Annotated in this window: 49 protein-coding genes and 3 pseudogenes (2 of these 52 cut by a window edge); 19 read left to right on the top strand and 33 right to left on the bottom strand. The window is 70.4% G+C overall.

Annotated features, from left to right (window positions below):
- The 8 genes from ETD85_RS02555 to ETD85_RS02520 all read right to left on the bottom strand — a co-directional run.
- A protein-coding gene (locus ETD85_RS02555) for a DJ-1/PfpI family protein (protein ID WP_138687937.1) crosses the window boundary here: on the bottom strand, positions 1 to 253 show its 5' end (the start). 371 nt of this gene lie to the left of the window's left edge; 253 of the gene's 624 nt are visible here — the first part of the coding sequence; the start codon lies at positions 251 to 253; its stop codon lies off the left edge, out of view.
- A gap of 2 nt (positions 254 to 255) precedes the next feature.
- Entirely contained in the window at positions 256 to 1221 is a 966-nt protein-coding gene (locus tag ETD85_RS02550; RefSeq protein WP_138687936.1) for a GlxA family transcriptional regulator, read from the bottom strand.
- A gap of 368 nt (positions 1222 to 1589) precedes the next feature.
- Positions 1590 to 1784: a hypothetical protein gene (locus ETD85_RS02545; RefSeq protein ID WP_138687935.1), complete on the bottom strand. Its 195-nt coding sequence runs from the start codon at positions 1782 to 1784 to the stop codon at positions 1590 to 1592.
- Between the two features lie 317 nt (positions 1785 to 2101).
- Positions 2102 to 3274, bottom strand: a complete 1173-nt coding sequence (locus tag ETD85_RS02540) for an ABC transporter permease (protein ID WP_138687934.1) — start codon at positions 3272 to 3274, stop codon at positions 2102 to 2104.
- Positions 3274 to 3957, bottom strand: coding sequence for an ABC transporter ATP-binding protein (locus ETD85_RS02535; protein ID WP_138687933.1), 684 nt, complete (start codon positions 3955 to 3957; stop codon positions 3274 to 3276). The genes ETD85_RS02540 and ETD85_RS02535 overlap by 1 nt, the downstream gene beginning before the upstream one ends.
- Positions 3954 to 5021, bottom strand: coding sequence for a peptidoglycan-binding protein (locus ETD85_RS02530; protein ID WP_138687932.1), 1068 nt, complete (start codon positions 5019 to 5021; stop codon positions 3954 to 3956). Before ETD85_RS02530 ends, ETD85_RS02535 begins: the two co-directional genes overlap by 4 nt.
- A gap of 5 nt (positions 5022 to 5026) precedes the next feature.
- Positions 5027 to 5623, bottom strand: coding sequence for a hypothetical protein (locus tag ETD85_RS02525; RefSeq protein WP_138687931.1), 597 nt, complete (start codon positions 5621 to 5623; stop codon positions 5027 to 5029).
- Between the two features lie 93 nt (positions 5624 to 5716).
- A complete protein-coding gene (locus ETD85_RS02520) occupies positions 5717 to 7285 on the bottom strand; it encodes an alpha/beta fold hydrolase (protein ID WP_138687930.1) in 1569 nt (522 codons plus the stop codon).
- Between the two features lie 146 nt (positions 7286 to 7431).
- Here ETD85_RS02520 and ETD85_RS02515 point away from each other — a divergent pair, with 146 nt between their 5' ends.
- The 4 genes from ETD85_RS02515 to ETD85_RS62830 all read left to right on the top strand — a co-directional run bounded on the left by ETD85_RS02515 (position 7432) and on the right by ETD85_RS62830 (position 10426).
- Positions 7432 to 8727 carry a sensor histidine kinase gene (locus tag ETD85_RS02515; RefSeq protein WP_420847225.1) on the top strand — a complete coding sequence of 432 codons (1296 nt, stop codon included), beginning with the start codon at positions 7432 to 7434 and terminating at the stop codon, positions 8725 to 8727.
- Positions 8724 to 9383, top strand: a complete 660-nt coding sequence (locus ETD85_RS02510; RefSeq protein WP_138687928.1) for a response regulator — start codon at positions 8724 to 8726, stop codon at positions 9381 to 9383. Before ETD85_RS02515 ends, ETD85_RS02510 begins: the two co-directional genes overlap by 4 nt.
- A gap of 391 nt (positions 9384 to 9774) precedes the next feature.
- A complete protein-coding gene (locus tag ETD85_RS62835; RefSeq protein WP_170246468.1) occupies positions 9775 to 9990 on the top strand; it encodes a helix-turn-helix domain-containing protein in 216 nt (71 codons plus the stop codon).
- Complete coding sequence (locus ETD85_RS62830) at positions 9983 to 10426, top strand: integrase core domain-containing protein (protein ID WP_170246467.1); 444 nt, start codon at positions 9983 to 9985, stop codon at positions 10424 to 10426. Before ETD85_RS62835 ends, ETD85_RS62830 begins: the two co-directional genes overlap by 8 nt.
- 183 nt (positions 10427 to 10609) lie before the next feature.
- On the opposite strand, the gene ETD85_RS02495 is transcribed toward ETD85_RS62830, so the two are convergent.
- Complete coding sequence (locus ETD85_RS02495) at positions 10610 to 11494, bottom strand: fructosamine kinase family protein (protein WP_206058040.1); 885 nt, start codon at positions 11492 to 11494, stop codon at positions 10610 to 10612.
- Positions 11495 to 11727: 233 nt separating this feature from the next.
- Here ETD85_RS02495 and ETD85_RS02490 point away from each other — a divergent pair.
- Both ETD85_RS02490 and ETD85_RS02485 read left to right on the top strand, forming a co-directional pair.
- Positions 11728 to 12213, top strand: a pseudogene (locus ETD85_RS02490) (transposase); the annotation flags it as partial.
- A 143-nt stretch (positions 12214 to 12356) separates the two neighbouring features.
- Positions 12357 to 13094: a formylglycine-generating enzyme family protein gene (locus ETD85_RS02485; RefSeq protein WP_138687925.1), complete on the top strand. Its 738-nt coding sequence runs from the start codon at positions 12357 to 12359 to the stop codon at positions 13092 to 13094.
- A 179-nt stretch (positions 13095 to 13273) separates the two neighbouring features.
- Here the strand turns inward: ETD85_RS02485 and ETD85_RS66660 are convergent.
- The 4 genes and pseudogenes from ETD85_RS66660 to ETD85_RS02460 all read right to left on the bottom strand — a co-directional run.
- Positions 13274 to 13372 (bottom strand): annotated as a pseudogene (locus ETD85_RS66660) (IS5/IS1182 family transposase); the annotation flags it as partial.
- A gap of 16 nt (positions 13373 to 13388) precedes the next feature.
- Positions 13389 to 13739 carry a TetR-like C-terminal domain-containing protein gene (locus tag ETD85_RS02470; protein WP_240778813.1) on the bottom strand — a complete coding sequence of 117 codons (351 nt, stop codon included), beginning with the start codon at positions 13737 to 13739 and terminating at the stop codon, positions 13389 to 13391.
- A gap of 372 nt (positions 13740 to 14111) precedes the next feature.
- Complete coding sequence (locus ETD85_RS02465; RefSeq protein WP_138687923.1) at positions 14112 to 16100, bottom strand: DUF7507 domain-containing protein; 1989 nt, start codon at positions 16098 to 16100, stop codon at positions 14112 to 14114.
- 436 nt (positions 16101 to 16536) lie between these two features.
- A complete protein-coding gene (locus ETD85_RS02460; RefSeq protein WP_276617152.1) occupies positions 16537 to 16908 on the bottom strand; it encodes a Tn3 family transposase in 372 nt (123 codons plus the stop codon).
- A 146-nt stretch (positions 16909 to 17054) separates the two neighbouring features.
- Here ETD85_RS02460 and ETD85_RS02455 point away from each other — a divergent pair.
- Positions 17055 to 17969, top strand: a pseudogene (locus ETD85_RS02455) (IS5 family transposase); the annotation flags it as partial.
- A 113-nt stretch (positions 17970 to 18082) separates the two neighbouring features.
- Here ETD85_RS02455 and ETD85_RS02450 read toward each other — a convergent pair.
- The 3 genes from ETD85_RS02450 to ETD85_RS64430 all read right to left on the bottom strand — a co-directional run bounded on the left by ETD85_RS02450 (position 18083) and on the right by ETD85_RS64430 (position 19873).
- Positions 18083 to 18406: a hypothetical protein gene (locus tag ETD85_RS02450; protein WP_138687921.1), complete on the bottom strand. Its 324-nt coding sequence runs from the start codon at positions 18404 to 18406 to the stop codon at positions 18083 to 18085.
- 418 nt (positions 18407 to 18824) lie between these two features.
- Positions 18825 to 19154 (bottom strand): helix-turn-helix domain-containing protein, encoded by a 330-nt coding sequence (locus ETD85_RS02445; RefSeq protein WP_138687920.1) that lies wholly within the window; start codon positions 19152 to 19154, stop codon positions 18825 to 18827.
- A complete protein-coding gene (locus tag ETD85_RS64430; RefSeq protein WP_206058038.1) occupies positions 19151 to 19873 on the bottom strand; it encodes a tyrosine-type recombinase/integrase in 723 nt (240 codons plus the stop codon). The genes ETD85_RS02445 and ETD85_RS64430 overlap by 4 nt, the downstream gene beginning before the upstream one ends.
- A gap of 209 nt (positions 19874 to 20082) precedes the next feature.
- Here ETD85_RS64430 and ETD85_RS64425 point away from each other — a divergent pair, with 209 nt between their 5' ends.
- Complete coding sequence (locus tag ETD85_RS64425; RefSeq protein ID WP_206058037.1) at positions 20083 to 20301, top strand: hypothetical protein; 219 nt, start codon at positions 20083 to 20085, stop codon at positions 20299 to 20301.
- 162 nt (positions 20302 to 20463) lie between these two features.
- Here the strand turns inward: ETD85_RS64425 and ETD85_RS02435 are convergent, their stop codons facing one another.
- The 4 genes from ETD85_RS02435 to ETD85_RS02420 all read right to left on the bottom strand — a co-directional run bounded on the left by ETD85_RS02435 (position 20464) and on the right by ETD85_RS02420 (position 23410).
- Positions 20464 to 20706 (bottom strand): hypothetical protein, encoded by a 243-nt coding sequence (locus ETD85_RS02435; RefSeq protein ID WP_138687919.1) that lies wholly within the window; start codon positions 20704 to 20706, stop codon positions 20464 to 20466.
- Positions 20707 to 21034: 328 nt separating this feature from the next.
- Positions 21035 to 21640 carry a hypothetical protein gene (locus ETD85_RS02430; protein WP_138687918.1) on the bottom strand — a complete coding sequence of 202 codons (606 nt, stop codon included), beginning with the start codon at positions 21638 to 21640 and terminating at the stop codon, positions 21035 to 21037.
- 145 nt (positions 21641 to 21785) lie between these two features.
- Positions 21786 to 22667 (bottom strand): AfsR/SARP family transcriptional regulator, encoded by an 882-nt coding sequence (locus tag ETD85_RS02425; RefSeq protein WP_138687917.1) that lies wholly within the window; start codon positions 22665 to 22667, stop codon positions 21786 to 21788.
- On the bottom strand, positions 22664 to 23410 hold the full coding sequence (locus ETD85_RS02420) for a CPBP family intramembrane glutamic endopeptidase (RefSeq protein WP_206058036.1): 747 nt from the start codon (positions 23408 to 23410) through the stop codon (positions 22664 to 22666). The genes ETD85_RS02425 and ETD85_RS02420 overlap by 4 nt, the downstream gene beginning before the upstream one ends.
- A 530-nt stretch (positions 23411 to 23940) precedes the next feature.
- Here ETD85_RS02420 and ETD85_RS02415 point away from each other — a divergent pair.
- Together ETD85_RS02415 and ETD85_RS02410 are read left to right on the top strand one after the other, a co-directional pair.
- The gene (locus tag ETD85_RS02415) at positions 23941 to 25683 is read left to right on the top strand and encodes a sensor histidine kinase (protein ID WP_138687915.1); all 1743 of its coding nucleotides are present in this window, start codon (positions 23941 to 23943) and stop codon (positions 25681 to 25683) included.
- The gene (locus ETD85_RS02410) at positions 25680 to 26330 is read left to right on the top strand and encodes a response regulator (RefSeq protein WP_138687914.1); all 651 of its coding nucleotides are present in this window, start codon (positions 25680 to 25682) and stop codon (positions 26328 to 26330) included. Before ETD85_RS02415 ends, ETD85_RS02410 begins: the two co-directional genes overlap by 4 nt.
- 193 nt (positions 26331 to 26523) lie before the next feature.
- Here ETD85_RS02410 and ETD85_RS64420 read toward each other — a convergent pair whose 3' ends face one another.
- From ETD85_RS64420 to ETD85_RS02390, 5 genes are all read right to left on the bottom strand, one after another.
- Positions 26524 to 27003 (bottom strand): integrase core domain-containing protein, encoded by a 480-nt coding sequence (locus ETD85_RS64420; protein WP_206058035.1) that lies wholly within the window; start codon positions 27001 to 27003, stop codon positions 26524 to 26526.
- Positions 27004 to 27266: 263 nt separating this feature from the next.
- The gene (locus ETD85_RS64415) at positions 27267 to 27581 is read right to left on the bottom strand and encodes a hypothetical protein (protein ID WP_206058034.1); all 315 of its coding nucleotides are present in this window, start codon (positions 27579 to 27581) and stop codon (positions 27267 to 27269) included.
- 373 nt (positions 27582 to 27954) lie between these two features.
- A complete protein-coding gene (locus tag ETD85_RS02400; protein ID WP_206058033.1) occupies positions 27955 to 29196 on the bottom strand; it encodes an ROK family protein in 1242 nt (413 codons plus the stop codon).
- 620 nt (positions 29197 to 29816) lie between these two features.
- On the bottom strand, positions 29817 to 30698 hold the full coding sequence (locus ETD85_RS02395; protein WP_138687913.1) for a TIGR03854 family LLM class F420-dependent oxidoreductase: 882 nt from the start codon (positions 30696 to 30698) through the stop codon (positions 29817 to 29819).
- A 368-nt stretch (positions 30699 to 31066) separates the two neighbouring features.
- The gene (locus ETD85_RS02390; protein ID WP_138687912.1) at positions 31067 to 33763 is read right to left on the bottom strand and encodes a helix-turn-helix transcriptional regulator; all 2697 of its coding nucleotides are present in this window, start codon (positions 33761 to 33763) and stop codon (positions 31067 to 31069) included.
- A 63-nt stretch (positions 33764 to 33826) separates the two neighbouring features.
- On the opposite strand from ETD85_RS02390, the gene ETD85_RS02385 reads away from it, so the two are divergent.
- The 3 genes from ETD85_RS02385 (at position 33827) to ETD85_RS02375 (ending at position 38136) form a co-directional block, all read left to right on the top strand.
- The gene (locus tag ETD85_RS02385) at positions 33827 to 34555 is read left to right on the top strand and encodes an ABC transporter ATP-binding protein (protein ID WP_138687911.1); all 729 of its coding nucleotides are present in this window, start codon (positions 33827 to 33829) and stop codon (positions 34553 to 34555) included.
- Positions 34549 to 37113, top strand: coding sequence for an ABC transporter permease (locus ETD85_RS02380; RefSeq protein WP_138687910.1), 2565 nt, complete (start codon positions 34549 to 34551; stop codon positions 37111 to 37113). Before ETD85_RS02385 ends, ETD85_RS02380 begins: the two co-directional genes overlap by 7 nt.
- Before the next feature lie 261 nt (positions 37114 to 37374).
- On the top strand, positions 37375 to 38136 hold the full coding sequence (locus ETD85_RS02375) for an endonuclease/exonuclease/phosphatase family protein (RefSeq protein WP_138687909.1): 762 nt from the start codon (positions 37375 to 37377) through the stop codon (positions 38134 to 38136).
- Between the two features lie 359 nt (positions 38137 to 38495).
- Here ETD85_RS02375 and ETD85_RS02370 read toward each other — a convergent pair whose 3' ends face one another.
- Complete coding sequence (locus ETD85_RS02370; protein ID WP_138687908.1) at positions 38496 to 39104, bottom strand: helix-turn-helix domain-containing protein; 609 nt, start codon at positions 39102 to 39104, stop codon at positions 38496 to 38498.
- A 169-nt stretch (positions 39105 to 39273) separates the two neighbouring features.
- Here ETD85_RS02370 and ETD85_RS02365 point away from each other — a divergent pair, with 169 nt between their 5' ends.
- Positions 39274 to 40035 (top strand): MBL fold metallo-hydrolase, encoded by a 762-nt coding sequence (locus tag ETD85_RS02365; RefSeq protein ID WP_206058032.1) that lies wholly within the window; start codon positions 39274 to 39276, stop codon positions 40033 to 40035.
- A 463-nt stretch (positions 40036 to 40498) separates the two neighbouring features.
- On the opposite strand, the gene ETD85_RS02360 is transcribed toward ETD85_RS02365, so the two are convergent.
- Positions 40499 to 41683, bottom strand: a complete 1185-nt coding sequence (locus ETD85_RS02360; protein ID WP_138687906.1) for a DUF2786 domain-containing protein — start codon at positions 41681 to 41683, stop codon at positions 40499 to 40501.
- 196 nt (positions 41684 to 41879) lie between these two features.
- Between ETD85_RS02360 and ETD85_RS02355 the strand changes: the two genes are divergently transcribed.
- The 3 genes from ETD85_RS02355 to ETD85_RS02345 all read left to right on the top strand — a co-directional run bounded on the left by ETD85_RS02355 (position 41880) and on the right by ETD85_RS02345 (position 49086).
- Complete coding sequence (locus ETD85_RS02355) at positions 41880 to 45401, top strand: WD40 repeat domain-containing serine/threonine-protein kinase (RefSeq protein WP_138687905.1); 3522 nt, start codon at positions 41880 to 41882, stop codon at positions 45399 to 45401.
- Positions 45402 to 45521: 120 nt separating this feature from the next.
- A complete protein-coding gene (locus ETD85_RS02350) occupies positions 45522 to 45797 on the top strand; it encodes a hypothetical protein (protein WP_138687904.1) in 276 nt (91 codons plus the stop codon).
- Between the two features lie 190 nt (positions 45798 to 45987).
- Positions 45988 to 49086, top strand: coding sequence for an AfsR/SARP family transcriptional regulator (locus ETD85_RS02345; RefSeq protein ID WP_138687903.1), 3099 nt, complete (start codon positions 45988 to 45990; stop codon positions 49084 to 49086).
- Between the two features lie 42 nt (positions 49087 to 49128).
- Here the strand turns inward: ETD85_RS02345 and ETD85_RS02340 are convergent, their stop codons facing one another.
- The 3 genes from ETD85_RS02340 to ETD85_RS02330 all read right to left on the bottom strand — a co-directional run bounded on the left by ETD85_RS02340 (position 49129) and on the right by ETD85_RS02330 (position 52864).
- Positions 49129 to 50100 carry a hypothetical protein gene (locus tag ETD85_RS02340; RefSeq protein ID WP_138687902.1) on the bottom strand — a complete coding sequence of 324 codons (972 nt, stop codon included), beginning with the start codon at positions 50098 to 50100 and terminating at the stop codon, positions 49129 to 49131.
- On the bottom strand, positions 50100 to 51500 hold the full coding sequence (locus ETD85_RS02335) for a phenylacetate--CoA ligase family protein (RefSeq protein WP_138687901.1): 1401 nt from the start codon (positions 51498 to 51500) through the stop codon (positions 50100 to 50102). Before ETD85_RS02335 ends, ETD85_RS02340 begins: the two co-directional genes overlap by 1 nt.
- A gap of 695 nt (positions 51501 to 52195) precedes the next feature.
- Positions 52196 to 52864 (bottom strand): DUF998 domain-containing protein, encoded by a 669-nt coding sequence (locus ETD85_RS02330; RefSeq protein ID WP_138687900.1) that lies wholly within the window; start codon positions 52862 to 52864, stop codon positions 52196 to 52198.
- A gap of 621 nt (positions 52865 to 53485) precedes the next feature.
- Between ETD85_RS02330 and ETD85_RS02325 the strand changes: the two genes are divergently transcribed.
- Positions 53486 to 54112, top strand: a complete 627-nt coding sequence (locus ETD85_RS02325) for a ClpP family protease (protein ID WP_138687899.1) — start codon at positions 53486 to 53488, stop codon at positions 54110 to 54112.
- On the top strand, positions 54109 to 54699 hold the full coding sequence (locus ETD85_RS02320; RefSeq protein WP_138687898.1) for a ClpP family protease: 591 nt from the start codon (positions 54109 to 54111) through the stop codon (positions 54697 to 54699). The genes ETD85_RS02325 and ETD85_RS02320 overlap by 4 nt, the downstream gene beginning before the upstream one ends.
- Before the next feature lie 27 nt (positions 54700 to 54726).
- On the opposite strand, the gene ETD85_RS02315 is transcribed toward ETD85_RS02320, so the two are convergent.
- From ETD85_RS02315 to ETD85_RS02305, 3 genes are all read right to left on the bottom strand, one after another.
- Positions 54727 to 55083 carry a helix-turn-helix domain-containing protein gene (locus ETD85_RS02315; protein WP_138687897.1) on the bottom strand — a complete coding sequence of 119 codons (357 nt, stop codon included), beginning with the start codon at positions 55081 to 55083 and terminating at the stop codon, positions 54727 to 54729.
- 115 nt (positions 55084 to 55198) lie between these two features.
- Entirely contained in the window at positions 55199 to 55936 is a 738-nt protein-coding gene (locus ETD85_RS02310; protein WP_170246465.1) for a helix-turn-helix transcriptional regulator, read from the bottom strand.
- Between the two features lie 310 nt (positions 55937 to 56246).
- Positions 56247 to 57410, bottom strand: partial view of an MFS transporter gene (locus ETD85_RS02305; protein ID WP_138687895.1) — the 3' portion only. 102 nt of this gene lie beyond the right edge of the window; the window shows 1164 of its 1266 coding nt (coding positions 103-1266); its start codon lies beyond the right edge, outside the window; the stop codon is at positions 56247 to 56249.

The following is a 57410-nucleotide window of genomic DNA, read 5'->3' as shown; positions in this document are numbered from 1 at the left end:
AGGACAACAGTTGCTGGTCGCCCGTGGCGGCTTGGGTGCCGGGACCTCCGGGTACCAGGATCATGTCCGGCCGAGGTAGGTCGGCGAAGGAGGCGGTAGCGGTGATCGCGAGGCTGGCTTTGTCGTCGATGACTGGGCCGGGTACGGCGGCCACGAAGGTGACCGTCCAGCCCGGTGCGAAGGCTAGAACGGTGTAGGGGCCGACCGCGTCCAGGGCGGTGAACCGGGGGTAGAGAGGGATGGCGACGTGCATGGTCAGTTCTCCTGTGTCTGGAACCGGCGGCGGTAGTCGCCGGGTGAGGTCCGCCAGTGTCGGCGGAAGACGCGGTAGAGGGTTTCTGGCGTACCGAGCCCGGATTGGCTCGCGATGCGGTCGAGCGGATGGCCGGTGCTCTCCAGCAGTCGGCGAGCGGCGTCGGCGCGGCTGCGCTCGACGTATCGGCCGGGAGAGACTCCGGTCTGGTTGGTGAAGATCCGCGAGAAGTGGCGCTCGCTCATCCCTGCGCGCCGGGCCAGTGCCGGCACGCTCAGGTCATCGGCGGGGTGGGCGTCGATGAAGGCTTGGAGTTCGCGCAGCGGCTCGGTGCGCGGTGTGCCGGCCCTCATTGGGGTGCTGAACTGGTCTTGACCGCCCGGCCGGTGCAGGTACACCACGAGCCCGCGGGCGACTTTCCGGGCCAGCGCGTGGCCGTGGTCCTCGGCTACCAGCGCGAGCGTGAGGTCGATTCCAGCGGTGACTCCGGCCGAGGTCCAGACCTCCCCGTCCCGGATGTAGATCGGATTGGCGTCCACCGTGGTAGCCGGGTAACGGCGGCCGAGGTCGGCGGCCGCCATCCAGTGCGTGGTCGCCCGTCGGCCATTCAGCAGCCCGGCCTCGGCCAGCAGGAAGGCTCCGGTGCAGACCGACGCGACCCGGCGGCTCACACGCGCCAGCCGGGCGATCTGCCCAACCAGCTCCCGATCATCCACGCAGTCCGGGACCTTCAGGCCGCCCAGCACCAGCAGCGTGTCGACCGGCCCCTCGACCTCGCGCAGGGCTATTGCCGCGTCGATCGCGATCCCGCCGTGAGCCGCCACGGCGCCGGCGCGCACCGCGGCCACCTCCACCCGGTAGCCGCCCTCCTGGGCGAACAAGCTCGCGGTCTCGAACACGTCCACTGGCCCGGCCAGATCAAGGAGCTGGAACCCCTCGAAGATCACCACAACCACTCGTCGCCGCATGACATTCATCCTGGTCAGTGACGTGGATGGCGTCAATGACACAGGTATTGCAAATTAGGCCATGGACAGGTTGCCGATCGGCGCTCAGGTGACGGCTATCCCGGGAAGTGACAGCTACCGCCGAGCGTCAAAACGATCATGAAACCTTAAAGCGCAAGCACGTACATGGTCGCGGCCGCATTGGACCCGTTGGTAAGAATCGCGCCACATGACCCAAACGAGAGGCATGGCCGCAGCAGCTCATGATGTGCAGTTGCGGGACGCTGCCAAGAGCGGGTTCGGTCCGGACGTTCGGGGTAAGTCCGGCGCGCAGCAACGTGGTCACGATGCGTCGGGCGTTCGCGCAGCTGCCTGGGCCGGCTCCTGCATCAGCTCGGTGTGCGGATGCTCGGCGCTGCCGGGCAGGGGTAGAGCTGCTGGTTGTAGCCGCGGCCGATCTGGACCGCGGCCGGGTTACTCGGGTCGGGGTGGCCGTAGCCGGTGGACGATGCGGCGGCTTGGTTCTCGTATGGGATCCGGCTGGCGTCCCACTCGTCCGTGGCGATGGTCAGCAGCGGCTCCATAGGGGTGCCGCAGGCCCAGCTGACGGATGCAGAAAGGCCTGTCAGGAGGCGCTCAGCGCCCTGTGACGCATGGGGTGGGGCCAGGACCAAGGGGCCGGGTTCGCGGTCGAGGGGGAAAGCGCAGGCAGGTGATCTCACGGGAGTGGCCTGCGCCGGACGCGGGGCACCCCTCGTGCCCACGTGCTGCGGTGGTCACAGGGGTGCGCTCGCGCGGAGGCGGGCGTGGCGGGCGGGCGAGTGTCGTGAGTATCCGATCAACGGACCGCCCGGCATCCTGAAGCCCGGCGCGACGGGTTTGCCCCGTCGAGCCGGGCTTGTCAGACGGTTCGCAGCGCCTCGGTGGGTTGCATGCGGGCCGCGCGGATGGCGGGCAGCAGCCCGGCGGTTGCGCCGATGGCGACGGCCGCGCCCAGCCCGCCGGCCCAGGCCAGCGGGGGTATCACGGTGGCCCAGTTGTTGATGTGGGTGTAGATGGTGGTGGCCAGGGCGCCGAGGGCCACGCCGGCGAGGCCGCCGAGCGCGCCCAGCAGGATCGCCTCCGACAGGAACTGCAGGCGAATGTCTGCTCTGGTCGCTCCGAGGGAGCGGCGCAGGCCGATCTCGGAGCGGCGTTCCAGGACCGAGATGACCATGGTGTTGGCGACGCCGATGCCGCCGACGAGCAGTGCGACCGCGCCCAGGCCCAGGAACAGTCCGTTTAGCGCGGATTGGGCGGCCGCGCGGGCCACCAGGGCGGCGGAGGGCTGGCTGACGTTGACCTCGCCGGGATTGCGCGGGTTGGTGGTGGCGGCCAGTACCTTCCGCACGCTGGGCACGTGTTCGGTGGCCGCCCGCACGTAGATCGTGGTCGGATGGCCGTCGAAGCGCAGGTATTTTTCGGCGGCCGGATAGCCGACCAGTACCGCGGAGTCGATCTCCGGCGTCAGCTTCGCCGGGTTGAGGATCCCGGCGACGTAGAACCATTGCCCGCCGACCCAGATGCGCATCCCCTGGTGGATCTTCGCGATGCCGAGACGCCGGGCAGCGTCGGCGCCGAGGACGGCGACCGGTTGCCGGGCGGTGGCGGCGTTGAGATAGGCGCCTTGAGCCAGGCTGGTGCGCACCGCGCCGGGCAGGTCCAGGCTGGCCGCGTTGACGCTCAGCGAGTTGGTGTTGAAGGCGGGGATGTAGGGGTTGCGGAAGGCGTTGGCCGTGGTTTTGCCGGTGTGTTCGACCTTCTCGACCGGGCCGATTCTGGCGATCATCCCCGGCGCGTCGCCGGGCAGCTTCGCATTGTCGCCGCCCATGGTCTGGCCGGGGGTGATGGTGAGCAGGTTGGTGCCCAGCTTGTCGATCTCGGCCAGCAACCCGGCCTGGGAGGAGGCCGACAAGCCCAGCACGGCCACCATCGCCGCGACGCCGATGGCGATGCCGAGCGCCGACAGGGCCGCCCGCATCCGCCGGGTCCGCAGTCCCAGGCTGGCCACCCGCGCCAGGTCGGCCGGATACATCACGGCTCCCGCCCATCGGCGACGAGGTGCCCGTCCAGCATCTCGATGCGGCGCGGCAGCCTCGCGGCCAGCTCCCGGTCATGCGTGATCATGATGATGGTGGCGCCTTCGGCGTTGAGTTCCTTCAGCAGGGTGAAGATCGCGGTTCCCGAGACGCTGTCGAGGTTACCGGTGGGCTCGTCGGCCAGCACGATCGCCGGGTTGCCGACCAGCGCGCGGGCGATCGCGACCCGCTGCCGCTCACCGCCCGACAACTGGGGGGGACGGTGGTCCAGGCGATGCCCCAGCCCGACCCGCTCCAATGCCTCGGACGCCGCCTGCAGCCTGGCGCGATATCTGACACCGGTGTACAGCATGCCGTCGGCCACGTTCTCCACAGCCGTGGCGTGCTGGGCCAGGAAGAACTGCTGGAAGACGAACCCGATCCGCATCGCCCGCAGCCTGGCCAAGGCCCGGTCGGACATGCTCGCCACGTCGTCGCCGACGATGCGTACCGTGCCCGAGGTGGGCCGATCCAGCGTACCCATGACCTGCAGCAGCGTCGATTTGCCCGACCCGGACGGCCCCACGACGCCGACCAGTTCGCCGGCCTCGACGGTGAAGCTGACCTCCTGCAGCGCCACCACCGGTGTCGCGCCAGGATAGACCTTGCTCACCCGGTCCAGTTCCAGAACACTCCTCATGACGCAGGCACCACGATGCGCTGACCTTCGGCCAGGCCGTCGCCGGTGACCTCGACCCTGCCCTCGCTGTCGTCGAACAGCCCCGTCGTCACACCCACCAGCCGATGCTCGCCACCGGCGTCCACGACCTCGACCGCGTAGCCGCCACCGGCCAGCGCGAGCAGCGAATTCACCGGCACCGACAGCACGTCCTCGGCGGTGCCGGTGACGATCGAGACCTGTACCGGCGCCTTATCCAGGCTGCCGGTCTGCTTCGGCCTGGTCGGCCGGATCTTCACCTCGATCGTGGTCCCGCTGTCGGAGGTGGTGGCGACCTTGCCGACCTCGGAGACCAGGCCCGGCACTGTCTTGCCGTCGGGCAGCGTGATGATCACCTTGTCGCCGACGGCCACCTGGCTCTGCCGGCCGGCGTTCAGCTCGACGGTAACCTGCCGGGCCGTCGAGGATGCCTCAAGCACCACGGTCCCGGCCGCCGTCTGCGCGCCGCTGACCGCGTTCACCTTCAGCACCCGGATCGTCTTGGCCGGCACGAACACCGCCTGGCCGAGTGCAAGGTTCCCCGACTCTTCCAGCCCGGCCCTGTCCTGCAGTTCCCGAAGAGCGTTGTAGGTGGCCCTGCCGAAGTAGTCGGATTCGGGGTCGAGCTGGTCCTTGGTGGCGTGGCCGAGCGTCACCAGCGCGGCGTTCAGCTGCTGAACGTCGGCGCCGTCGGCGCCCCACGACAGCGACCGGTAGATGGGAACCGCACCGTGGAGCAGCACCACGGGCTTGCCGTCCACCCGGTAGAGCACTTTGCCCGCGGTGACGACCTGGCCCACGGCGGGCAGCTTGGTCACCGTACCGGCGGCCTTGTTGACAATCTGGTGGTTGCCCGCGTAGCCGAGCGTGCCGTTTTGCAGGGTACGGGCCGACAATGTGCCCTTGGTCACCTGTGCCAGCCCGGTCCTGGCCGGGCTCTGGGCGGTGGTGCTCGCAGTGGGCGCGGCGAACGGGTCGGCGCGCAGGACCCAGCCACCCCCGACCACCAGTGCGCCGGCCACCACCAGCGCGGCCACCCAGCGCATCGCACTCAACTGCCGCCGCCGTTCTTGCCGGGGGTCATGTTCCGGATGCTCTGCGGCTGGTAGTGCTTACAGGATTCCTCGGCCTTCTTGAACTGCGGCGTGTTTGGGTCGTCGTTGAGCTTGAAACCGCCACCCGCGTCAGGGTCGGGGAACGACGGCACGCCGTTGTCACGCATGCACGCGGCGTACTTGAGCTTGTCCGCCGTGGACCACGTCGCGTTGGGGTCGTTCTGCGGGGGCGGGGCGGGCATGAGCTCCTTGCAGGCCTCGGCGGCCTTCTTGAACGCCGGGGAGTTGAGATCGATCCCCTCTCCCATGCCCTTGCCCGGCTCCGGATCCTTGAAGTCCGGCACGCCGTTCTCGCGGACGCACTGGGCGAAGGCCACCGGATCGGCCTTGGAACCGCCCTGCGAAGCGGCGGCGGACGCCGCACCGGCCTGCGGCGCCAGAGATGCCACCGTCCTGCCGGGGTCCTGGCTGTCCCCGCAGGCCACGCCGGTCAGAGCGACGGCGGCCAGGGCGAGAACCGGTGCGATGGCCCGCGCGGTGCTTCTACGTGAGCGCTTCCGCCTGGCCACGCTCTGGCCGAGAGTGCTTCCCATGTCGTTCTCCATCGTGTGCGGGTGAGTATTGGCCCGGTCGCCGAGACGGCGCGTGCGGTGGCCGTCCCGGCTACCGGGTGAGGACGGCGTCGGCTACTTCGCGGGTACGGCGGTGCCGTCGCAGCCGCGGTCGATGCGGCCCGTGGTGAAGTACGACACGAGCTCGGCGGCGCAGTCCGGCACGCGCAGGACGGACCCGTGCACGTCGTCGGCGACGGTGAAGACCGTGCCGCCGACGGCGGCGTGCATCTGCTTGGTCCACTCATACAGGGAGACGGCTTCGTAGCGGTGTCCGGCCAGCACCAGCGACCCGCCGCCGCGCTGCACCTTGATCTTCTGCACCGGCAGCGGCCAGCCCGCGCATTGGGCGGAGAACCTACTGGCCCGCCCGGTGACCGGGTTGCGCTCAAGTCGCCGCTGGTAGGTGGCCCAGGCGTCGGAGAAGTTGAGCCGGCTGGGGTCCTCGTTGCAGAAGACGGCCTGGCCTGCGGTCGCGTTGAACCGCTCCGGCGCGCCGGCCGGCGGGCGCTGCAGAGTGCCCTGCCCGAGAAGTCCCCTCAAGGCCGGCGGCGCGGTGTCACTCTCGTCCCGCATCTCCTTGAACGCCTGGGCGACCTGCGGCCAGTCCGGTGCGCTCTGGATGGCCAGCATGGCGACCGTGGCACCATCGGCCACCATCTCCCAGTCGCTGTAGCGCCTCGGCTGCTCGTCATAGGCGCGGCCGAGCGCCAGCACCGTGGCCCGCACCTGCTTCGCGGTGCTGCCGAGGCCGTAGGTCCCGTTGCGCTCCGCGATCCAGGCCGCCATCCGCGGGAAGTGACGCTCGGTGCCCGCCGCGTGGCCGTCCTCGAAGTCGTCGAGCCGGAAGTGCACCGGCGCCACGCTGTCCAGGAACATGCGTCCGACGCTGCCCGGGAACGTGCTGCGGTAGACCGCGCCCAGCCAGGTACCCCAGGAGATGCCCAGGAAGCTGAGCTTGCGCTCGCCCAGCGCGACCCGCACCCGATCAAGGTCACGGGCCGCGTTCTGGGTGGTGAGCTGGCCGAGGAAGGCGGGATCGAAATCCCCGCACGCCTTGTTCGCCGCGACCCCGGACTCGTGGACGAGCTTGGCCGTCTCCTCGGGCAGCGGCCCCGGCTGGGGCGGCACGCCCTGGCCCTGGGGGGCCGGGCAGTCGACCTTGGTGCTGTAACCGACCCCGCGGGGGTCGAAGCCGATCAGGTCGTAGCGGTCGTTGAGCTTGGCGTTCGTCTGGTTCATCGAGGCGATCTGGAGCGGGAACAGGTAACCGGAGGCGCCTGGCCCGCCCGGGTTGAGCGCCAGGCTGCCCAGCCGGTGCTTGCGGTCGATGGCCTTGACCCGGGTGATCGCGATGGTGATCTGCCGTCCGCCTGGTTTGCGGTAGTCCAGCGGAACGCTGACGGTTCCGCACTCCATCCGGCCCAGCAGCGCACGGAACGTCCGCCGTTGCTCATCAGTGACGGCAAGGCTACGGATCACCTCGCCGGAATAGGCGGGACACGACCGCCACGTGACCGAGGCCAGCGCCTGCCCGCTGTCAGCCGTCGCGGCGGGCGAGCCCGCGATCAGCGCGGTCAAGGTGACGGCACTCGCGGCTGCGGCGGCAACCGCGCGGCCGGTCAGAAGTCCATGTTCAGTCATGTGGCCCACCTTGGTGGCGGCGATCGTGCACCCGCGTCCGCCCTCAGCCACACGTGGGCATCTGTCTTGAGACGTATACGGGCGTCGCCGGATCAGACTTGCGGCAGACGCGGGCGCATCGGTCCTGACCATAAGCTCACAGGACTATGACGCCTCTTCGCGCGTGGTCACGCTTACCGATGCTGCAGGACGCGGCGCCGGCCGCGGTGCTGCTCGCGATCTGCGTGCTGGTCAACGCCCCGAACGCGATCGTGGGCAACACGGCGGGTACCCCCGTCGCCGCTGGACAGGACGGACAACTCGCCCTGTGGTGGGCGGCGACGGCGCTCGCCGCCGGCGGCGTCGTGCTGCGCAGGCGCTGGCCGCTGCCGATGCTCGCCGTCTGCGTGCTGTCCGCCGGGGTGCACGTGGCGCAGGCCGCACCTCTCATGATCATCGATCTGAGCGTGCTGGTTCTGCTCTACACGGTGGCCTCCCGTTACGCGTGGGTCACCTCGCTGGCGGCCCTGACTTGCCTGTTGCTTGTGGCCGCCGGATGGAGCCTGTACGGCGAGCGCCCGATGCCCGGCCCATCCGAGGTACTTTCCATGGGCCCCGGCCTTGGCACCCCATCCGGCCCGAAAGAGGTCATGAGGGTCCATCGCCAGGCCTCGGCCGATGCCTGGAGCGGCCTGTCCGTACTCGGCTCGGCCCTGGTCGCCTCCTGGGCCATCGGCTCCGGCGCCCGCAGTCGCCGCGCCTACCTCGACGAGCTGCACGCACACGCCCGAGACCTCGAACGCGAACGCGACCAGCAGGCCGCGCTCGCGGTAGCCGCCGAACGCGCCCGGATCAGCCGCGAACTGCACGACGTCGTGGCCCACGGCCTGTCCCTCATGGTGATCCAGGCCCAAGGCGGCGCCGCCGCGCTCGACAACACCCCGGCCGATACCCGGACCGCGCTGGAGACGATCGTCACCACCGGCCGTGACTCCCTCGCCGACATGCGACACGTGCTCGCCGCGGTCGGCGAGGTGGACGATGCCTGGCATCCGCAGCCCGGCCTGGCGCACCTGCCCGCCCTGCTCACGCAGGTCAACAGGGCAGGCACGCCGGTACGGCTGCGCGTCGAGGGCTCCCCCGTGACCCTGCCCGCCACCATGGACCTGTCGGCCTACCGCATCGTGCAGGAAGCCTTGACCAACACCATGAAACACGCCGGAACGGGCGCCGCCGCCAGCGTCGTCCTCACCTACCACGACGCGGAGATCGGCATCGAGATCAGCGACAACGGCCGCGCCCGGACCGGGGACGCCGGCGCAAGTAACACCGGCGCAGGTAACGGGCTGCGAGGCATGCGCGAGCGCGTCAAACTGTTCGGCGGCACGTTCACCGCAGGCCCGAAGCCCCGAGGCGGGTTCACCGTACGGGCGGCGCTCCCGATCCAAGGACACGCCACATGATCGACATACTGCTCGCCGACGACCAAGCCCTCGTCCGTACCGGCTTCCGCATGATCCTCGACAACGCCGACGACATGCAGGTCGTCGGCGAGGCAGGCGACGGTGCGCAGGCCGCGGAGATGGCCCTCGAACTCCAGCCCGACATCGTGCTCATGGACGTCCGGATGCCCGAGGTCGACGGCGTCGAAGCGACCCGCCGCATATGCACCGGCACCAGCCGGGTCCGGGTGCTGATCCTGACGACCTTCGACCTCGACGAGTACGTCTACGCCGCCCTCCACGCCGGCGCCAGCGGATTCCTCCTCAAGGACACCCTCGCGCCCGACCTGCTCTCGGCCATCCGCGTGGTCGCGCGCGGCGATGCGGTCGTCGCGCCCAGCGTGACCCGCCGACTCCTCGAACGATATGTCGGCATCGGCGTCGCCCAGGCCATACCCGCCGCCAGCCTCGACGTCCTGACCGAACGCGAACGCGAGGTGCTGAGCCTCATCGCCCGCGGCCTGTCCAACACCGAGATCGCCGAGTGCCTCTTCCTGTCCGAGGGCACCGTCAAAACCCACGTCAGCCGCGTGCTGGCCAAACTCGGCCTACGCGACCGTGTCCAAGCCGTAGTCTTCGCCTACGAAAGCGGCCTGGTTCGCACCGGAGCCACCTAACGATCATGGGTCGCGAAGTTTTGGGCGTATGCGACCGGCCCAGTCGGTCAAGCCGCCACACCAAGCGGCCCATTCGCCGGCGACAACGCCACCATCCTCTGGCTCTACCACGTCCTCAGCCCCCTGCAACGCCTCACCAGCCCGGCCTGACCAGCCAGAACGGCACCCTGGTCGCCCAGATCACCCTCAGCTGAGGGCCCGCCCACGCGCGTGCCAAGAGCACGTCGCCGCCACCCGACTGTGGCATGAGTGTGGCTTCGAGGCTGGTGGCTGTGCGGTGCGCGGGGCCGACGATAACAGGGTGAGCACCGCGAGTGAGGAGCCGCAAGGAGCCGCTATCGCCCCGGCCCGTTCCGGGCGGGCTGCCGCCAAAACGGGCCGTGGGTCGGCGATGGCCCGCTATGAGCTGCTGGCCCCGCATCTGCATGAGGGCGTGCCGCTGGCCCGGCTGGCGGCGGGGCAGGGCGAGAGCGGTGTCACCTACCGGACGTTGCAGCGCTGGCTGGCGGCCTACCGGCGGGGTGGGCTGGAGGCGCTGGCCCGGGCTGGCCGCTTCCGTCGCCGCCGCCCGCAGCTGGCCGATCCCCACCTACTGGACGGTGCATAAGATCGTCAGCTCGCTGGACCCGGCGCTGGTCACCCTCGGCGTGCAGGGCACCAAGAAGGGCCAGCCGCACGGCCACGGCAAGATCGAGCGGCTGATCGGCACCGTCAACCAGATGTGCCTGGCCCACCTGCCCGGCTACGCGCCGCGCGGCACCTGCGACCGGGCCGGGCAAGCCACGCTGACCCTGCCCCAACTGGACGCCGCGATCGGCCGGTTCTTCCATCAGGTCTACAACCAGCGGCCCCATTCGGAGACCAAGACAGCGCCGCAGGCACGCTGGGAGGCCGGCGCATTCATCCCGCGCATGCCCGGCTCACTCGAGCAGCTGGACCTGCTGCTGCTCACGGTCGCCAAGCGCCGCAAGATCCACACCGATGGGATCCACTTCCTGTCCACTTCGCTGTCGGGAATGGTAATGAGGTGGGCCTCGATCTGATCTCCCGGAGTGCGCAGTCGTCGCTCAAGACGTCCTCCATACTCGGCGAGGAATGGCAAAACGGCCCCTCCATCAGCGTCGAAGGCGTACAAGCCTCCTTCAGGTAGCCGCGCGAGTATCAAGTATGTGACGATCATCGCTCCCTCCACAGCGGTCGGAAGGCAGTGATTCTTTGAGCTGTGCTCAGGGCCGCTGCCGGAACGGGGCGAGCGTGGCGCGCACGAGGTCGGCGGCGCCCCAGTCGGGGTCGAACTGGGCGATCACAGCCAGGTGCTGGCGGAGCTGGAGGATCGGCATCCGTTCGCGCCAGTCGCGGTCGAGCCCGGTCAGCTCGGCGTACAGCTCGAAGAACACATGCGCCTCGGGCGGCGGCGCCGTCGTCCACAGGTGGGCCAGGTCGACCTCGGCCCACGTGTACGACACGGCCGGGTCGATCAGCACGGGCCGCCCGTCGGAGGCGGCCATGACGTTCAGCGCCCACAGGTCGCCGTGCGTCAGGCACGCGGGCCTGACCGGCAGCAGCTCGGGCAGCCGGTCGCACAGCCGTTCAAGCGCCGCCCGGTCCGCGGCGTCGAGCGCCTCCTGGACGCGACGCTCGCCGAGCCAGCGCAGCAGACGGTGCTGGGCGAAGAACTCGAACCCGTTGTCATCCCAGGTGTTGACCTGCCGACGACGGCCCAGCCAGTTGTCCCGGTGCCACCCGAATCGGGGGTGCCGCGTGGTGGTGTGCAGGTGGGCGAGCGCGTGCGCGAACTGCTCCCAGAAGGCCTCGGTGCCCGGCCGGGGCTCCAGCACGGACAGCACGAGCAGGTCGCGGTCCGCCAGGATGATCTCGGGCGTGGCGACGCCGCCTGCCTCGCGCAGCACGGTGAGCCCTTCGGCCTCCGCGGCGAAGGCGTCGTCCGATGGCGGCTTGCCGAACGCCTTGACGAACACCGACGTGCCGTCACTGCGGCGCGCGAGCCCCGCGGTCGCGGCGAGGCCTCCGGTGGCCGGTTCGACCGCGACGACGTCGGTCAGGCCGGCCGCGTGCAGGCGTTCGAGCAGGAGGGATGTCGCGTCTGTCACGGGGTGTGCTCCTCTTTGCTGGTCACGCATCATGGCAATCAGGGCCGAGGCCCGTGAGCAATGATCGAAGCCTGTGGATCTGCGGGGAAGGGGTGTACCTTCCCGAATCATCCGATGTGCTTTCGAGATAAGAGGCCGAGCGGATAGGCGCGGTTGAGGCACCCCGGCGGGTGTTGCAGGCGCAGGTCTTGATGATCATGAACGGACAACGCTTCGTGATCACCGGGAGATCTGTGCCCGTCCTTCCGCCATGGCTGACCGAGCCGCTGTGGGATCAATTCTCGGCGCTGCTGCCCGAGCGGCCGGTTTATCACCCGGACCATCCTCTGGGCTGCCACCGCCCACGCATCAGTGACCGAATCATCTTCGACAAGATGCTGCAACTCCTGCGCTTCGGCTGCTCCCACCAGGCGATCGCCGACATCACCTGCTCGGCCACCACGATCCGCAACCGCCGCGACGAGTGGATCCGCCTCGGCGTCTTCGCCCGGCTCAAGCAGATCGCGTTGGAGTCCTGCGACCGGATCATCGGCCTCCTCCTGGACCAGATCGCTGTCGACGGCTCCATCACCAAGGCCCCCGGCGGCGGCGAGGTCGCCGGACGCTCCCCGGTCGACCGCGGCAAACAGGGTCTGAAACGCTCGGGCACGACGGACGGTTACGGCATCCCGCTGGGCCGCGTCCTGGCTGGCGCCAACCGCCACGACTCCCCGCTGCTCGCCTCTTGCGTGGCCGACCGCGTCGTCCCGGCTCGTGTGTGGTCCTAGGTCCAAGGTCGCTGTCAGCATGGGTCCACCGACCGATGAGCATCTGAGGGCACCGGAGCGATCATGGAATCTCTTCGATCAGCGGTGGAGGGGTCATGCTGGTGGAACTGGTGGACTGGGTCGAGATCCCGGCCGGAATGCTGCGTCGGGGTACACCCGCCGAAGAGGTGGAGGAGGTGGCACACCGCTACGCCGACACTGGGGTGCCGGTGGAGTGGTACTGGAAGGAAGCCCCGCGCACAGAGATCCACCTTCCGGCGTTCCGGATCGCCCGCAGCCAGGTCACTGTCCGCCAGTGGACGCTCTTCGCGCAGGCCACCGGGAGGCCGGTGCCGCAGGCACCGGGTGGCCACCCGGTCATCGGCGTCACCTGGAAGGAGGCGATGGACTATTGCCGGTGGCTGGGGGAACAGCTCGGCGGCCTTGACGTGCGCTTGCCCACTGAGGACGAGTGGGAGCGTGCCGCCCGCGGTGACGACAGCCGCGAGTTCCCATGGGGCAACGAGTACCGCACGGGCCTGGCCAATCTGGTGGACTTGGGCATCGGCACCACCATGCCGGTCGGTTCGTTCCCCGAGGGTGCCAGCCCCTTCGGCGTGCTGGACATGGTGGGCAACGCCGATGAGTGGACTTCCACCCTCTATGCCCCTTACCCGGGCGCTCCCATTGAGGTGCCGAGCACGGAGGACTGGGCCTTCGACCCGCATGTCACCCGGGGTGGCGCGTTCCGCCACGACCGGGACCTGGCCCGGTGCGCCCGCCGACACGGCGCCTACGAGCAGGACCTGGCGGCGATTGGCGTGGGCTTTCGTCTAGCGGCATCGGCCAGGTGAAGGACAGCCTAGGACCGCCCTCTACGCCCTTACCCGGGTCCTCCCATTGAGGTGCCGAGCACGGAGGACTGGGCCTTCGACCCGCATGTCACCCGGGGTGGCGCGTTCCGCCACGACCGGGACCTGGCCCGGTGCGCCCGCCGACACGGCGCCTACGAGCAGTGCTCGCAGTCGAGGCCTCTGTTGCGGCGGCCGGCCCGCCAGGCGCTCAGCACGGGTTCGCTGAGCGCCCATCGGGCGTCGGAGAAGTCGCTGGGGTACGGTCGCTGCTCGGTCACTCCGGCGTACCGTGGCTCAGACCTCTTGCCCAGCCCTTAGCGGCAGCCCGGCGAAGAGGGCTTCGAGAACGCGGTCGACGTAGGTATGTGTCAGCTGTTCGTTGGTGATCAGGTACCTGAAGGACAGAGGTCCGGACAGGATCGCCATCGCCAGGTCCAGGTCGAAGTCGGGTGAGATCTGCCCCTGCTCGCGCGCCTTTTCCAGCCGGGCGACGGTCTTGGCTTCCTGCGGGGCGATGAAGCGCTCGTTGAGCGCGGCGGCGACCTGGGGATCGTATTGGGCTTCGCCCACGAGCGCCCGGACCAGCGGGCCGAACGGCGGCCGGCCCAGCAGGTCGACGGCTGCGTGGATCTGAGGACCGCGCATGAGCACAATGCGGTACCTCATGATGCCGACATTCGCCCCGTATTCGGCTAAGCCGCGTCGTGGGCAGAGCTCAAGTGCTCTTGGTTGGTGAGACGGTCGCGCCCCCGGACCTGCTCTCTCCGCGATCTGGCCGCCCTTGACACAAGGGCGGCCAGATCACCTTACGAGCCTCAACCCTCCGGCCGGGACGCCGGCCCGGTCAGGTTCAGGCGGCAGTCACGGCGCAGTTGCACCATCCCGTACGGCGTCATGTTGGTGTGCTAGAGCGGCGTCAAGCCGCGCCGGTCGACATCGGTGAGCACCCGGGCCGATCGTGGTCGCGGACCGGCCGGACCGCAGCAGTCGGCGCGGATGCTCACCGCGGGGGCTTGGTTACCCGCGTGCCGAGGCGGTTCTCGTACCCATCGATATCTCCTCGTCGCCGGGACTGTCAGGAGAGTCGGTGACCCACATCCAGGTCTCGTCAAGGTTTACCGAGCTCTCGTTGGGAGTTACCGAGCCACACTCTGATTTCGTGCCGCGGTGAGGTGTCCAAGAATGGTGCGGCTTCTCCGGCGGGCAGTGGTGTGGCCCCTGCACCACCTGGATGGTGGCCGTGGCCGGGGCGGAGGTCAGGTCTCCGGCTCTGGCCACGGCGGTGTTGGTGATGGATCGGCGGCAGTCCTGCCCCTTGCACGTCGACTTGCCGCCCGTGCTGCTCGGCACGGTGAAGCTGCCCGTGCAGGTCGTGACGGCGCCCGGGGCAAGGGTTGTGTCCTCGCAGGTGATGTCCTGGACGTGGCTGTCCTCGATCCGCAGGTCATCCACCGTGCTGCCGGAGTTGTTGGTAACGGTGTAGCGGTAGACGACCGTGTCTCCCGGCCGGTATGGGCGGGAGTTGTCGACGCTCTTGTCCAGCTCGAGCATTCCCTCGCCTTCATCCGCGACCTGGATCGTGACCTGTGACTCGGGCGAGGTGACCTCTGTCGAGTCGGCCATGCCGGTCGCGGTGGCGGTGTTGGTGATCGAGCCGCGTTCGGCGTCCTGCCGCGTGACGGTGTGGATGCCGCGGCAGATGATCGTCTCGCCGACGTCCAAGGTGGCCTGCGGGCAGGTGACCTCCTCGACCACGTCGTCGTTCACAGCCAGGTCGGTGATGTTCATGTTCCCGCTGTTGGTCACTTCGTACTCGTAGGGCACCTCGGTGCCCACCGGCACGGGGTCGGGCAACTGCGCGTCGTTCACGATCCGCTTGTCGAGTGTCAATTCCGGCCGCTCTGCCACCGGGCGGACGACGACGTTGCGGATCAGGTGGACGTCGGTGAACAGACCGGTGGAGGCCGCGAACCCGAACTTGTACGTCGAGGGCACCGGTGTGGGCGCGGGCGTGGACAGCACCTGCTGCATGCCGTTGCCGTCGTTGAAATCGATCGACACGGTCAGCACGGGGTCGGGCGCCGGGGTGATCCGGACGTCCACCCTGCGGCGCGACGGTTCGAGCGCGGCCTGCGCCGCCTGAGGGTCATCGGGGACCGTCGTCGTTTCTCCGTGCAGCTGGCCCGGCAAGGTGGAGGGCCATGGCCCGGTGGTGGTGAAGTTGCTGGTGGTGGCGGTCAGAAAGCAGTAGCCCTCCGTTCCGTTACCGGGCCCTCGCACCGTCACCATGTTGGCCCCCGGAGCCGGGATCCGGAATTCCGTACCGGCCGGTGAACGCTCGGCACAACCGCGGCCGCGCTGCTCCCAATCGCCGAAGTAGTTGCCCAGGACGTCCAGGCCGACACCGACGTAGCCCTGGTTGACCCCGGGCTCGAACGCGTTGGCGGGGTTGTCGTCGGGCAGCTTCTGGGCGTATCCGAGGCTGCCGCCGAAGGCGCCAGGCCGGTCGAGCGTGGCGGCGCCGTCGATGAGGAAGAAGGAGATGCCGTCAGCGGGCGAGAACTCCGGCGTGGTGGTGCCGTATTGCCACTGCTCGAAGGTCACCTGCAGGCCCTGTTCGGCCGGGATCGGCTCGTCGTACAGGACGGCCGAGGTCTGGTCGTTGTCGGCGCTGGTCAGCTGGAGGTAGCCGAATGGGGCGGCTCCGGTCGGCGGCACGGGACCCGCAGCGTTCTCCGGGCATCCCGTGAGAGGACGGTTCCCCGGCCCCGGCGGCCCCGCGGCCGGCGCACCGGTCAGACAGGCCGATCCCACGGCCCGGAACTCCGGGATCGCGGTGGCCCCCGTGAAGTCCTCCTCGACCAGCGGCACCGGTTGCGCCGCTGCTGGCTGGGCCGGTAGGAGCGCGGCCGACAACGTGCCCAGAAGCGCCACGCCGGATATGGCCCACCGTTTCAGGCCGGATTCGATAGTTCTCGATCGAGTGGTAGCAGACCGTGTTGTCACAGAAACCCAACGTAGGGGTGGGTACTCGGGTATCGATTGACCGACATGGCAAACGATCCACCATATGCTGGCAGTCCATTGAGGACGCACTGCTCAACGGCTCTCCAGCTCATTTCTACCGTGCCGGTCAAGCGAGGGCTCGGCCAGCACGCAACCGACACCCTGCACCCCGAAGCAGCAGCAGATCGCCTGCGGCATGGCGCCAACCAGGCGGTGCGGCTGTCCGACAGCAGGTGCTTTGGCCGCGCTCTCCCCGCCGCTCCGCCTCGAGATCGACCTGCATCAGCCGCGTTCGGCGGATCTGGCCGCTTTCGTGCACGGGCGCACCGTCGTGTTCGATGCCGACACCATGACGGCCGCATACGGCGTGGGCCGCCCCGGCGGCCTCCTCCACCCGTCTACTGCACCGCTCCTTCCGAGTGCGGCGCAGGGCCTGTCAGGGCGTCAGCCCTAGCTCGCGCAACTGCGCGAGCCGCAGCGGCCGCCATCCGCTGGTGTCGAGCTTGGCCAGCTCCGCCTCCACGTCGACATTAATCACCCCGAAGAAGTTGATGTTGTCGCTGTGCCCGGGCGAGATGTGCGACAGGATCTCGTCGCTCACCTCCCGGCCCTGCGGACGCAGCTCCAGCACCGCTCTGGAATAATATTCGGTCGTCCACGCGACCACCGAGTTGGTCAGCAGGGTCAGGCGCCACGCCTGCTCGGTCTGCTGCTCCAGGTGCGGGCGGGTGATCGTGCCCTGCTGCGCGTAGTGCAGGTCGCGGCGCAGCGCGTGCAGGCTCTCCCCCTTATTCAGTTGCCGCGAGATCTTTCTCTGAGAGTGCAGTTTGTGAGCCTATGCCCGTGATGTCGCAGTGTGATCGTTGGGATTTGTAGCGTTACCGCCGGTTGGCGGGCCTGGGCGTGCTGTGATGGTTGGGTGACTGAGCGTAAGCCGTACCCGAGCGACTAACCGACGCGCAGTGGGTGTTGATCGAGCCGGTACTCACCGCGTGGAAGGCCGCGCACCCGTCCGTCAGCGGCCACCAGGGCGGCTACGAGTTGCGCGAGATCGTCAACGCCATCCGCTACCAGGGGCGGACCGGCGTGCAATGGGACTACCTGCCGCATGACCTGCCGCCCAAGAGCGCGGCGTACTACTACTTCTCCAAGTGGCGCGACGACGGCACTGACAAGACGATCCACGACCTGCTGCGCTGGCAGCTGCGCGAGAAGAAGAAACGATTAGCCGACCCGAGTCTGGTCGTGCTGGACACTCAGAGCGTCCACGTCGCGGCCGGGGTCCCCGCCTCCACCACCGGGAAAGACGCCGCCAAGCGCGTGCCGGGCAGGAAACGCGGCCTGGCGGTGGACGTGCTGGGCCTGGTCATCGCCGTGGTCATGCTGACCGGGTCGGCTCACGAGAATACCGCCGGGATCGCGCTGCTGGACCGGGTCGCCGCCGGCACCGAGGGCACGGTGACCAAAGCGCTGGTCGACCAGGGATTCAAACAGGCCGTTGTCGCGCATGGCGCCGGCTTGGGCATCGATGTGGAGATCGTCGAGCGTAATCCCGCCGGCAAGGGGTTCGTCCCCCAGCCCAGGAGATGGGTCGTCGAGCAGACGTACGGCATCTTGATGTTCCACCGCCGCCTGGTCCGCGACTACGAGCACCTGCCGGCCAGCTCCGAATCACGGGTGTATTGGGCGATGACCGATGTGATGTCCCGCCGCCTGACCCGTGGCCGCCGCAAAGACCCTCATCTCCCTGGCCGAGGAGGACCCCGCCCCGGCCGAACCGCCCGCGCCGCCAGCGGTCCCCGACCACCCCGCCTACCAGCAGATCCTCACCGTCTTCGGCGAAGCCGGCGGCTCCCTGCGCACCCGTGACCTGGCCATGGCCCTGGACCTGCCCCTGACGCGCAACGACATCCAGAACCTTCGCGCCAAGCTCAAACGCCTGGCCGGCCGCGGCATCCTCGTCGAGACTGAACCGGGATTGTTCACCCAACCGCGCCCATAGCCCGAATGACGAGCCTCTGACCGGGCGCGCGCAGGGTGGGCAGGAGGTGCCAGGTGGCGAAGCGGCGCAGCAGCGGCTCGTGCACGTGCCCGTCGAGCTCGGCAAGGCGGTGGGTGAGCCAGGTCTCGGTGTGCAGGAGCTGCTTGTCGACGGTAGGGAGCACGCCGCAGGCCATCAGCAGATCGCGCAGATAGGCGACGGTTCGCCAGCCGGGAAGCTGGTGAAGCGCCTGGTGAGTCAGAGGGATGCGACCCCGGGCCAGGCCAGTGAGAGGGTCCTGGACGTGGGCGGTGCGCAGCCACATCCATCCCTTCCACGGGGTCGGGCATCGCGATGAGCGCCTCGGCCAGCGGGGCCAGCGCGGGATTGATCCGGCTGGTGCCGTCGTCGAGCGTGGCCGTGACCTTGTCGGCCAGGGTGCAGCGCTCGCAGAGCCGGCCGCCGTGCAGGCGGCCCTCGAACCCGCACCGGTCGCAGAAGAAACTGCGGGTGATGCCCGCGCAGTCGCGGCAGATCGGGCTGCCGTCCGGGCTGCGTCCAGGCAGGAGCTGGTCGGTGCCGCAGCCGGGGCAGCAGCCTCGGGTGCGGGTGGCCCTGTCCAGGCAGGCGCGGCAGATCGGCCTATCGGACCAGTTCGCCGCCTTCTTCGCATGGCGGCCGCAGCGGGCGCAGTCCCGCAGGTGCCAGCGCTCGTACTGCTCGGCGGTGAGATGGCGCATGTGCTACTTCTCGGGCTGGATTCGGGCCCGCTTGGGCCGGATCGGGGCCAGCTCGGTGACTTCGCCGGGGTCGGTGGCGGTGCGACGCGCGGGGGCGTTCTCGGCCTTGGTCGCGATGAGCCGGTCCGGGGTGCAGCCGAAGATGTCGCAGAGGGCGGCCAGCACGGGCAGGGACAGCCGTTCGGGGGTCTGCGTGACGAGCCGCCAGACCTGCACCGAGGACAGGGTGATGCCGCGCTCGGCCAGCATCGGGGCCAGATCGGTGGCTGCGAACATGCCGTGGGCGGCCATCGTCTCGCGCAGCCGCCATTGGTAGCTGACCTGGCGTTTCATCGCTTCCTCCGGGAGGGTTTGAGTGCGGCATCCAGGGTGGCGTCCAGCGCCCGGCGCAGCGTGCGGGTGCGGAAGTCGGAGGAGACGCAGGTGTAGATCGAGGTGGTGGAGGCGTGCTCGTGGCCGACCTGCTCCTGGACGAAGCGGGCGTCCCAGCCGTCCTCGATCAGATGGGTGACGTAGGAGCGGCGGAAGGAGTGGAAGTCCAGCGCCCGGTCCAGGCCGATCGCGTCACGGTAGGCGGCGAAGCGGGTGTTGATCTGGGAGAAGCCGATGCGCGGGCCGCGCTCGGAGGGCCAGAGCGCGCCCGCTTCGGAGGTGGTGAACAGGGGCCGGACCTCGGTGTCCCACTGCTTTAAGATCTCCGCCGCCCAGGGCCAGACGGTCAGCACGCTGCGCCGTTTGGGGGGCGAGCCCTTCTGCGCCTTGCCGTGGCGGACGTAGAGCACGCCGTTCTCGCCGAACTCCGAGCCGTCGGGGTTGTGGCCGAAGTCCACCAAGTCCAGCATGCGGGCCTCGTTGCGGCGAAGGCCGAAGGCGTAGGCGGTCTTGAACAGCACCCCGTCGCGGAAGATCGGCAGCCAGCCCTTGCGGCCGGCCTCGCGTACCCGGTCGACCTGCTCGTCGGCGTGATCGAAGAAGGCCTGCAGCTCCTGGCGGTGAAGGCGCGCTTGCCCGCGTCGGCTTCGGCCTCGGCCACGTGCACCGCGGTGTTCCACTCGTGGCAGACCTGGACGGGATGGGTGCCGAAGCGCTGCTCGCACTCAGCCGGCCAGCCGTAGGCCGGGTCGGTGATGTAGGAGCAGAAGCTGCGTACCGCCTCTTGGTAGTTGCGCAGGGTCGACCGTTTGAGGTGGTGGACCGAGCGCAGGTCGCCGCACCACTCATCGACCATCAGTGGAGTCCAGCGCCAGGGGAAGGCGTCGGCATGCCGGGCGAAGGCTCGGACCGTGTTCTCCCGGCCGTCGATCGTGCCGAACGCCAGGTTCCGGGCCAGCTGCTGGTTGCGCCAGCCGTCCAGCATCGCGGTGAAGACCTGTTCGTCGGGGCGCAGCAGCGGCAGACCGTCCACCAGATGAAGGCCTGCGGCGCCCGGGATGAGACCGTCATTAGTCATCACTCCAGCACCCTCCGTCACTTACATTGAACGAAGGGATTGTTCATCAGATGTAATCGCCTGGCAAGCGTCCCAGGTCACCCCACCTCTAGCGGGTCTCACGCTGAGACCACTACTCTCGTCTAGAGACCACAGCCGCCCGGTCCGACCAGCGCGGTCACCTGGGGCGCGCGCTAACGGGGTGCTCCCGGGTCAGCGCGCGCCTGCACGCGTAAGAGGGGATGTCGAGCACGCATGCACGTGCACGACCGAGTGCGTCAAGTTTCGTCGTCGGCCAGGTTCATAGTCGTAGGGCTCGCCGCGAGCCAGCCGCTCGGCGCGCATCTGCTCGCGCTCGGCGTCGGTGATCCCTGTCAGGTACTCCCACCTGTTCACCCGCTGGACCGCGACGCGAGCCAGGTCGTGCTGCAGCACGATCCGAGATGAGCGGCCCATCTCTCCTCCTTGACCACTGGACGCGGCCACCAACGGAAAGGCCCGTTTCCGGAACGGGAACGGGACCCTGGAGCGAGGTGGGGTCACTGGTGCCAGCTGATCGTGTAGCTACTGTTGGCCTGGCTGGGGTTGGTGGGCTCCGAGACCGGGCGGTTCTGGGTGGTCACCGTATTGGGCGGGAGCGTGACCTGGCGCCCGAGCCAACCGCATCCTGACCACGGACCTGGCGTCGCCCGCGCCAAGTCCACGGCCGCCGAGCAGGCTAAAGACCACCGCCTACCGGTTAGCCCTGACGTGACCCAGGCGGCGCCGGTCCCGTGTTGCGTTTTCAGGCATTCACGGGGACGGGTTCGGCGGTCGTACGTGCCGACGCCGCGCCCACGGTCAGTAGCCCGAGACCGGTCAGAACCGTCGCCGGGATGATCACCAACCCCTCCACTACAGGCAGGCCCGGACCGACGATCAGCACCAGTGCCGCGACCAGCAGCGCCACGCCGGCCAGCCGCGCCGAGCGCCGCGCCCCGCGCCACGCGAGCCCGGCCCCGAACGCCACCAGCGACGCCATCCACACCATCCCGGCCATTGCGTTGACCGCACCGCCGCCACCGGCCTCCACCTGTTCGGCGACGCCGTGCAGCGGCGCGACGTACGCCTCGAACCACGCGCCAGGAGCGAGGGCGGCGAACGCGATCGCCAGCACGACCCCGCCGATCGAGGCCAGCTTGGATGGCCGGAGCGCCTGGCTCACGGCGATCAGCAGGGGGAGCCCGGCGGCGATCAGCAGGCCGCCCAAGGCGAAGATGAGGTGCGCCGCCTCCCAGGTCGGGGCGGAGTGGGCGGCCTCGCTGTGCTCCAGGGGGTGCAGGACGTTTCCGAGGGCGAACAGGATGCCGCCGCTGCCCACCAGGCTGCCGGCCAGGATTCGCATGTTCATGGTCTTCTTCTCCTTTGAGTTCCGCCGGGCGGTGGGTCCGCCCTGGCGATAAGGGTTGGGGGCGTATTGCGCTTTCACAGAGGACCGCACGGACGCTGCGGGGGCGGCTCCAAGGACGGGCTACGCGAGCTGTTCACGGGCGGCCTCATGGCGGGCAGCGGTGGCACGGCGCATACCGGCTCCACGGACGCCGGAGCCGGTGGGCGGGCGTGCGGCGCTGGGACGGTATGGTGGCGACCGGCCGCAGCGGCTGCGGCGAGACCAGGTCCAGGGACCTGGACTGGGCGAGGATGGCCGACTCCAGTTCCCGCAGCCCTGGGCCGGGGTCCACGCCCAGTTCGTGCACCAGCAGGCGGCGGGTCCTGGCGATCACCGCCAGGGCGTCACCCTGCCGGCCCGACCGGTAACAGGCCAGGGCGAGCAGTCGCGCGGCGTTCTCGCGGAAGGGATGATCGCGGGTATGCTGCTCCAGCGCTGGGATGATCTGGGCGTGCCATCCCAGGTCCAGGGCGGCCTCGGCCCGGTGTTCCACGGTGGCTCGCCGTAGTTCTTCCAGCTGGGCCGCCTCCGGTGCCGCCCAGTGCTTGTGGGCGAACTCGGCGTACGCGGGGCCCTCCCACAGCGCCAGGGCCTCGTCCGCGATGGCGACCGCTCGCGTACGGTCCTGCTCGGCGAACGCGGCGTACGCCAGCTCCCTGAACCGCCACGCGTCCACGTCCCGCGAGTCCAGGCACAACCGGTACCCAGGTACGGCGCTGACCAGCACGGACGCGGGGGCGCGCGGTGGCCGGCGAGGCTCCAAGACACGGCGGAGGTTGGAGACATACACCCGGAGCGAGGCCAGCGCCGTGGCCGGCGGCCGGCCGCCCCACAGGCCGTCGATGAGCCCGTCGGTGGTGACCACCCGCCCTCCCGCACCGACCAGCATGGCCAGAACGGCGCGCTGACCTGCGGGACCGAGGTTGGCAGGCTTGCCCGCCACCTCGCCACGGAACGAGCCCAGCACGCGCAGCCCTACCTTCGTCATCGGATCACGCACCTGGGGTCACGCCACCAACGCCGGGTGGCCAGCACGGCGACGACCATCGCGCCCGACGTGAGCGCGCCCCCTTCGCCCAGCCACCAGGCTGAGTGTGCGGTCGCCGCGGTCAGGGGCTCGGCAGCGAGGTAGATGGAGGCGTTCAGGGTCGCGTGCAGCACCAGGACCGGCCAGATGCTCCCGGTACGAATCCGCAGCCCCACCAGAGGAAAGGCCAGCGCGACGGCCTCGACCGTGAACCACAGCAGCGCGTACGGCGTGGGCACCCCCGCCCGGACCGCCCCTGGGACGAACAGCATCAACGGAAAGTGGAACGCCGCCCACGCCAGCCCCACGATCACGGCCGCGCCTCTGGTTTTGGACAGCCGCGTGACCAGCAACGAACTCCAACCCAGTTGCTCCCCGATCGCCAGCACCATGTACGGCACCACCCCGGGGATGAGGCCCAGCAACACGCTCATCAGAGGCGGCAGGCTGGTGGAGCCGGGGTCGAAACGCGCCGCCCCCGTCACCCAGGCCGTCCCGTACGCCAGCCCCGTCCCCAGCACCGGCAGCGCCCACGCCACCGCGATGTTCCTCCAGGGGGTACGGCGGAATCCCCACGGGAAGCCGCGTAGTCCCTTGTCTCCCACCGCCCACGCGATCAGCGCGGCCACGGCCGGCATGAACGCCTGCCCGTACAGCGCTATCAGCGCACCGACCGGGGCGTCATCGAGCCGATCCAGATCCACACCCTGAGCCACGGCAAAGGCCACGGTGGGCAGAACGAGCGCGGGAAGGACGAGGGCGAAGGTCGTCAGCTGCCGTCGGGTGACTCGGTGTGTGATCGGTGGCGATGTCGTGTGCATGACCAGCAGTCCACTCGCCCACCGGTCCCACCCGCCTGAGCACCCGGTCCCCACCGGGTCCCGACTCGGGGAAGGCCTCCCTCGACGTCGGACGCCTCCCTCGGCCGGCCACCTGCCGGGGCACAAGACGCCGGCGCCGACCCGCAAGGTCCTGGGTGGGGCGGGACTCTGGTCCCATTGCCCCAGATGGGGCGTAACGGGACGATGTTCCTGTGCGTGTTCCCACCTGGCCTTGGGCGATCCCCTGCGCGGGCGCAGCGGCCATCCTGATCGGCGCCGTTCTCACGGTCAACGTCCCGGTTCAGGACGCTACGTACCTTCTGCTGGACGCCGTAGTGGGGCTGACCTATCCGCTGGTGGGAGCGTTGATCGTAGCGCGGCAACCGCGTAATCCCATTGGGTGGCTGTTCTGTTTGGGCGGCACAGGGCTGGCGTTGCAGGCGCTGGCGGGTGGCTACAGCGTGTACGGCCAAGCCCACGGATGGCCGGGCACCGAATTCAGCTCCTGGGTGGTCAACTGGGTGTTCTTCACCGGGTTCGGGCCGTTGTTCCTGCTGCCGGCGTTCCTGCCCGACGGGCGGTTGCCGTCGCGAAGGTGGCGGCCGGTCATGGGGGCGCTCATCGCGGGCATGGCCATCCTGCAGGTCTTGCTCATGTTCAGGGACATGGTGTGGGTATGGGGGAGTGAGCGGCCGAGCCCGGTGGGGTTCGTGCCGACCGAGATCATCGCGGCCTGTTTCGGGGTGGTGGTGAGTGCGGCAGCCGTCGTGGGGGCGCTCGCGCTGGGGGTGCGGGTGCGGCGGGCTCAGGATCGGCGTCAGCTCATGCCGTTGCTCCCGGCCGCCGTCGCCATCGCGCTGGCGGCGCTGGTCGACTCCACCCATTCCGGGGGTACGTGGTCCCTCGGGATCTGGCTGCTGGCGCTGACCCTGCCCGCCCTGCCGCTGGCCACCGCAGTATCGATCTTCCGTTACCGGTTGTTCGACATCGAGGTGCTGATCCGGCGTACCGTCGTGTACCTCCTGGTCGCGGGGCTGCTGCTGGGCGCCTACGTGGCCACCGTGACAACTCTGAACGCGCTGTTCAGGCAGCAGGGCGGTGTGCTGGAGTCGTTGCTGGCCACCGGCGTCGTGGCGGTGGCCTTCGCGCCGGCGCGCGATGCCGTACAGCGGGCCGTGAGCCGCGTGCTGTTCGGGAACCGGGGGGAGCCCGCCGCGGCCCTGTCTCATCTCGGGCAGCGGCTGGAGGCGACGGCCGCGCCGACCGAGCTGCTCGACGGCGCGGCCGAGACCGTGGCGCGGACGTTGCGGCTGCCGTCCGTCGCCGTGCTCACCGCCGCCGAGGTCCCCATCTCGGTCTTCGGCGGCGTTCCCGATGATGGCGTACGCATCCCGCTGCTGAGCGGTGGACGAACGGAAGGGGAGCTGCGGGCGGCGCCCCGGTCACCAGGTGAGCCGCTGACCAGGGCGGATCGGGCGGTACTCGACGATCTGGCGCCCCACTTGGCGGTGGCCCTGGCGGCGGTGCGGCTGGCCACGGAGGTCAGGGACTCACGCGAGCGCCTGGTCAAGGCGCGCGAGGAGGAGCGCCGCCGCCTGCGCCGCGACCTGCACGACGGCCTCGGCGCGGACCTGACCACGATCGGGCTGAGGCTGTACGTGATCGAGGCCACGGCACCACCAGAGCTGCGCGAGCAGGTCACGGGCATCAGGGAGCTGACCCAGGCGATCGTCGGAGACGTCCGGAGGATCGTCCACGACCTGCGCCCACCCGCCCTGGACGAGCTGGGCCTGTCCGGAGCCCTGGAGGACCTCGCACTGGACACCCCAAGGGGCCCGAACATCGCCGTCACCATCCCCGAACCGCTGCCAGCCCTCCCCGCGGCCGTGGAGGTGGCCGCGTACCGGATCACACAGGAGGCCCTGTCCAACGCGCTCAAGCACGCCGGCGCCGCCAACGTGGAGATCACCGCGAAGGCCGTGCCCGGCCGGCTGGTACTGCGGATCCGCGATGACGGGCGCGGCCTGCCGGAGCCGTTGCACGAGGGCGTAGGATCCGGCAGCATGCGAGAACGCGCCGCCGAAGTGGGCGGTGACTTGCGACGTTCGTCCGAGCCCGGACGCGGGACCCTCGTGGAGGCGGTGCTTCCCTTATGAACGGCCCCACAGATTCCATTCGTGTGCTGCTGGTGGACGACCACCCGCTGCTCCGCCACGGCCTCAAGGCGCTGCTCGAACAGATCGGCGGCGCCGAGGTCGTCGGCGAGGCCTGCGACGGCGAGGAGGCCATCGAGCTCGCGCTCTCCCTCGACCCCGACGTCGTCGTGATGGACCTGGTCATGCCCGGCATGTCCGGCACCGAGGCGACCCGGCAGCTCATCGACCGCCGCCCCGACCTCGGCGTACTCGTGCTCACCATGAGCGAAGACGACGCGTCGGTGTTCGCCGCGCTGCGGGCGGGCGCGCGCGGGTACGTGCTCAAGGGCACCGCCGGCCCCGACTTCCTCGCCGCCGTGTCCGCCGTTGCCCGGGGAGAGGCGGTGTACGGGCCGGGCGTGGCGCGAAGGATCCGCCGCTTCCTCACCAGCGGGCCCGACAGCGGCCCGTTCCCCGAGCTGACCCAGCGGGAGCGGGAGATCCTCGACCTGCTGGCCTCCGGCAAGTCCAACGCCGAAATCGCACGGGCCCTGTTTCTCAGCCAGAAGACCGTCAAGAACCACCTCACGTCCATCTTCGCCAAACTCCAGGTGGCCGACCGCGCCCAGGCGGTGGTCCGCGCCCGCCGCGCGGGCTTGGGCGAATAGCACCTCAGGCCGACGTACAACCAGCGCGCCAGGGCCGGGTGCTGGGGCCATCCGGCCCGAATTGAACGCCAGAATGCACTGCCGCAGTAAACGCGTAGACCTGATCTTGCCGGTGGCGCACGTTCGCGCAGGTGGGCGCTTGTGCGGTGCCAGAATGCGGATACTACTGCTGAGCTGGGCGTTTGCTGGACGATCAGGCTGCTCTGCGGTACTCGCTGATCAGTCCTGCGACGGTCCTTCGACGGTGGATCGGGGTGACCAGGTCGATCACTTCGCTGGGGTCGTGCAGCGGCGGGCGGAGGGAACGGCCCTGATGCGGGCGATGATGGTTGAAATGGCGTTCGTACTCGGTCAGGATCTTGCGCACGTGGCGCTCACCATGGATGAGCAGGTGATCGAGGCACTCACGGCGTAGCGTTCCCACGAATCGTTCGGCGAACGCGTTCGCTCGTGGTGACCGGGCAGGTGTCTTGATGACCCGAACGCCAGCGGCGGCGAACACCTCATCGAACAAGCGGGAGAACTTGCCGTCACGGTCCCGGATGAGAAACCTCAAGGCGCCGGCGCGTTCACCCAGGTCCATCAGCAGGTTCCGGGCTTGCTGGGTGGTCCATGCGCCCGTCGGGTTTGAGGTGACGCCCAGCAGGTGTACGGGGCGTGTCTCGATCTCCATGGCGAACAGGACGTACAGGCGTTTGAGGAAGACAGTGTCGACGTGCAGGAAGCCGCAGGCCAGGATGCCGGAGGCTTGCGAGGTGAGGAACTGTCGCCAGGTCGGTGAGGTCTGGCGTGGCGCTTGGCCGAGGCCGGCCGCGGCGAGGATGCGGCGGATGGCGCCTTCTCCGATCTGATGGCCGAGGCCGAGCAGTTCGCCGTGGATCCGCCGGTGCCCCCATCGGGGGTTCTCTGGCCATTCGGATTACCAGGTTACGCAGCTCATCCGGGATCGGTGGACGTCCGGCCGCGTTTGGGTAAGTCCAGCGTTGGCTGACCGGGCGGCGGTGCCAGACCAGCAGGGTGCCCGGTGTCACGATCCGATGGAGGCGAAGCCGGGTGGGCAGCGGTCGCCAGTGCGGCCAGCAGCGCCCGGTCGGCCCAGTCTGGTCGTGGCCGGGAGACCTGACGACGCAGGACGGCGACCTCATGACGCAGCACCAGGATCTCCACGTCCTTGGAGGTGTCGCCCCGCGAGAGTAGCGTCAACCAGCCGAACCACCGGACCATGAGCAGATACAGCAGGCGTAGAAACACGTGTGTCGAGGATAGAAGGCCAGATCAGATGCCATGGGCGAGTTTTGGCACCGCACAGGCCACGACGCCGTTGCGGAAGATCGCGCCGAGTGTCAGTCCGAGCACCGTGGTCATCACGATCATGAGCGTGCCGCCGCTGACCACTGCCCATGCTCCAGCGAGTGGCAGCGTGGGATCGAACCTTGAGGCCACCGCGTGCCCGTACAGATGTCCGGGGATCGCGATGAATTCCTTCCGTGCAGGTCAAGCGGCATGTCAGTACTCGTGGAGGACTTCGCCGAGCCGGTTTCGTCGGCGTCGGCTCGTCAGCCAGTCGGGTCGGCCTTCCGCTTCGACAAGACTTCGGAAGCTTCCCCGCCAGATCCCAGCCCCCTCAGCGTAAGGTGGCCAAGGTGTTGAGCGGGTTGTCCAGGAGTTTGGCGAAGGCGAGTTCGGCAGCCCCGGCGAGCGTGGTGTCGTCACCAAGAGCCGTCACCGCCAGGTTGACACGTTCGCGCGACACCGGCAGGACATGCGCGTCGATCCGGGCGCGGACCCGTGGCGCGGCACTCGGGTAGACATCGCGGAGCATCCCGCCGAAGACCACGAGCGCCGGGTTGAACAGGTTGATGAGGTTGACGACGCCGACCCCGAGCCAGTCGCCGACGCGGTCGAAAGCCTCCCGCGCTCGGGCGTCGCCGCTCCCGGCCAGGGCGACGACGGCCCGGATGCCGTCGCGTCCGATGAGGCCGTCGGACCGTCCCGCGTACTCGAGCAGTGCTTCTTCCCCGACCTCGGCCTCCAGGCAGCCGCGCGACCCGCACAGGCAGGGCCGCCCGTCGAACGGGTTGACCAGCATGTGACCGAGTTCGCAGCCGTAGCCCGCGTCGCCGTCCAGGAGTTTGCCGCCGACGATGATCCCGCCGCCGACGCCGACGTCCCCGTGCAGGTAGATGAGGTTGTCGACGTCGCATCCCGCACCGCGTACGTGCTCGGCGACGGCACCCAGGTGCGCCTCGTTGCCCACCTCGACGGGAAGCCCGAGGCCGAGCCCGGCGGCGAGTTCCGCGCCGAACGCCTGGTCCACCCAGCCGAGGTGCGGTCCGTACCGGACCGTGCCGTCGGCGCGCCTGATCAACCCGCAATACGACGCGCCGACACCCACGCACAACGCGCCCGGACCAGCCTCGACGGCCAGTTCGCGGCCAAAGGTGGCCAGGACGCCGACGACGTCCTCCAGGTCGGCCCCGGCGCGGGTGCGCACGGCCTCGCGGCGGTCGAGGATCCGGCCGCCGAGCCCGACGCGGGCCGCGAGCAGCCGATCCACGGCGACGTCGAACGCGAGCCCGTACAGCGTCTCCTGCTCGGGCATGACGACGATGGACGGCCGCCCTGCGCGGCCCCGCCCGGTGGGGATGCCTTCGCGGACGAGCCCAGCCGCGGTGAGTTCGGCGGTCAGGTCCATGATGGTGCTGCGGTTGAGGCCCATCCGGCGGCTGAGTGCGGCCCGTGACACCGCCCCGTCCTTATGGACGCGCTTCAGTACGTCGCTCAGGTTCCGCTGCCGCATCTGCTCCTGTGTCCGCGCGCCCGCCGCCGGTCTCGTCACCTCCGCCGGAAGCTGCTCATTCGACATTATCCTCATCCTATTTCGCAGAGCGACCCGCAGCTAAAGGAACTCATCGCCACTCGTTGAAACGAGCCAGAGCCCCAGCAATTCGGCCATCTGCATCAGTGCGCCTATGGGACAGCCAACTCAATCATGGCCCCAGCTTTCCGGCGGATGAGCGTGGCGAGGGGCGGCGCGGGCCTGCTCCAGCGTGCCGACCGGTCAGAGCTCGTGCAGGATCGCATCGGCGGGGTCGCCGAAGAGTGGGCCGGGGTATGGCGGGTAGCCGGTCGACGGCTTCGGCGCGGGGCGCGGCGCGGGGTCCCGGAAAGATTTCCCTCGCCATGGCCACGCGTCCGCGAGGGCCAGGGCTTGTCACCCGTGTTCCTGGGCGGGACACCACCACGCCGCGGTTGAGTTCCACGACGACCTGATCCGCGTGAGTATCGAGGCTGACCTCGCGCCCAGGGTGAGCGCGCTGCTCGCAGGAGGCGTCGAACCGCCGGCTCATGCCCGTTGTGGGTGGCGTCGGCTGCCTCGGTCGCCCCTCGTCGGTCACGAAGGGTCACAAAGTTGCGGGCCGGACTGGTCACGATCAGCTTGGCGTCGATAAGTCCTCCTCGGTCGGGGGCTCGTCAGGGTTGTGCTCAGTTCTGCAGCGGCATGAGGTGATCGGCGAATTCGTCGAGCCAGCGCTCGGTCGAGGGCACGGGCGTGGCGGGCCGTACGACGAACTTGGTGATTCCGGCCTCGACGAAGCGCTCGATCAGGTCGCGGGCGGCGGCCCAGCCGACCGGGACGATCTCGGCGGGGTCGGCGCCGGGGTTGCGCCTGGCGATGGCGTCGATCGCGGTGGCGGGGATCTCGGTCGCGGCCACCGCGAGGCTGGTGCCGTAGTGGTCGGCTTCGATCTCGCGGCCCGCCTCGGCCGCGTGCGCCGCGATCGCCGTACGGCCGGCGGCGGCCTGGTCAGGGGTGAGGAAGCTGGCCAGCCAGCCGTCGGCGAGCCGGCCGGCGCGGCGCAGGGCGCGCTCCCCGCTGCCGCCGACCCAGATGTCGAGTGGCCTGGCCGGCAGCGGGCCGACCCCGGCGTTCTCCACCGTGAAGAACTCGCCGTGGAAGGTCACCTTTTCCTGCCGCAGGAGCAGCCTGAGCAGTTCGAGCGACTCGTCGAACACCGCTCCGCGTGGCCCAGGGACGGGGAACGCCTCCCGTTCGGCGGGCCTGGCCGGCGTCAGCCCGAAGGCCGGCAGCACGCGCTTGGGGGCGAGCGCGGCCAGCGATGCGAGTTGCTTGGCTACCCGCATCGGGTGGCGGCCGGGCAGGATCGCCACCCCCGTGCCGACCTTCAGCCTGCGGGTGGCGGCCAGCGTGTAGGCCATGCCGACGATGGGCTCGACGGACGGTCCGTGGACGATCTCCGACAGCCACAGGGAGTCGATCCCGAGAGCCTCGGTCCGCTCCGCGAGCCCGGCGAGGTGGTCGGGGGTGTCTCCAGGTGGTGGCGCTATCCCGATGCGTACTTTCATCGGCCCATTATCGGCTAGGTACCGGGAGTCACTGTTTGTGCTCATTCGGGTTGGTGACGGCGTGTTCAAGGTGTGGGGCTCAAAAATGGGAGCGGTGTCCGATCTGCCGCTTCTCAGGTGGTGTCAGCCGGCCGCCTGATCAGCCGGCGATCCGTACTCGTGATGAGGCCGCTGAGGATGGCTCTGCGGTGGGCTCTTGAGGGCGCGCAGGCCGGCGTCGGCGAAGACCGTGTCAAAGGCTTCGGTGAACTGGCCGCCGCGGTCGCGGATCAGGAACTTCAGCTTCGTCGTATCGGGGGCTGCCGTGTTCGAGCATGATCAGGGCCTACAGGCGTGTGAGGCTGACGATGCCCGCATACATCGCCTGGTCAGGCCAGGTCGAGCCCGGCGAGTTGGGCTCTGCTGGTTACATTGAGCTTGGGGAAGGCCCGGTAGAGGTGGTAGCTGACCGTCTTGGGGCTGAGGAAGAGCTGCGCGCCGATTTCCTTGTTTGTCCGCCCCGCCGCGGCCAGGCGTACGATCTGCAGTTCCTGCGGCGACAGAGCCGGTGAGGCGTCGGTGTCGGCGACGGCGAGGCTGGTGTCGCCGGCGGCGCGCAGTTCGCTTCGGGCACGTTCGGCCCACGGGCGGGCGTCGAGGCGCTGGAAGATCTCGAGCGCGGCACGCAACTGGACGCGGGCGGCTGTCTTGTTCCGCTCCCTGCGCAGGCGCTCGCCGTAGACCAGCGCGGTGCGCGCCGACTCCCAGGGGCGGACGCCGTTGGCGTGCAGTCGTACGGCGGCGCGGAAAGACTCGTCCGCCCGTTCACCGTCGGGTTCGAGCAGGGCCCGGCAACGATGCAGGACGGCCTGCGCCCACGCCAGCCCCGAGGCCTGCGCCCAGGCCTCGTAGCGGCGCAGCGGCGCATCGGCGGGCACGCCGAGGCGGGCCGCGGCTTCGATCTGGTCGGGGGCGAAGTGCACGGCCTGGAACTGGTGGCGGACGGGACCGGCCATGGTCGCGTCGAGCCGGTCCAGCGCCTCGGCGAACCGGCCCTGACCCAGGTCGAGCAGGGCCTGGGCCCACCGAGCCCAGGCCAGGCCGTTGACGATGCCGTCGGCGTCATACCGCTCCAGTGAGCCGGCGGCCAGCTCGGCGCACCGGTCCGCGTCGCCTCGGGCGGCGGCGAGCCAGGCGAGCATGCCCCGCATGCAACCGGCCCGGCTCGGCCGTCCCGTCTCAGCGGTCAGCCGTAGCCCTTCGCTCGCGGTGGCGGCGGCGTCCGTGAACCTGCCGAGGAAGATCTCGCTGGTGGCCAGCGTGATGTGGAGCACCGCGAGCTTGCTGATCTCGCCGGCCGCCCGGCATTCGTCGGCGGCGGCGCGGGCGATCTCCCACGCGGTCCGGAAGTCGCCGGTCTGGAGCGCGAAGTAGGCGGCGTTGATGCGGCGCGAGTGCATCTCCGGGGTGATCTGGCTGCCGGCGACCACCAGCTCCCGCATGAGCGGCAGCGCGGCGGCGGGCCCGTCGGTCAGCAGCAGCGCCGTGCTCAGGGCGGCCTGTCTGGCGAGGTCGAGATCGTCCTGCGGGCGCAGGTCCAGCCCGCGCAGCCGGGTGGCCGCCGCCACGATGCCGTCGGCGTCGCCCAGACGTTGCGCGTTGCGTGCCGCCTCGACCAGCATCAGGCCCGCGGCGGCGCGGTCGTCGGCGGCCACGTCCGCGGCGCCCTGGAGCAGCAGGTCGTGCGCCAGGCGCGGTGCGCCCTGGCCGAAGGCGATCCTGGCCCGCAGCGTGGGGAGCGTGGCGCGGGCCGACGCGTCCGGAATGAGGCCGGTGGCGGCGTCGAGGAGCTGCTGGGCCCGCTGAGACTGGCCTTCCTCGGTGGCGTCCACCGCGGCCGCGAGCAGCCGCCGCCCCTTGAGCTCCGGATCCTCGCTCAGCTCTGCCGCCCGCTCGAACGCGGCGCAGGCGCTGAGGTTCGCGCCGCGTTCCCTGGACAGGTACGCCGTCTCCTCCAGCGCTCGCGCGACGGTCTCGTCCGGGCCCGTCGCGGCGGCGGCCAGGTGCCAGGCCCGCCGGTCCGGGTCACCGATCAGCAATCCGGCCAGGATCGCGTGCGCTTTCAGGCGCAGGTCGTACGTGTTGAGCTGGAACGCCGCGGCGCGCATGAGCGGGTGGGCGAAGGCCGCATGCCGCCCGGCGATCCTGATCAGGCCGGAGCGTTCGGCCGCTCCCAGAGCCGCGGGCTCGATGCCCAGCCCGGCACAGGCGTTCATGATCACGTCCAGGTCGCCGTCGTCCACCAGGGCGGTGACCAGCAACGCGGTCTGGGCAGAGCGCGGCAGCCGGCCGATGCGCTCGGCATAGGCCAGCCGCAGCCGCTCCGGCAGCGGCAGCGGGCCGCGGTCATGGGCCGGCAGGACGGCCGTGCGCGGCAGCTCGCGCAGGGCGAGCGGGTTGCCCGCGCTCTCCTGGAGGATCCTCCGGCGCGCCGGTCCGGTGAGCCCGGGAGCGACGTCGGCGAGCACCTGGGCGGCGCTCTGCTCGTCCAGGCCGGCCAGCCGCCGCTCCGGCAGGCCCGCCGGGTCGAAGCCGTCGCGCGCGCCGAACACGATCACGACTCCCTCCGCGTGCAGGCGGTGCGCGGCGAAGCGCAACGCGCGCGCCGAAGCCTGGTCCAGCCAGTGGGCGTCGTCGACCAGGCACAGCAGTGGCCGCTCCTCGGCCAGCTCCGCCAGCAACGACAGGACGGCCACCCCGACGTGGAACCGGTCGTCGGTCCTGGTGGGCGCCAGGCCCAGGGCGCCGGCGAGGGCCACGGCCTGGGGTTCGGGCAGCGCGTCCAGCCGGTCGAGCCGGCCGCGCAGGAGCAGGTGCAGGGAGGCGTACGGGAGGTCGGCCTCGGTCTCGATGCCCAGACCGCGCAGCACGGTCATATCGGGCGCGCGTTCCCCGGCGTAGGCGAGGAGCGCGGTCTTGCCGATCCCCGGCTCGCCCTTGAGCACCAGGACGCCGGAACGTCCGGTCCGCGCCTGGTCAAGCAGCACGTCGATGGCCTGCTGATCAGACTCCCGTCCCCGAAGCACGGGACGAATCCTAGTCGTCTGTCCGATACCGCCCGGCTGCCGGCGTCCCTAGCGTCGTCGTCCATGAATTCCATGCAAGCGGTCGACCTGACCTCGGTCACTAGACACTACGCACACGGCGTGACAGCGCTCGACGACGTGTCGATCGGGTTCGGCGCCGGCACGTTCACGGCCGTGATGGGGCCGTCGGGGTCGGGCAAGTCGACGTTGCTGCAGTGCGCCGCCGGGCTCGACCGGCCGAGCTCCGGCCGGGTGGTCGTGGACGGGCGGGACCTGGCCACGTTGGGCGACAGGAAGCTGACGCTGCTGCGGCGCGACCGGATCGGGTTCGTCTTCCAGTCCTTCAACCTGCTGCCGTCGCTCACCGCCGCCCAGAACGTCGCCCTGCCGCTGCGGCTGGCCGGCCGCCGGCCCGACAGCCAGCAGGTACGCCGGAGCCTGGCCTCCGTGGGCCTGGCCGAGCGCATGCACCACCGGCCCGCCGAGCTGTCCGGCGGCCAGCAGCAGCGCGTCGCCATCGCCCGCGCCCTGGTCACCCGGCCGGCCGTGCTGTTCGCCGACGAGCCCACCGGCGCTCTGGACACCGGCACCAGCCGTGAGGTGCTGCGGCTGATGCGGGACCTGGTCGACCGGCAGTCTCAGACGATCATCATGGTCACGCACGACCCCGTGGCCGCGTCCTATGCCGACCGCGTGGTCTTCCTGGCCGACGGCCGGGTTTACGGGGAGCTTCAGGATCCGGACGCCGGGCAGGTCGCGACCAGGATGTTGCAGCTGGAGGCGTCGTGCTGAGCATCGCCTGGTCCACCCTGCGTACGCGATCGTTGTCCTTCGCCGGCACCTTCGTCGCCCTGGCGCTCGGCGCGGCGCTCATGGCCGCGCTCGGCCAGGTGCTGGCCTCCAGCCTCTCCTCACCCGACCGGCCGCCGCAGCGCTACGCCGCCGCTCCCGTCGTGGTGGCGCCCGATGAGCGGCTGATCGTCAAGAGCTCGTACGGCGAGAGCAGCGTGCCGCTGGCCGAGCCATCGGGCCTGGCGCCCGAGCTGGCGGACCGGCTGCCCGGGGCCGTGGTGGACCGGATCTTCCCCGCGCGGCTCGACGGGGGACCGCCTGCGGTCGGCCGTCCCTGGTCGGCGGCCCGTACGGCGCCGCAGCGGTTGTCGGAGGGCAGGGCGCCCACCGGGGATGACGAGATCGTCGTCACTGCCGGCGCCCGGGTCGGCCAGCGGGTCCGGGTGGTGACCACGGCGGGGGCCCGGGCGTACCGGGTGGTGGGGCTCGCCTCGGCGGCGGCAGAGCCCACGGTGTTCTTCACCGACGAGCGGGCCGCTCTGCTGTCGCCGCGGATCGACGCGCTCGCCCTCTGGCGTCCCGTCGCGGAGGTACGTGCCGCGCTCGGTGCGGCGGCCGGGCTCGGTCCGGCGGTCGAGCCCGGTGCGGCGGCCGGGTCCGGTGCGGCGGCCGAGCTTGGTTCGGCGACCGCGTTCGGTCCGGCGACCGCGCCCGATGCGGCCCAGCCGGGCACACCGGCGGTCTCCAGCCGGGTGAAGGTGCTGACCGGCCAGGACCGGGCGCTGATCGACCCGACCCGCGAAGCGGACGATCAGGCACGGAACAACGGCAACACGATCGTCGGCATCGCCGCGGGTTTCGCCGGGTTCATCGCCATCTTCGTGGTCTCTTCCACGTTCGCTTTCGCGGTCGGTCAACGGCAGCGGGAGTTCGCGCTGCTCCGTACCATCGGCGCGACCACCGGCCAGGTCAGACGCCTGGTGTACGGTGAGGCGCTGCTGATCGCGATCACCGCCTCCGCGCTCGGCGCGGTGCTCGGCCCGCTGGGCGCCCGGCCGATCCTGAGCCGGCTGAGCTCGCTCGGGATGGCGCCTGCCTGGCTCGCGCTCTCCACCTCCTCCGTGCCGTCCTACGTGGCCTTCGCCACCGGTGTGCTGGTCGCCGTGCTCGGCGTGGTCGCCGCCGCCTGGCGCGCGGCCAGGGTGCGGCCGGCGGAGGCACTGCGCGCGGCGGCGGTGGAGCCGAAGGCCATGACGGTCGGACGCTGGATCGCCGGGGGCGGCCTGCTGGCCACCGCGGTCATCAGCATGGCCGTCAACGCCGCCGGCGACCCGGACGGCGCGACCAACAACAAGACGTTCATGCCCATCGTCATGCTGCTCATCGCCGGGGTCGGGCTGCTCGCCCCGGTCTTCGTCCGCCCGGTCACGGCGCTGCTGGCCGCCCCGCTCACCCGCCTTCGAGGTGCGGGCGCGGTCGTGGTCGCGGCATGGGCGGGCGCCTCGGCCCGGCGCACCGCCGCCGTCGCCGCACCGGTCCTGGTCACCGTGGCCCTGGCCGCGACCCTGCTCGGGGCCGCCGCGATGACCGACGCCACGAAGTCGGCGATGCGGACCGCTCCCGTTCGCGCCGACTACCTGGTCGTGCCTGCGGGGGCGGCCGGGCTCGACCGGCAACTCGTCGACCGCCTGCGCAATGTGCCCGGCGCCGACGTCACCACCGTCACCTCGACCAGCCTCTACACCCTCGAAGGCGCGGGCACGCAGCTCGTCAAGCGGCCTGCCGAGGCCGTGAACCCGGCCGCGCTCACCACCGCCCTGTCCGTGCCGGTCGCCGCCGGATCGCTCGCCGAGCTGCGGGACGACACGATCGCCGTCTCACCCACCTGGGAGCTGACCCTGGGGCAGCGCGTGACGTTGTGGCGGGCCGACGGCAGCCGGGCCACCTTGACGGTGGTCGCACTGCTCGGCGCTCGCTCGGCCGCGGACTCCTATGTCGCCTCGGCGCACGCCCTGTCCGCCCCGCCGTCGCTCGCGTACGTGAAACTCCGCCCCGGCGCCTCCGCCACCGAGGTCCGGCAGGCACTGGAGCGGGCCACCGACGGACACAACGCCCGCGCCGTGACCAAGGCCGCCTGGGCCGCCACCGCCATGGACCGCGGCACCACCGCCAGCCGCCTCGGCCTGCTGGCAGTGCTCGGCATCATGCTGAGCTACACCGTGATCGCCCTCGTCAACACGCTGCTGATGGCGGCCCCTGACCGGGCGGGCGAACACGCCGCCCTGCGCCTGCTCGGCGCGGCCAAGGCTCAGGTCCTGCGGTACGTCATGGCCGAGGCGCTGCTGGTGGTGGCGGTGGGCGTGGTCCTGGCGGCCGTCGCGACGGGGCTCGGGCTGCTCGGCCTGTACGCGGCTCTGGCGCAACTGTCCGGGCTCGTGGCCATCGACGTACCCTGGCAACCGGTCACCGGGGTGATCGGCCTCTGCGGTGTCCTTGCGGTGCTGACGGCCGTACTGGCCGCGAGCCGGATCAAGACGGTCGCGATGCCCCGGGCCTGAGGCGATCCGGCGCAGAACTGTTGGCTGCGGCCATCGCCTGGTACTCCTTCGATCTCGGTCTTGCCGCTCGAAGGACCACGCGATGGCCGATCATCATTTCCCGACACCAGGCCTGTGACCAGGCCAAACTCGTCCGCCACTCCCGTGGACGCAATCGGAGGGCGCTGGTGGTGGCCCGTGAGGTGGCTGGAGGGTTGCTTGGGGCCGGCGGTTCTGTTGAACTCGTTGTCGAGCCGCTGTGTCTCTGCCGAGGGAGAGCTGATGCGTCGCCTGCTGATCCGACTGCCCTTCGTGATCCTGATCGCGGCGGTTTCGATGGTTTCGGTGGCGCCTCCTGCGGGCGCGGCCCAGGAGTACCGCGTGCTCCAGCTCAATCTGTGCCACAGCGGGGTGAACACCTCCTGCTACAACGGCGCCGCCACCATCCAGGAAGCGAACGCCGTCATCGTCGCCAAACAACCCCAGGTCGTGTCGCTCAACGAGATCTGCAGGAACGACCTCCCGCAGCTCGCCGCGGCCATGGGGAACGGGTTCAGCACGTTCGCGCCCGCTCGGCGGCCCGATGGCACGCCGGTCCGGTGCACGAACGGTGATGAATACGGAAATGGGCTGATATTTAGATCAACTGCCGTAGGGGCCGTCACCTCCGGCGTGTACGCCACCCAGGACAGCGGCAGCGAGAAGCGCGTCTACGTGTGCGCCGAGTTCACCGATCTCATCGGGTGCAGCACCCACCTGTCCACGACGGGCAGCGTCGCCATGGCGCAGTGCAAGTCAGCCATCGCCATGCTGCGTGACAAGGCCCTGGCGGGCAAGCCGACGTTCCTGGCCGGGGACTTCAACCTCAAGTACGCCCCGCTGATCGGTCCCAACGTCCAGGACTGCAACGCGTCGCCGTTCTTCAGGAAGGGGGACGGCAGCGTCCAGCACGTGTTCGCGGCCAACATGGGTTACGCCCGTACCGAGACCGTCGGCATGAGGTACACCGACCACCCGGCCCTGCAGGTGGTCCTGACCCGGTAGACGGATGGCTTCGCAAGCCGAGCAGTCGTGACCCTTCAGCTGACAGCGACCGACCGCATTCGACGGCGACCCGCCTCCGGCGACAAGGCGCACGCAAGCTGCCAGCCGCAAAACAAGGCCCCGCCCGGTTCATCCGGCGGGGTCTCTTCACGCGACCAAGGCCCTCTCGACGGCCCCTGTCATGGTGACCTATCTGCCTCCGTGCGGGCCGGGCACCCCATGAGTACCCGCGCTGCGAGGGAACGGCTACGTTGCGGGGTCCACGCCGCATGGGTGAAGGGCTCGGACCGGCACGCCGCGAGCCGGGCGACGCCCCGGCCGGCTTTGTTTAGGCTCGCACGCTGCGGCCGATCAGGCGATCAGGCTCGGCGCGAGATGACCATGATGTATTCGCAGGGAGCGTCCGTTCGGTTGGCGAAGCCGTGGTCGGCGTCGGCCTGGAAGAACAGGGAGTCGCCTGTGGTCAGGGTCTCGCTGATCCCGCCGATCGCGACGGTGAGGGTGCCTTCGAGCACCACGAGTTGTTTCTCCGTACCCGGCGGATATGCCGGCAGCAGCCCCGTGGAGACCTGCGCGGGGAGGTGGTGGACGATCATCTCGGCTCCTCCCGCGCCCGGGGCCGCTGACACCATGTGCCGCTCGAAGCCGGTCTCCGGGTCACGGAAAACGGGGCGATCGTTCCTGCGCATGACGATGGCCACGCCAGACGCGGCGGCGGCCGGCGCGCCGATCAGGTCCGAGAGCGACGCGTCGAGCGCGTGGGCGATCCTGGACGCCACGCCGATCGTCGGGCTCTTCTCGCCGCGCTCGACCTTGGACAGCATCGCCCGGCTGACCGACGACTGCGTGGACAGCTGCTCCAGCGTCAGGCCCGCCTCCTCGCGGCGTCGCCGCACGTTATTGCCGAACGCGCCGGCCAGGTCGTCACCGTGCTGTGGCTCGGCCGCGTATCCGTCTTGCTCGACCACCGTGCTCCTCGATCGATGGGTGTCTCGCCGCCCACAGTGTATGGTTTCTTCTAAAGAAGATATTGTCTTCTATCGGAGACGCGCGATGCGCGCTCGACATGACGGAGGTTCCATGCGGTTGATCTCGAGTGGCCGGCACCATGCCACGTTCGAATTCGGCGATCTTCAAGTGATCTCGTTGCGAGACGGGTACATCGACATGCCGCCGACCCGGCTCCGCGACGAGGACGGGCACACGCTCGACGAGCTGCCGGCCGCCGTCCCGCTGGCCGGCGACAACCTGCGGCTGTCGGTCAACGCCTTCTTCGTCACCGACGGCACGCGGTCGGTTCTCATCGACACCGGCGCGTCCAACGCCTGGCACGACCCCACCATGGGATTGATCTACGACGCGCTCGACGAAGCGGGGATCGACCGCGCGCACATCACCGATGTGGCCATCACCCACAAGCACGAAGACCACGTGAGCGGCCTGATCGCGCCGGACGGTTCAGAGGCGTTCCCCGAACTGGAGCGCGTGTGGATCGGCGCGGGGGACACCTCGGTGTTCACGGGGCGGCTCGAGCCGATCCGCGACCGGGTCGTGCCCGTGCCGGAGCAGGTCGCGATCAACGACTGGACCACCGCGATCCCGACACCGGGCCATACACCCGGTCACACCGTCTACGACATCAGGAGCGGCACCGGCCACCTTCTCGCCTGGGGCGACACCGTGCACGTTCCCACGCTCCAATTCGATCAGCCGAACGTGTCCTGGGAGCTCGACGGCGACCAGTCCCAGGCCCGCGCCGCGCGAGCGGCCCTCCTCCAGCAGCTGACCCGACCACACCACTTCGTCGCCGGCGCCCACCTCGACTCACCCGGCATCGCCCGCGTAACCCCCTCCGGCGACGGTTATGCGCTGGAATACCTCGCACCACCGATCGGCTGATCGAGCCTGTCGGCTCCGGGCCGCGCTCGCGATGGCGGCCTCCAGCCAGTACGCCGGCATCGGCCAGCGAGGGATTCACAGGCGGCGTCAAGGAGAAGGAACCGCTTCGGGGCGCGGCGATGCTCGCCGTCCTGTATTCGAGCGGCCTACGCCGGTTCGAGCTCGCCACCCCGACGCAGTGCCGCTACCTGGCGCCGCTCCGAGACGCCGGTAGAAATGAACGGTTCTTGGTGGATGAACGTTGGCGCCAACCTCACCTTCGTCGGTGCCGTCGACCTGCTCATCTTGGGTGCGATCCGAGGATTGATCGCCCTTGCGCGCATCGAAGACCGGCTGGCGAGCATGACCGTGCCTACCCCGCCGAGAGGAGCGAAGGTCCCTGGACCAGGCGGTGTCGTCGGCCGGCACACTCGCGTCCCAGCCAGCCGGCCACGAGGGTCAGGTGCTCGGCGAACCGCAGGCGCTATCGGTCGCGCGTCCCGAGGCTGGCCTGGTCGGCGGCGGTACGGCCGGCCGCCCAGCCCTCCCGGTCCCAGGACGTACGGACGGAGTGCGAGACCAGGTTCGGGAACATGCGCTCGACCGCCTGCTCCACCTCCTGCTCGCGGGCCGCCAGCACCGGCACCAGGTCGGTGCCCCGGCTGGCGCTCTCCTGCGCGACCGCGGCCGCCGTGGTCTCGGCGAGCCGCTCCCCGATCCTGGAGGCGAACGCCGACAGGAACGACTGGCGGAACGCCTTGTTCCTCGACCGGCCGGTGCCGTGCTTCTTGGTGCCCGAGTTCACCAGTGCGGTCTGCGCCTGCACCAGCAGCGAGGTGAACAGCACCTCCACCCACGACAGGTCCGCCGAGAACCCCAGCACGGTGGCGAACCCCAGCTCCTTCGACCAGATCACCCGGCACCTGTTGGCCTCGGCGATGAGGTTGAGCAGCACGGCCTTGGGCTGCTCGTACGGCGCGTCGATGCCGATCCGGATGCCCGCCGGGGCCGCGCCTTCGCCTGGCCGCGCGTCCAGCATCGCCGCGTCGATGCTGTACTTCGCCATCAGGCTCTGCGCCGCCGACGTGAACGTCTCCGCCTCCGCCTCGTACGGCGTCGACTCCGCCTTGGCCAGCAGCGCCCGCACCCGCGCGAACGTCTTCTCGCTGACCGCGTGCGGGCGTGCCCGGACCGTACGGCGAGCGGCCCCGGGCTGCGGGCTCAACGACTCCAGCCGCGGCAGCCCGGTCAGCAAACCCAGCAGCTCCAGCACACCGGAGACGGTCGACAGCCGGCCGGCCCCGTCGCGCGCCTGCCGGGCCGCCAGGTAGCCGCCCTTCCACCACACCGCGGCCTCCAGGCCGGCGAGCTGGTCGCGCCAGCGCTCGTCCACCGTGGCCGGCGCGTAAGCTCGCAGCTCCCAGGCGATGAGGTCAGCCGCCACCTGCCCGTGCCAGTCGGTCAGCCGCCTGGCCGCGATCCTGACCACGTCGGCGGGCTGCCAGCCGTCGCGCCACAACCCCGAGATCGCACGGGTCACAGCCTCCACCAGCACGCGATCGGCGTCGTCCCGGTCGGCCAGGAAGGCGGCGGCGGAGTCGAAGGCCGCCTCATCCTCGCGGGCGAGGGCCTCCACCGCCGCGCCGATCAGCTCGTCAGCCTTGCTCACCCGTGCCGTCCACCTTGAAGAAAGTCCGCCAGAACCCTACCGCGAACGGAGCCTCGCCCTTTCCTGACCTCCGGTCTCGAACCAGGAGACGGCCCCGGGATCTCCGCGAGGGGGAGACCATCCGGCAGGTGCTCCCGGATCGCGGGCCGCCGGCCGTCGCCGGAACCTTGTGAGCAGTCCCGGCATCTAACACGCCGTGGATGCGCTTATCGCTGGAGACCCGCAGCACATCGGCGAGTACTGGCTCGCGGGGCGGCTCGGCTCCGGTGGCCAGGGGGTGGTGTACGACGCCTACGACCGTGAGGGACGCAGGGTCGCGCTCAAGGTGCTGCATGTGGCCGACAACCAGGCGGGCCGTGACCGGTTCGCCAAGGAGGCGGCGGCCGCCGGCCGGGTGGCGTCGTTCTGCACGGCCAGGGTGCTGGCCTCCGATCTGTCGGGCAGCAGGCCGTACATCGTCAGCGAGTACGTGGCGGGGCCGAGCCTGCGCCAGGCGATCAACCAGGGGCGCAGGTTCACCGGGGATGATCTGCACAGGTTGGCCACCGCGATCGCCACCGCGCTGACCGCGGTGCACGACGCGGGCGTGATACACCGCGACCTCAAGCCGGACAACGTGCTGCTCGGCGCCGACGGTCCTCGGGTGATCGACTTCGGCATCGCGCGAACCCTGGACATGTCGCTGACCAAGACAGGCGAGGTGTCCGGCACGCCCACCTACATGGCGCCTGAGGTGTTCATGGGGCAGCGGGCCGGAGCTCCTGCCGACGTGTTCGCCTGGGGCGCGATCATGGTGTTCGCCTCCACGGGTGCGGATCCGTTCAAGGCCGACAACCTGGGCGGGGTCATGCACCAGGTGCTGTCGGCGGAGCCAGACCTGAGCGGGCTGCCGCCGCGACTGGCCACGCTGGTGGCCGCCGCGATGGAGAAGGACCCGTCGGTCCGTCCCACCGCTCGCGACCTGCTGCTCGCCCTGGTCAGCGGCAACGATCGGGACATGCGCGGGCTGCTGACCGCGGGCAGCCATGCGGCCAGGGGGGTGCACGTGCCCGACCTGGCCGCCCCGGCGCTGGGCACGATCGCCGAGGACGCCTATGGAGCGCTCACGCCTGACGAGCGAGAGCTGGCCGCCGAGGTCTTCCTCCGCATGGTGGCGGTCACCGATGACGGGCACGAGACCGTCCGCTGGGCGCTGCGGGAGGAACTGCTGGCCGGCCGCTCGGAGCGGGAGATGCTGGCCATCGAGCACATCTTGCAGGCCTTCTCCTATCTGGTGACGAAGAAGGGAGACGCGGTCGGACTGTCGCGTCCTGCCTTGCTGCGTGCCTGGCCGCGGCTGCGGGTGTGGGTGGACGCCGATCGCTCCGGGCTCGCCGTACTGAGCCAGATCAGCAACGCGGCCCGCCACTGGGCCGAGAACGGGCGTAAGGACGGCGACCTGCTGCAGGGCAGCCGGCTGGACCACATGCTGACGTGGGCGGCCACCGGGCGCCGGCACATCACGCTGACCCCGCAGGAGCGTGACTTCCTCGCCGCGGGCACCGAGCTGACCAGGAAGCGCATCCGCCGCAGGTGGCTGACCACGGTCGCGCTGTCCGGACTGCTGGCGGTGGCGCTGGTGGCGGGAGTCATCGCGGTGCTGCAGAGCAGGCAGATGGCCGAGCAGAGCAACCTGGTCGTCCAGCAGCGCGACCAGGCCGTGGGGCGGCAGGTCGCGGCCGAGGCCGACAAGCTGCGTACCACTGACCCGGCAAGGGCGATGCTGCTCAGCGTGGCCGGTTGGCGGTTGGCCCCGGGCACCGGCACCAGGCAGAGCCTGACGACCTCGCTGACGATGCCGGAGAGCGCGGCCTTCCGTGACCCGGGCGCCAAAGGGGTCTCCGCGGCCGCGGCGGCGGCCGACGGGCGGACGCGGGTCATCGCCGGCGAGGACGGCGTGCGGGTCTACGACACCCCTTCACAGCGGCAGTCGAAGTTCTGGAAGTGGCCGAGCGGAATGCAGGCGCTGCCGGCCGCGGCCGCGCTCAGCCCGAGCGGCAGGACGCTGGTGATCGTCAGCAGGAACATGGCGTACTCCTGGGACACCATGACGGGCAGGAAGCTGTACGAGCACCGCGTCGGCGCAGGCGGCCCAGGCGTGCACGTGGCCTTCGACGGGCACGAGAGCCTGGCCGCTGTGATGCGGGAAGACACGCTGGAGTTCCTGTGGGACACCAGGACGGGCAGGTCCTACACGCCGGAGCTGGAGGCGGACCACGCTCCGGCGATCGCCCCTTCCGGCGCCTACATCGCGGGGGTCGGCCTCAACCAGCGCGGGCTGAAGGTGATCCACCTTCCTGACCTCACCGTGGAGACCCGGATACCGAAGAACTGCGGCACCGTGGTGGCGTTCACGCCGGACAGCCGGCGGCTGCTGTGCGCGGACGGCGACATCGCGGCGTGGGACCTGCGCACCGCCACGAAACTGCCCGACGAAGATCGACCGTTCTGGCAGGCCTCGGCTTCGGAGGACTTCAGGAGCGCGAGACTGCGGGTCAGCCGCGACGGCGGCAGACTGCTGGCCGCCGAGGGAAGAACGCTCCACCTGTGGGATGCCGGGAAAGGCGACGAGCTCTACACGTACCAGGCGGAGGGCGAGCTCGACGATGCCTGGCTGGACCCTGACGGCAGGACCATCCGCTACCTGCTCGAGAACTCGATCATCACCGTCGACCTCGGCTCCCGTGTCTCTTCCCGCAGGCTGCCGGGCGGGTACGCGGTCGGCGCATTCAGCCAGGACGGCCGCTTGGTCGCCGCCACGAAGGACGGCGGCGCCGTACGAGTGGGGGATGCGCGCGGCCTGGGCGTACCGATGACGGGCAGCGAGGGCAGCACCGACGAGCTGTTCGACCCGGTGGGCAAGAGGCTGGCCGCCGTCGGGGAGGACCGGGCGGTCTCCGTCTGGGACGTGGCCACGGGCACGCGGCTGTGGCGCCATCCCGTTCCGAAGACGCAGGTCGTGCTGTCACAGGCGTTCACCCCCGATGGCGGCAAGCTGGTGCTGTCACTCACGGAGCTGAGCCAGCCGGACGCGCTCAACGAGCTGGTCGTGCTGGCCGCCGACAGCGGCCGCGTGCTCTCCCGGCACCCGCTCAACACCGCCACGGGGACCATCGTCTCGACCCGCGACGGTACGGCGGTGGTGAGCAGCACGGGCAAGGCGCTCGAGCTGCGCACCGGCAAGGTCGTCGGCCCGGGCTTCCACGGAGCGGGACAGTCCATCGCGGTCAGCCCCACAGCGCCACTCCTGGCCCTCGGCTCCACCACGGTCGAGCTGTGGGACACCGCGAAGGGCGCCGAGCTGTCTCCCGCCCTGCGCGTGGCGAGCAATGCCCAGGTCGAGGCCGTGCGGTTCAGCCATGACGGCGCTCTCCTCGCCCTGATCAGCAGATCCGTCGGTGAGACGTTCGACGATGTGTACACCGTCCAGATCTGGGACGTCGGCTCACGGCAGCGGCTCGGCTCGTACCCCATCGAGATCTTCGACCTGCTGGCGTTCAGCGCCGACGACCACACGGTGTACGTCTCGGGCAATCATTCCGGGACCATCACTCAGATACCGGTCGACGGGGACCGCATCGCCGAGCTCGTGTGCAAGCGCGCCGGTCGCACCATGAGCCCGCAGGAGTGGAGCCAGTACCTGAAAGGTGTGCCATATCGCGATGTCTGCTCGCTCTGAGGGCGGCACAGGGCTGCATCGGCGGTGCTCGTCGCTCAACCCGCAGGGTTGCCGGGCACGACGCAGAACGGCACTCTGAACTGAAGATTGCCACGACAGACGCGGTCCAGGGAGTCGCCCGTGGAAGCCCTGCTGGTCATAGCGATTGTCATCGCGTTCGTTCACCTGCTCGGCTCGGACGGGGACAGCGATGAGCATCCCGGGTGGCGGGGGATCCCCAAGCCGAGCAACGACGGCTGGAAGGACCGGCCGCCGACGATCGACCGGAAGTCCTGGAAGCAGATGCAGCGAAGGCACGAGCAGATCCAGCGGGAGGTCCGGAGACAGCCACCGGACTTCGGGGGCGGTGCCGGCGGGGATTTCGGCCGCGGCGGGGGCGACTTCGGCGGCGACTGAGCCGCGCAGCCAACGGCCCGGTGGCGCCCGGCCGGGGCGCGGAGGCGGGTTCCCAGGTGGGTAAGATCATTGTCGCGGCCGGGGGGCCATCGCTGGCCGATCGGCTTGCCGTGCTTGTCAAACGGGCGTGACCAGGGGTGTACTTCCTTCCGGAAAGCTGATCATCCCGATCGCGCACGAGGGAGGGCCGGTGGACTTCGCGATCCTGGGCACCATTCGCCTCAACGGTCCCGGCGGCCGGATCCGCCTCAGCCGCAAGCAGCGGGCCGTGATCGCGGTCCTGCTGCTCCACCCGAACGCGACCGTCTCCACGGAACGCCTGATCGACGCCCTCTGGGACGACCCGCCCCGCTCGGCCGTCGCCAACGTCCAGACCTACGTCCATCAGCTCCGCCGCTCACTGGAGGGCAGCGGCCTGTGGCTGGGGACCGAGGGGTCGGGGTATGCCTGCGAGGTCCCGCCGGAGCGGCTGGATCTGCTGGTGTTCGAGGAGGGCGCACGCCGGGCGCGCAAGGAGCGGGTGGACGGTGACCTGGTGGCGGCCGAGCGGGAGTACGCGGCCGCGGTCGCCTTGTGGCGCGGCACCCCGGCCGAGGACGTGCCGCTCAGCGGGGCCGTGGCGCCGCGGATCACCGAGCTGGAGGAGCACCTGGCGGTGTCCAGATCGGAGTGGATCGACGTACGGCTCGCGCTCGGCCACGACGACCTCGTCGCCGAACTGCGTACCCTCGTCGCCGCCCACCCGCTGCGTGAGCGGTTACGGGAGCAGCTCGTGGTCGCCCTGCACCGGAGCGGGCGGCGGGACGAGGCCCTCGACGCCATCCGCGAGGCGCGTGAGCTGCTGGTGGCCGAGCTGGGCATCGAGCCGGGCCCGGAGCTGCGCCACCTGCACGCCGCACTGCTCTCCGGCGACGCCGACCGCCACTCGCCGCTGCTGTCCAGGGATACCGGCCGGCACGCAGTGCAGCTGCCCGGGGAAGCCGCCCGGCACGGCGTGCCGCCCTTCGCGGACGTCGTACCGGACGCGCGGCCGGTGGCGTTCCGGGGGTTGTGCCAGTTACCCGCGGACACCGCGGACTTCGTCGGGCGTGCGGAGGAGATCGCCGAGCTGCTGGGGCTGCTGCGAGCGGGCGCGGATCGGCTCAGCCCGCCCATCGTGGTCGTGTCCGGCCTGCCCGGCGTGGGCAAGACCACCCTCGCCGTACGGCTGGCGCACCTGTTGCGAGCCGACTACCCCGACGGGCAGCTCTTCGTCCGGCTCGGACGGGACGCGCGCGGCCCCCGGGAGCCCGGCGAGCTGCTGGACGTGCTGCTGCGCTCGCTCGGCCTCGACGGCGCGCTCATCCCCGCCCCGGTCGAGGAGCGCGCGGGGCTGCTGCGTCAGCGGCTGGCCGACAGGGCGGTGCTCCTCGTGCTGGACGACGCGGTCGAGGAGGACCAGCTCCGCCACCTGCTGCCCGGCACCGCACGCGGCGCCGTCCTGGTGACCTCCCGCTCCGGGCTGCCCGCCCTCGAGGGCGCCGTCCGGCTCACGCTCGACCTCCCTGACGAGAAGGACGCCAGGCTGCTGCTGGAACGCGTGGCGGGCCCGGACCGCATCGGGTCGGCGCCCGGCGCGGCCGAGCAGATCCTGCGTTCCTGCGGCCGCCTGCCGCTGGCCATCAGAGTCGCCGGCGCCCGCCTGGCCACCCGGCCGGTCTGGCCCGTCAGCGAGTTCGCCACCCGGCTGGCCGGACGGGGCCTGGACGAGCTGGTCGTCGGCGGGCTGGACGTGCGCGCGACGTTCGAGCCGAGCTACGCGGCACTGCCGCAGCCGGCCCGGCGCGCGTTCCGGCTGCTGGGCCTGGCCGGGCTGGACAGCGTGGCGGAGTGGTCGGTCGCGGCCCTCCTCAGAGCACCCGCCCCGGAAAGCGGGCTGCCCGATGATGCGGAGATGCCCGGGGTGGCCGCGCTGGAGGCGGATGCGGCGTTGGAGACGCTGGTCGCGCGGGGCATGCTCACCTCGACCGAGGTGGACGGGGCCGGGCAGCCCCGCTACCGGCTGCACGACCTGCTGCGGGTGTACGCGCGGGAGCGGGCGGAGGCGGAGGAGACCCCCGGGGGTCGGCGTGCGGCGCTCACCCGGCACGTGCTGGAGTGTCTGCGGCGTACCCGGGCCGCCACGCGTCGCCTGCCGATTCTGCTGGCCCCGCCGTACGAGCGCGAGCCGGAGGAGGGGCCGGCGCCCGACGTACGGGTAAGCGCGGCGTGGCTGGCGGCCGAGCGGCGTACGCTGCTGCTCGCCCTCAGCACCGCCGCCGACCTGGGCCTGAACGAGGCCGCCGCCGAGCTGGCCCACCACCTCACCGGCTATTTGATCATGGATCGCTTCCTGGCCGACGCCGAGCGGGTCCAGCGGATCGTGATCGGGCTGGACGGTGGGCGCGCCGCGTTGCGGGCTCGGCTGCTGCTGGCCACGGTGGAGATCGAATGGGGCCGGTTCCCGCGGGCCGACGCCATGTGCGGCGAGCTCCTGGCGGAGTTCGGCCGGGCGGGAGACCGGCATGGAGCGGCGTACGCGCTGGTCGTCAGGGCCGCCGCGCGGCACGGGATGGGCCGGTTGGACGAGGCGCTGGCCGACGCGTACACCTGCCTCGACCTGCTGGGCGCCTGTGGCGATGCCGCCGGGCTGGCGTACGCGTGGACCTGGCCTGTGTGGATCCACGTCGAGCGCGGTGAGCACGGGCGGGCCGTGGAGATCGCCAGGGCGCGGCTGGAGGTGACCGAGAAGGACGACTACGCCATTCGCGGCAACCTGCTGCGCGGCCTCGGCACCGCCCTCTACCAGCAGGGCGAGACGGCCGAGGCCGTCGTCCGCTACCGGGAGAGCCTGCTGACGGCCAAGGCGCTCGGCGATCGCATGGAGATGAGCAAGGTGCTGCGCCGGCTGGGTGAGGCGCTGGGTGCGCTGGGCCGGTTCGACGAGGCGGCCGAGGCGCTGGCGGCGAGCCTCCGGCTGTTCGTGGAGTGCGGCGACACCCTGGGCGAGGCGCTGGCCGGGCACACCCTCGGCGTGGTACGCCTGCGCCAGGGCGAGCCCGGCCGGGCGCTTTCGCACCTGCGGGCCGCGCTGGAACGGCTCGGCGGCGACGGGCCTTCGGTGTGGCGCGCCCGCACGCTCAGGGAGCTGGGCCGGGCCCACGCCCTGCTCGGGCGGCACGAGGAGTCGGTGGCGGCGTGGCGCGGCTCCCTCGCCCTGTTCGGCGACGCGGCCGAGGGGCGGCAGGTGGCCGAATATCTGGCGGGCTGATCGAATCCCTTGCCCGACCCCCGAACCCCCGACCCCCGACGGCTATTCGCTGAGCCGCCACACGACCGGCACGCTTTCCGCTCCCGCCAGCCGGGCCTCCTTGCGCGCCAGCCCCGGTGTGGCACCTTCGGCGAGCAGCAGGCCATCGGGCGACAGGGCGGCCCACACCCCGGCGGGCGCGGCGGCGACCTCCAGCGCCCGATCCACCTCGGGCCGGGCCGGCGCCGGAGCCCTGAGGGCCTGCCGGCGCCGCCAGTACACCCACTGGAGGAAGATCAGCGGTCCGAGCAAGGTCAGCAGCGGCAGCGGCCGGCCACTGGACAGGACGAGGGCGATGGACACGGCCAGCAGGACGGCTTCCAGGCCGGCGGCGCACCACGCGGCCGCCTTCCCGTACGCCCGCAGCGCCACCACCGGCCAGATCGACAACATCAGGCAGTCGCCGAGGCCGATGAGGGCGGGATTCTCGCCGTAGGAGGTGGCCAGTACGGGCGCGAACGGCAGCCCCCGCATGCGCTGGACGAAGTCGACGGTGAGCGACGTCAGCCCGGTGGCCAGCGTGTCGTACAGGGTGAGGGCGGCGGCCAGCGCGGCCACCTGCGCGGGCGTGATCGCCGCCTGTGTCCACAGGTTCACCACGCCGACGACGAGCAGGATCAGCAGGGCGTCGTTGATCACGAGGAGCGCGGCCGGCCAGCCCAGCGCGTAGGCGGTGACGTCGGCGGCGCACAGGAGCAGGGCGGCGAGCATGGCCCACCGGCCGCCCAGCACGGGGGCGAGAGTGAGCTGGGCCAACGTCAGGATCACGAGCCCGAAGACCGACACGACCACGCCGGCGGGCACGTGCAGGTACGCGAACGGCATCACGACCAGCGCCCCCACCATGACCGCGACATCGGTGCCCACCATCCGGCCGACCGGCGGTCTGGGCATGACGTAGCGGCCCAGGTACGCGGCGGTGAGAGCCACGGTCAGAGCGACGAGGGCGTACAGGGCGAGCACGTACGGGATCATCACAGTCCTCGCTCGAAGCTGAACTCCAGCAGGTCCGCGCGGAGCCGGCAGGGCGCGGGCAGGTCCTCGGCGGTCTCGACCAGGACGATGCCGGTCAGGGGCAGCCCGTGCGCGCGCTCCTCCAGCCGGCCGAGCAGGCCCTGCTCGCCCTTGCCCGCGACGACGTACAGGATCGTGCCCTCCAGGGCGTACCGGGTGGGCAGCGGCAGCGCGTGCTCGGCCTGCAGCAGGTCCAGCACGTCACGCGTGGTGAGTCCGCCGGGCGACCTGCGGCCGAGCACCCGCGAGGTGGCGGGCAGGGCTGCCAGCGCGCACGCCGGCGTCTCCTCCTCGGGCAGGACCTTGACGAGGTCGCCGGTGACGTACCTGAGCAGGAGCGTGGTGTCGCGGAAGGCCGAGTACGGCGTCACCACGATCGTGCCGACCTCACCGGGAGCGGCGGGGGCCAGGGTGCCGGGGTCGAGTATTTCGACCAGGCCCTGATCGACGGGCAGGTGCAGGTGGCCGTCGGGGCAGACGCGGCCGGACACCGGGGCGATCTCGGTCATGGCGTACCCGTCGCGGACCTCGGCCCCGAACGCGCGCTCCGCCCGCTCGCGCAGCGCGTCGGTGAGCACCTCGCCGCCGGACCAGATGGTGGTCAGCGCGAAGTCGCCGGCCCGCCAGCCGCCCCGCTCGGCCTCCTGCACGAGTGCCGCGAGGTAGGAGGCCGCCAGGTTGAGATGAGAGATCTGCGGGCGTTTGCCGGGAACATGGAGGGGAGTGGCCAGCCGGTCGAGCGTGGCGGCCGGGTCGATGGTGCCCAGGTGCGCGAACGCCGCCCCGGTACGGGTGACGGCCCGCTCGGTGAGGATCTGTGCCACGGAGCGCGAGCTGCTCGCGTTGGCCCAGACGTCGTCCGGGCGCACGTTCCCGGCCATCATGAGCCCGAGAGCCGACAAGGACGACATCAGCTCGATCTCGTACGCGGAGAACCACACGAGCGTCGGCGTGCCCGTCGTGCCCGTCGTGTGCGCGAGCACGGACGGCGTGGCCCGGTCGGAGACGAACGCCGCCGGCCTGCCGCGCAGGTCGGCCTTGAAGGTGGGGGTGATCGAGGACAAGGTCTGCGGGGTGATCGAGGCCGGGTCCACCCCGTGCTCCGCGAACCACCGCCGGTAGTAAGGGCTCTCCGCCGCCGCGTGGGCCACCGTGCGCCGCAGCCGCCGCCGGGTGAGGTCCTCCTGGAGCTCAGGGTCGTTGCCCGCGATCAGGTCGTCGGCGCCCTCGCCGGGCGAGCCGAACGTCTCCAGGGTCTCCCGCATGTCGTCGACCAGCGTGTTCACGTCCCGCAACCGGAACCTGCGCCCCGACATCATCGACCAGGCGTAACCAAGCTGGCGTACCGCGGTGCCGAACACGCCGCATTCCTCCCGTCGTGGGTGTCCCCCGGGAGCAGGCTCCCGGGGGCGCACTCGATCGTCGTCAGACCTGCAGCACGAAGATGGCGCTGGACAGGGTGCTGATGGCGTACTTGGCGTAACGACGGGCGGTCTTGGCCATGGCGAACTCCCAGGTTCCTCAGGGGGCGCACTGGTGGCGCCCTCTGTGATCAAGGATGGGAGCCGCCGCCAGAGACTCCCTACAGAGTCACTACAAACAGCGCGGGCGGCGGCCGGAACGCCACGTCAATCGAGCGGCAGGCGGCCTGGGCCAGGGCTTGGTGGGCTTGTGCGGGGCTCAAAAACACGAACCGCCGGTTGCGCTGAGCGCCGGCGAGATCGCCGAACCGACCGGGCTGCCCTCGGCGCCGGCTCGCCTACTTCGAGGCCCGGCGAATCTCCCCGGCACAGCGAGTCACGGAGGTGGGACGTGCCGAGGACGAGCAACTGAGCTCCAGGGACTCCTGACCATGACATCTCCTCGGCGCGGGGACTGCGATCAAGGCCCAGTCTGGGAGCTTCGACGGGCGGCAACCAGTTATGAGCTCACCGATCGGACCATGAGATCCTCACGCCCGCTGCGCGAGCCACCATCGGGACGGTCATGAACGCCGTGTGGAGGTCATGTGACAAGGGTGTGATCCGGTCCAGTGTCCGGTGGCTCATGCCGAAGGTCAGGCCGGTGCCGCCACGCCGGGCCGAGTCAGCCGGTACGCAGCCAGGAGCGACGTCCACACCAGGACGAGCGCGATGGCGAGGGCGAAGGCGACATTGACCACCCGGGAGCCCTGCATCGCGAAGAGCGAGATCCAGGCCGCCAGGAAGAGCGCGCCGGTCACCATGCTGAAGGCAGCCCAGCCGCGGCGACCGGCCGCCGCGAACCGCCGGCCGAACGCGAAACACGCGGCGATCAGCGCGAGGAAGGCGACCCCGGAGACGAGGAAGTGCACCATCCCGGGCGTGCTCATGCTCGTGGGCGGGCCGACAGGCGTCCCCGGCGGGAAGCCGTCGGCAGGATCGGCGGAGAAGAAGGCGGCGGCGACCATCCCGGCGCCGAAGACGCCGACCAGCCGCGGCCCCCAGGCGCCGCCCCAGCCCGCCGGACCACGAGCCCGGTGCAGGCCGACCGCTCCCGCCACGAACAGCAGGCCGCTGACCGCGAAGTTGGCGATCTGAATCCATCCCTGGTCACCGTTGCTCAGCATGCTGGCCGGGTACCGGCTGATGTCGAACCCGTCCCTGGTGAGCATCTGCAGCAGGACCACGACGATGTAGAGCGGGCCGGCGACCATGCCGCACATCAGCAGCGCCCGCGTCGCCCTGCTGGTGAGGTTCTCGCTCATCGATCTGTTCCTCTCGTAAGAACGGGACGATCCACTACGTGACGGGTCATCTGCCGCCGTCCCAAGAGGCTTGGACCGCGGGGTCCCCAGGCGGCGACCGGCCGGCTGCCGATCTCCCGGTGGGCGGCGTGGACCCGGTTGACGATGTCGGTCATTCGTCCGCTTCCTCCTCCTCGTTCGAGCTTGCCCGTCCCTCCGCGGACGGCGTCTCACGCGGGCGGTGGCGCTCGCGCCGGGCGCGCGCGAGTTCGGCGCCCAGCGCGTCCAAGCGTCTGCTCCAGAACCGGAGAAAGCGCTCCACCTGGATGCCGACCTCCCCGAGTGGTACGGAGCCGACGCCGTACGGGCCGGAGGGGGACCACCACGCCGCCGAGCACGTCGCGTGCGCAAGCCGATAATTTCACCCGCTACTTATATAAGTCAATCCTGATACAGAAGAAGGCGCCCCGAGAGGGGATGTAGGGCTGATGATGTCCGGGCGACAACGCCTGCCGCGCGCCGTGAGCCCGTGCGGTCCGCCGACCGGAGCTCTCCCTGCTCAGGGGTTCACGCTGCTCAGAGCAGATCCGCCCCAGGCGGATCGGGTCGATGTCGATCCGGAGCGCCTCACATGATGGACGCATGAGCGAAGAATCGAAACTTCCACTGTTCAACGCGCGGGTGAGACGCGAGCTCTACGATCAGCGTGTTCTCGTTCTCGACGGTCCTCTCGACGACGACAACGGGACACTTCTTGCCACGCAACTGATGGCGCTCGCCACGCAGGACGCGTCGTCCGACATCGCATTGTGGATTCATTCCCCGGGCGGCTCGGTTCCCTCGATGCTGGCGATCCGCGACGTCATGCGACTCATTCCCTGTGACGTGTCGACCCTCGTGATGGGCATCGCTTACAGCGCCGGGCAATTCTTGCTGTCATCGGGGGCCCGAGGGAAGCGCCGTGCTCTGCCGCACGCGCGTGTCCTGATGCACCAGGGCTCGGCGGGAATCGGTGGCACCGCAGTCGACATCGAGCTGCAGGCCGGCGACCTCCGGCACACTCGTGACACGGTGCTCGGTCTCATCGCCGCGGACACGGGTCAGCCCGTCGAGCGCATCTTCGAGGATTCCCTGCACGATCGCTGGTACACAGCGCAAGAGGCGCTGGACTACGGCTTCATAGATGCCATCGTGCAGAGCTTCGACGAAATCGCGCCACCCAATCGCCCGCGACCCGGATTCGGCGTCACCGAAGGAGTCGGTCAGTGACCACATATACGATCCCGAACGTCATCGCTCAGAATCCTCGTGGCGAGCGGATCATGGATGTCTACTCGCACCTGCTCACCGAGCGAATCGTATATCTGGGCACCGCGATTGACGCGGGCGTCGCGAACGCGCTCATCGCGCAGCTGATCTTTCTGGAGTCGGACAACCCCGACGCCGAAATACAGTTCTATATCAACTGCGAAGGCGGGGACCCGAGCGCGATGCTCGCGATATACGACACCATGCGCCATATCCGGCCGCGGGTTTCGACAACCTGCGTGGGGCAGGCTGTCGCGGTGGGTGCCGTCCTACTCGCCGCGGGTGCGGAAGGAAAACGTGCCGCTCTCCCGCACGCGCGAGTGATCCTGCACCAGCCGGCCGCCCAGGGGCGCGGAACGATCCCCGATCTCATCCTGCAGGCCGACGAGGTCGTACGTGTCCGGGCAGACATCGAGCGCATCCTGTCGCGGCACACCGGCCAGACGATCGAGACCCTACGCGCCGACACCGATCACGATCGCGTGTTCACCGCGACCGCGGCCCTGGAGTACGGGCTCATCGATCAGATCATCGAGGAGCATTCGTAGGCCCGCGGACAACCCCGGCAAGCCACGCTACGCGGCCAGGGCATACGCCGCCGAGCAGGTAGCACCTCTCGACGTGCTGTGCTGAGCAGACTGCAAGCTCTCGGCGACGGCAAGGGTCAGATCAACCAGCGTCACATCCAGCGCGCCGGCGACTGCGGCGATCATCTCGCTCGACGGCTCTTTGATGCCTCGCTCCATCTCGGAGAGATATTGCGGCGAGACTCCGGCGCGGCTTGCCGTCTCGCTCAACTTCTCGCCCCGCTCGTGACGAAGACCTCGCAGACGCTCGCCGAGCACCTGCCGCCACAGCGGCTCGCGAGCCGGAGACGGCTTGGCGGCGGTCCGATCGATCGCTGGGCGCAGCGGCGGGATGGAGGAGGTCATGCCTCACCATAGGCAGACGGCACGTTCGAGTTCCGCCGGCTTCGCGCAGAGCGGAACCATCCCTGTCCCTCCGCTCAGCCGGTGCCGTCCGAGAGCTCGGGCCTGCTCGGCCCGGTCAGCTCGGCGGACGGCGTTTCCACTGGGCGGTCAGCTCGGCGAGGTTGCCGCATCCCGTCTTCTCCACGATGAGGGTGAGGTGGTTCTCGACCGTGCTCACGCTGATGTTCAGCCGCTGCGCGATCTGCTGGTGAGCCAGTCCGAGCACTACCAGGTCGGCCACTTCACGCTCACCTGAGGTGAGACCGTGCTCCGAGGTCGGCGCGAGATCGGCGTCGAAGTACGGGCTCAGCAACGGGCCCAGCGTGGCCGCCATCAGCCGGTCGCCCGGCCCGATGGCGCGCCGCGCGCCGTCGAACGGCACGCCCAGCGTGCTGATCGCGCCCGTGGTCCGGGACCTGATGACGATCTTCAGCATGTCGTCGATGCCGTGGCGGCGCAGGAACTTGTCGGCGAAGTCCCGCTCCGCGCCGGTCGCCCGCAGGCGGAGCTGTCCGAGGGTCGCCACACCGTGGCGGGTCAGGCAGGCGACCCCGTCGTGCGAGGCGAACGGATTGCTCCAGCGCCAGCGCTCGGCGTATTCCTCCACGAAGTCCGGCCGGAACATGGTGAGGTACTGCTCGTCGTCGCCACCGCTTCCCAGCGCCAGATAGGCGGGGTTCTCGGCCACGAACGCGTCGATCCAGCCAAGGTGCACGGCCAAGGCATCGGCCAGCACCGGATACAGGGCCCCCTGCCGAGCCTCGGCCACCCGCTCCAGCACCCTGATGAGCTTTCGGTATTCCAGCTGTTCCACGGATCCGCCAGTGCACTCGTTCATCGCTTCGGGGGCAGCCAGTATGGCGAGTTGTGTCGTTCTCCCCGTCTCAAGGATTCCGCAACAGGCGGTCGATCACCCGTTACTTGGCCAAGGAGTCCGCTTCAAGAGGCCATGTTCCAGTACGCTCTCCGGTCGCCGACGGCGGCGGATCTGGCAAATGCCGCAATCGGCGGCGGCCACCATCTCGCCGATCACGCCTCGCCCACAGATGGCGGAGCCCCGGCACAAGAACGCCGGAGAACGTCCACCGCTGACTTCAAGCCGTTCTCCGAGGCGATCGCCGAGCTCACGAGCCTGCTCGCGCCCGGCGTCGGAAACCGCTGAGCCGCGTTCCTCGATCCTTCTCGGTGGCGACGGCGGAGGCGGACAGGAGCGTCGCCCCGGCGAGGCTGCCCCAGAGGGCGGCCGCGCCGTGGGAGGCGAGCGCGGTGATGACCGCCGGGGAGACGGCGAGGCCGAAGCCGGTGGAGAGCTGGAAGCGGGCGAGGGCGCGTCCCAGGAGATGGGCCGGGGCGAGGGCGGTGACGAGCGCGGTGGCGCTGCCGGCATAGATGATCTCGCCGATGGTGCAGAGCACGGACACCGCGGCGACCGCCGCGGCACCCCAGCCGTGTCCCAGCGAGGTGGCGGCGAGGAAGCCGAGGTAGGAGGCGGCGAGCACCACGCCGGCGAGCGCCAGCACGGTCCGCCGGGAGAAGCGGGACAGCAGGACGGTGACCGGAACCTGCAGGGTGACCACCAGCACCGTGTTCGCCACGAAGATGGCCGCCGACCACACCGGGGATGCGTGCAACTGCGTCACCAGGATCAGGGGGAGCGCGATTTCGGGGACGTTGAGGCAGAAGACGTAGACCACGTTGGCGGCCAGCAGCACGCCCATCCGAGGTGCGGGCCCGCCGGCCGTGCCCGTGGCCGAAGCAGCGGTCGAAGCAGCGGTCGGGGTAGCGGCTGGATGCGCGTGCAGGTGGACCGACCATGCCAAGGCCGCCGCGGCGAGATAGGCGAGCCCGGTGACGGCTGCCAGCACCTGCAGTGCGGTGGTGCCGCCCGCCAGGCATGCGGTGGCGAGGAGGCCGCCCGCGCCCAGGCCGGCGTTGCGCAGGGCGCGGCCCGCCGCGAGAGCGGCGTCGCGTTCGCGGCCGTGGGCGACCGTGGACACGAGGGCCGCATGGGCGGCCGGCCATGCCTGGTTGCCGATGCCGAGGAAGAGTGCCGCCGTCGCGAACAGCCAGACATGCCCTGTCGGGGCGGCCAGCAGCAGCGCCACGCCCAGCACTCGCACCAGCATCGACGCTGCCACGACCGTGCTGCGCGCGCCCCGGTCCAGCCATCGGCCGACCGCGGGCATGCACACCAGACCCATGACGATGCCGGCCGTCATGGCGATGCCGGTGGCCGACGCGGACAGCCCCAGCACCATCACCCCGTAGAGCAGCAGAAAGGGCCGCAG

The sequence above is a fragment of the Nonomuraea zeae genome (genome assembly GCF_005889725.1).
GTDB classification, from domain to species: Bacteria; Actinomycetota; Actinomycetes; order Streptosporangiales; family Streptosporangiaceae; genus Nonomuraea; species Nonomuraea zeae.
Note: the sequence above shows the minus strand (reverse complement) of the source record. Positions and strands in the feature narration are given on the sequence as shown.

Coding starts and splice junctions, on each gene's coding strand:
- ETD85_RS02550 (WP_138687936.1), bottom strand. CDS start 1,221: ATGCGGCGACGAGTGGTTGTGGTGATCTTCGAGGGGTTCCAGCTCCTT.
- ETD85_RS02545 (WP_138687935.1), bottom strand. CDS start 1,784: ATGGAGCCGCTGCTGACCATCGCCACGGACGAGTGGGACGCCAGCCGG.
- ETD85_RS02540 (WP_138687934.1), bottom strand. CDS start 3,274: ATGTATCCGGCCGACCTGGCGCGGGTGGCCAGCCTGGGACTGCGGACC.
- ETD85_RS02535 (WP_138687933.1), bottom strand. CDS start 3,957: ATGAGGAGTGTTCTGGAACTGGACCGGGTGAGCAAGGTCTATCCTGGC.
- ETD85_RS02530 (WP_138687932.1), bottom strand. CDS start 5,021: ATGCGCTGGGTGGCCGCGCTGGTGGTGGCCGGCGCACTGGTGGTCGGG.
- ETD85_RS02525 (WP_138687931.1), bottom strand. CDS start 5,623: ATGGGAAGCACTCTCGGCCAGAGCGTGGCCAGGCGGAAGCGCTCACGT.
- ETD85_RS02520 (WP_138687930.1), bottom strand. CDS start 7,285: ATGACTGAACATGGACTTCTGACCGGCCGCGCGGTTGCCGCCGCAGCC.
- ETD85_RS02515 (WP_420847225.1), top strand. CDS start 7,432: ATGACGCCTCTTCGCGCGTGGTCACGCTTACCGATGCTGCAGGACGCG.
- ETD85_RS02510 (WP_138687928.1), top strand. CDS start 8,724: ATGATCGACATACTGCTCGCCGACGACCAAGCCCTCGTCCGTACCGGC.
- ETD85_RS62835 (WP_170246468.1), top strand. CDS start 9,775: ATGGCCCGCTATGAGCTGCTGGCCCCGCATCTGCATGAGGGCGTGCCG.
- ETD85_RS02485 (WP_138687925.1), top strand. CDS start 12,357: ATGCTGGTGGAACTGGTGGACTGGGTCGAGATCCCGGCCGGAATGCTG.
- ETD85_RS02470 (WP_240778813.1), bottom strand. CDS start 13,739: ATGCGCGGTCCTCAGATCCACGCAGCCGTCGACCTGCTGGGCCGGCCG.
- ETD85_RS02450 (WP_138687921.1), bottom strand. CDS start 18,406: ATGTGGCTGCGCACCGCCCACGTCCAGGACCCTCTCACTGGCCTGGCC.
- ETD85_RS02445 (WP_138687920.1), bottom strand. CDS start 19,154: ATGAAACGCCAGGTCAGCTACCAATGGCGGCTGCGCGAGACGATGGCC.
- ETD85_RS64425 (WP_206058037.1), top strand. CDS start 20,083: ATGCCGGGCGAAGGCTCGGACCGTGTTCTCCCGGCCGTCGATCGTGCC.
- ETD85_RS02435 (WP_138687919.1), bottom strand. CDS start 20,706: ATGGGCCGCTCATCTCGGATCGTGCTGCAGCACGACCTGGCTCGCGTC.
- ETD85_RS02430 (WP_138687918.1), bottom strand. CDS start 21,640: ATGAACATGCGAATCCTGGCCGGCAGCCTGGTGGGCAGCGGCGGCATC.
- ETD85_RS02425 (WP_138687917.1), bottom strand. CDS start 22,667: ATGACGAAGGTAGGGCTGCGCGTGCTGGGCTCGTTCCGTGGCGAGGTG.
- ETD85_RS02410 (WP_138687914.1), top strand. CDS start 25,680: ATGAACGGCCCCACAGATTCCATTCGTGTGCTGCTGGTGGACGACCAC.
- ETD85_RS64420 (WP_206058035.1), bottom strand. CDS start 27,003: ATGGAGATCGAGACACGCCCCGTACACCTGCTGGGCGTCACCTCAAAC.
- ETD85_RS02400 (WP_206058033.1), bottom strand. CDS start 29,196: ATGTCGAATGAGCAGCTTCCGGCGGAGGTGACGAGACCGGCGGCGGGC.
- ETD85_RS02395 (WP_138687913.1), bottom strand. CDS start 30,698: ATGAAAGTACGCATCGGGATAGCGCCACCACCTGGAGACACCCCCGAC.
- ETD85_RS02385 (WP_138687911.1), top strand. CDS start 33,827: ATGAATTCCATGCAAGCGGTCGACCTGACCTCGGTCACTAGACACTAC.
- ETD85_RS02375 (WP_138687909.1), top strand. CDS start 37,375: ATGCGTCGCCTGCTGATCCGACTGCCCTTCGTGATCCTGATCGCGGCG.
- ETD85_RS02340 (WP_138687902.1), bottom strand. CDS start 50,100: ATGATCCCGTACGTGCTCGCCCTGTACGCCCTCGTCGCTCTGACCGTG.
- ETD85_RS02330 (WP_138687900.1), bottom strand. CDS start 52,864: ATGAGCGAGAACCTCACCAGCAGGGCGACGCGGGCGCTGCTGATGTGC.
- ETD85_RS02325 (WP_138687899.1), top strand. CDS start 53,486: ATGAGCGAAGAATCGAAACTTCCACTGTTCAACGCGCGGGTGAGACGC.
- ETD85_RS02315 (WP_138687897.1), bottom strand. CDS start 55,083: ATGACCTCCTCCATCCCGCCGCTGCGCCCAGCGATCGATCGGACCGCC.